56 protein-coding genes (2 of these 56 running past the window's edge) are annotated in these 55,689 nt (G+C 61.4%); 29 read left to right on the top strand and 27 right to left on the bottom strand.

Annotated features, from left to right (window positions below; all coding sequences use genetic code 11):
* Both IU367_RS17205 and metN read right to left on the bottom strand, forming a co-directional pair.
* Positions 1-455: the 5' portion of a methionine ABC transporter permease gene (locus tag IU367_RS17205; RefSeq protein ID WP_042865698.1), read on the bottom strand. 199 nt of this gene lie to the left of the window's left edge; 455 of the gene's 654 nt are visible here — the first part of the coding sequence; it begins with the start codon at positions 453-455; its stop codon lies off the left edge, out of view.
* A 76-nt stretch (positions 456-531) separates the two neighbouring features.
* Positions 532-1,575 (bottom strand): methionine ABC transporter ATP-binding protein MetN, encoded by a 1,044-nt coding sequence (gene metN / locus IU367_RS17200; RefSeq protein WP_043141816.1) that lies wholly within the window; start codon positions 1,573-1,575, stop codon positions 532-534.
* Positions 1,576-2,046: 471 nt separating this feature from the next.
* On the opposite strand from metN, the gene IU367_RS17195 reads away from it, so the two are divergent.
* Positions 2,047-2,502: a hypothetical protein gene (locus IU367_RS17195; protein ID WP_274452547.1), complete on the top strand. Its 456-nt coding sequence runs from the start codon at positions 2,047-2,049 to the stop codon at positions 2,500-2,502.
* Between the two features lie 65 nt (positions 2,503-2,567).
* On the opposite strand, the gene ppgK is transcribed toward IU367_RS17195, so the two are convergent.
* Positions 2,568-3,326, bottom strand: coding sequence for a polyphosphate--glucose phosphotransferase (ppgK, locus tag IU367_RS17190; RefSeq protein WP_274452546.1), 759 nt, complete (start codon positions 3,324-3,326; stop codon positions 2,568-2,570).
* An 83-nt stretch (positions 3,327-3,409) separates the two neighbouring features.
* The gene (queG, locus tag IU367_RS17185) at positions 3,410-4,552 is read right to left on the bottom strand and encodes a tRNA epoxyqueuosine(34) reductase QueG (RefSeq protein WP_274452545.1); all 1,143 of its coding nucleotides are present in this window, start codon (positions 4,550-4,552) and stop codon (positions 3,410-3,412) included.
* Positions 4,553-4,742: 190 nt separating this feature from the next.
* On the opposite strand from queG, the gene IU367_RS17180 reads away from it, so the two are divergent.
* The 10 genes from IU367_RS17180 (at position 4,743) to IU367_RS17135 (ending at position 15,422) form a co-directional block, all read left to right on the top strand.
* On the top strand, positions 4,743-6,254 hold the full coding sequence (locus IU367_RS17180) for an NAD(P)H-hydrate dehydratase (RefSeq protein WP_274452544.1): 1,512 nt from the start codon (positions 4,743-4,745) through the stop codon (positions 6,252-6,254).
* Positions 6,255-6,262: 8 nt separating this feature from the next.
* The gene (tsaE, locus tag IU367_RS17175; protein ID WP_274452543.1) at positions 6,263-6,736 is read left to right on the top strand and encodes a tRNA (adenosine(37)-N6)-threonylcarbamoyltransferase complex ATPase subunit type 1 TsaE; all 474 of its coding nucleotides are present in this window, start codon (positions 6,263-6,265) and stop codon (positions 6,734-6,736) included.
* Complete coding sequence (locus tag IU367_RS17170; protein WP_043141827.1) at positions 6,727-8,286, top strand: N-acetylmuramoyl-L-alanine amidase; 1,560 nt, start codon at positions 6,727-6,729, stop codon at positions 8,284-8,286. The genes tsaE and IU367_RS17170 overlap by 10 nt, the downstream gene beginning before the upstream one ends.
* Before the next feature lie 137 nt (positions 8,287-8,423).
* On the top strand, positions 8,424-10,304 hold the full coding sequence (mutL, locus tag IU367_RS17165) for a DNA mismatch repair endonuclease MutL (RefSeq protein ID WP_098980650.1): 1,881 nt from the start codon (positions 8,424-8,426) through the stop codon (positions 10,302-10,304).
* A 97-nt stretch (positions 10,305-10,401) separates the two neighbouring features.
* Positions 10,402-11,319: a tRNA (adenosine(37)-N6)-dimethylallyltransferase MiaA gene (gene miaA, locus IU367_RS17160; protein WP_274454392.1), complete on the top strand. Its 918-nt coding sequence runs from the start codon at positions 10,402-10,404 to the stop codon at positions 11,317-11,319.
* Between the two features lie 70 nt (positions 11,320-11,389).
* Positions 11,390-11,653: an RNA chaperone Hfq gene (gene hfq, locus IU367_RS17155; RefSeq protein ID WP_005311664.1), complete on the top strand. Its 264-nt coding sequence runs from the start codon at positions 11,390-11,392 to the stop codon at positions 11,651-11,653.
* Positions 11,654-11,716: 63 nt separating this feature from the next.
* Positions 11,717-13,003 (top strand): ribosome rescue GTPase HflX, encoded by a 1,287-nt coding sequence (hflX, locus tag IU367_RS17150; protein ID WP_043135158.1) that lies wholly within the window; start codon positions 11,717-11,719, stop codon positions 13,001-13,003.
* 92 nt (positions 13,004-13,095) lie between these two features.
* On the top strand, positions 13,096-14,244 hold the full coding sequence (gene hflK, locus IU367_RS17145; RefSeq protein ID WP_274452542.1) for an FtsH protease activity modulator HflK: 1,149 nt from the start codon (positions 13,096-13,098) through the stop codon (positions 14,242-14,244).
* A 3-nt stretch (positions 14,245-14,247) separates the two neighbouring features.
* Positions 14,248-15,132, top strand: a complete 885-nt coding sequence (hflC, locus tag IU367_RS17140; RefSeq protein WP_005311670.1) for a protease modulator HflC — start codon at positions 14,248-14,250, stop codon at positions 15,130-15,132.
* Between the two features lie 101 nt (positions 15,133-15,233).
* Positions 15,234-15,422 carry a DUF2065 domain-containing protein gene (locus tag IU367_RS17135; RefSeq protein ID WP_274452540.1) on the top strand — a complete coding sequence of 63 codons (189 nt, stop codon included), beginning with the start codon at positions 15,234-15,236 and terminating at the stop codon, positions 15,420-15,422.
* Positions 15,423-15,512: 90 nt separating this feature from the next.
* Here the strand turns inward: IU367_RS17135 and ispB are convergent, their stop codons facing one another.
* Positions 15,513-16,484, bottom strand: coding sequence for an octaprenyl diphosphate synthase (gene ispB, locus IU367_RS17130; protein WP_103471532.1), 972 nt, complete (start codon positions 16,482-16,484; stop codon positions 15,513-15,515).
* Between the two features lie 242 nt (positions 16,485-16,726).
* Here ispB and rplU point away from each other — a divergent pair, with 242 nt between their 5' ends.
* The 5 genes from rplU to IU367_RS17105 all read left to right on the top strand — a co-directional run bounded on the left by rplU (position 16,727) and on the right by IU367_RS17105 (position 22,358).
* Positions 16,727-17,038, top strand: coding sequence for a 50S ribosomal protein L21 (gene rplU / locus IU367_RS17125; protein WP_005304210.1), 312 nt, complete (start codon positions 16,727-16,729; stop codon positions 17,036-17,038).
* Between the two features lie 17 nt (positions 17,039-17,055).
* Positions 17,056-17,313: a 50S ribosomal protein L27 gene (gene rpmA, locus IU367_RS17120; protein WP_005311678.1), complete on the top strand. Its 258-nt coding sequence runs from the start codon at positions 17,056-17,058 to the stop codon at positions 17,311-17,313.
* Positions 17,314-17,505: 192 nt separating this feature from the next.
* Complete coding sequence (cgtA, locus tag IU367_RS17115; RefSeq protein ID WP_098980649.1) at positions 17,506-18,711, top strand: Obg family GTPase CgtA; 1,206 nt, start codon at positions 17,506-17,508, stop codon at positions 18,709-18,711.
* 408 nt (positions 18,712-19,119) lie between these two features.
* A complete protein-coding gene (locus tag IU367_RS17110) occupies positions 19,120-20,490 on the top strand; it encodes a YjiH family protein (protein WP_274452539.1) in 1,371 nt (456 codons plus the stop codon).
* A 173-nt stretch (positions 20,491-20,663) separates the two neighbouring features.
* Positions 20,664-22,358 (top strand): AMP-binding protein, encoded by a 1,695-nt coding sequence (locus tag IU367_RS17105; protein WP_274452538.1) that lies wholly within the window; start codon positions 20,664-20,666, stop codon positions 22,356-22,358.
* Between the two features lie 58 nt (positions 22,359-22,416).
* Here IU367_RS17105 and IU367_RS17100 read toward each other — a convergent pair whose 3' ends face one another.
* From IU367_RS17100 to IU367_RS17090, 3 genes are all read right to left on the bottom strand, one after another.
* Complete coding sequence (locus IU367_RS17100) at positions 22,417-22,767, bottom strand: hypothetical protein (protein ID WP_043135148.1); 351 nt, start codon at positions 22,765-22,767, stop codon at positions 22,417-22,419.
* 133 nt (positions 22,768-22,900) lie between these two features.
* Positions 22,901-25,873 carry an HD domain-containing phosphohydrolase gene (locus IU367_RS17095; protein ID WP_274454391.1) on the bottom strand — a complete coding sequence of 991 codons (2,973 nt, stop codon included), beginning with the start codon at positions 25,871-25,873 and terminating at the stop codon, positions 22,901-22,903.
* 59 nt (positions 25,874-25,932) lie between these two features.
* Positions 25,933-26,373: a DUF1842 domain-containing protein gene (locus IU367_RS17090; protein ID WP_043135146.1), complete on the bottom strand. Its 441-nt coding sequence runs from the start codon at positions 26,371-26,373 to the stop codon at positions 25,933-25,935.
* Between the two features lie 312 nt (positions 26,374-26,685).
* Between IU367_RS17090 and IU367_RS17085 the strand changes: the two genes are divergently transcribed.
* The 3 genes from IU367_RS17085 to IU367_RS17075 all read left to right on the top strand — a co-directional run bounded on the left by IU367_RS17085 (position 26,686) and on the right by IU367_RS17075 (position 28,989).
* A complete protein-coding gene (locus IU367_RS17085) occupies positions 26,686-27,675 on the top strand; it encodes a luciferase-like monooxygenase (RefSeq protein ID WP_274452537.1) in 990 nt (329 codons plus the stop codon).
* A gap of 193 nt (positions 27,676-27,868) precedes the next feature.
* On the top strand, positions 27,869-28,369 hold the full coding sequence (locus IU367_RS17080; protein WP_043135144.1) for a 2TM domain-containing protein: 501 nt from the start codon (positions 27,869-27,871) through the stop codon (positions 28,367-28,369).
* A 110-nt stretch (positions 28,370-28,479) separates the two neighbouring features.
* Positions 28,480-28,989 (top strand): DUF6622 family protein, encoded by a 510-nt coding sequence (locus IU367_RS17075; protein WP_274452536.1) that lies wholly within the window; start codon positions 28,480-28,482, stop codon positions 28,987-28,989.
* 163 nt (positions 28,990-29,152) lie between these two features.
* Here the strand turns inward: IU367_RS17075 and IU367_RS17070 are convergent, their stop codons facing one another.
* Genes IU367_RS17070 through lptD form a run of 6 tightly spaced genes read right to left on the bottom strand, consistent with a single transcriptional unit; the run spans position 29,153 to position 35,921 of the window.
* Positions 29,153-29,974, bottom strand: coding sequence for a symmetrical bis(5'-nucleosyl)-tetraphosphatase (locus tag IU367_RS17070; RefSeq protein ID WP_274452535.1), 822 nt, complete (start codon positions 29,972-29,974; stop codon positions 29,153-29,155).
* Positions 29,975-29,980: 6 nt separating this feature from the next.
* A complete protein-coding gene (gene apaG / locus IU367_RS17065) occupies positions 29,981-30,343 on the bottom strand; it encodes a Co2+/Mg2+ efflux protein ApaG (RefSeq protein WP_043135142.1) in 363 nt (120 codons plus the stop codon).
* Positions 30,344-30,347: 4 nt separating this feature from the next.
* On the bottom strand, positions 30,348-31,175 hold the full coding sequence (gene rsmA, locus IU367_RS17060; protein WP_011899041.1) for a 16S rRNA (adenine(1518)-N(6)/adenine(1519)-N(6))-dimethyltransferase RsmA: 828 nt from the start codon (positions 31,173-31,175) through the stop codon (positions 30,348-30,350).
* The gene (pdxA, locus tag IU367_RS17055; protein ID WP_274452534.1) at positions 31,165-32,160 is read right to left on the bottom strand and encodes a 4-hydroxythreonine-4-phosphate dehydrogenase PdxA; all 996 of its coding nucleotides are present in this window, start codon (positions 32,158-32,160) and stop codon (positions 31,165-31,167) included. Before pdxA ends, rsmA begins: the two co-directional genes overlap by 11 nt.
* A complete protein-coding gene (gene surA, locus IU367_RS17050) occupies positions 32,160-33,458 on the bottom strand; it encodes a peptidylprolyl isomerase SurA (protein ID WP_274452533.1) in 1,299 nt (432 codons plus the stop codon). The genes pdxA and surA overlap by 1 nt, the downstream gene beginning before the upstream one ends.
* Positions 33,459-33,488: 30 nt before the next feature.
* The gene (gene lptD, locus IU367_RS17045; protein WP_274452532.1) at positions 33,489-35,921 is read right to left on the bottom strand and encodes an LPS assembly protein LptD; all 2,433 of its coding nucleotides are present in this window, start codon (positions 35,919-35,921) and stop codon (positions 33,489-33,491) included.
* Positions 35,922-36,095: 174 nt separating this feature from the next.
* Between lptD and IU367_RS17040 the strand changes: the two genes are divergently transcribed.
* Genes IU367_RS17040 through djlA form a run of 3 tightly spaced genes read left to right on the top strand, consistent with a single transcriptional unit; the run spans position 36,096 to position 38,630 of the window.
* On the top strand, positions 36,096-37,109 hold the full coding sequence (locus tag IU367_RS17040; protein ID WP_274452531.1) for an aminoglycoside phosphotransferase family protein: 1,014 nt from the start codon (positions 36,096-36,098) through the stop codon (positions 37,107-37,109).
* Positions 37,106-37,774 carry an N-acetylmuramate alpha-1-phosphate uridylyltransferase MurU gene (murU, locus tag IU367_RS17035; RefSeq protein WP_274452530.1) on the top strand — a complete coding sequence of 223 codons (669 nt, stop codon included), beginning with the start codon at positions 37,106-37,108 and terminating at the stop codon, positions 37,772-37,774. The genes IU367_RS17040 and murU overlap by 4 nt, the downstream gene beginning before the upstream one ends.
* 19 nt (positions 37,775-37,793) lie before the next feature.
* The gene (gene djlA, locus IU367_RS17030) at positions 37,794-38,630 is read left to right on the top strand and encodes a co-chaperone DjlA (RefSeq protein WP_274452529.1); all 837 of its coding nucleotides are present in this window, start codon (positions 37,794-37,796) and stop codon (positions 38,628-38,630) included.
* Positions 38,631-38,698: 68 nt separating this feature from the next.
* Here the strand turns inward: djlA and IU367_RS17025 are convergent, their stop codons facing one another.
* The 3 genes from IU367_RS17025 to ettA form a co-directional block, all read right to left on the bottom strand.
* Positions 38,699-40,042 (bottom strand): NCS2 family permease, encoded by a 1,344-nt coding sequence (locus IU367_RS17025; RefSeq protein ID WP_043135131.1) that lies wholly within the window; start codon positions 40,040-40,042, stop codon positions 38,699-38,701.
* 263 nt (positions 40,043-40,305) lie between these two features.
* Positions 40,306-40,641, bottom strand: coding sequence for a hypothetical protein (locus IU367_RS17020; RefSeq protein WP_043135129.1), 336 nt, complete (start codon positions 40,639-40,641; stop codon positions 40,306-40,308).
* A 93-nt stretch (positions 40,642-40,734) separates the two neighbouring features.
* Positions 40,735-42,402: an energy-dependent translational throttle protein EttA gene (ettA, locus tag IU367_RS17015; RefSeq protein ID WP_043135128.1), complete on the bottom strand. Its 1,668-nt coding sequence runs from the start codon at positions 42,400-42,402 to the stop codon at positions 40,735-40,737.
* A 243-nt stretch (positions 42,403-42,645) separates the two neighbouring features.
* Between ettA and IU367_RS17010 the strand changes: the two genes are divergently transcribed.
* Complete coding sequence (locus tag IU367_RS17010; RefSeq protein ID WP_274452528.1) at positions 42,646-43,221, top strand: Crp/Fnr family transcriptional regulator; 576 nt, start codon at positions 42,646-42,648, stop codon at positions 43,219-43,221.
* A 57-nt stretch (positions 43,222-43,278) separates the two neighbouring features.
* On the top strand, positions 43,279-43,785 hold the full coding sequence (locus IU367_RS17005; protein WP_274452527.1) for a YgjV family protein: 507 nt from the start codon (positions 43,279-43,281) through the stop codon (positions 43,783-43,785).
* Between the two features lie 309 nt (positions 43,786-44,094).
* Here the strand turns inward: IU367_RS17005 and IU367_RS17000 are convergent, their stop codons facing one another.
* Both IU367_RS17000 and IU367_RS16995 read right to left on the bottom strand, forming a co-directional pair.
* Positions 44,095-44,931 (bottom strand): phosphorylase family protein, encoded by an 837-nt coding sequence (locus IU367_RS17000; RefSeq protein ID WP_274452526.1) that lies wholly within the window; start codon positions 44,929-44,931, stop codon positions 44,095-44,097.
* A gap of 109 nt (positions 44,932-45,040) precedes the next feature.
* Positions 45,041-45,895, bottom strand: a complete 855-nt coding sequence (locus IU367_RS16995; protein ID WP_241325475.1) for a lytic transglycosylase domain-containing protein — start codon at positions 45,893-45,895, stop codon at positions 45,041-45,043.
* A 205-nt stretch (positions 45,896-46,100) separates the two neighbouring features.
* Between IU367_RS16995 and IU367_RS16990 the strand changes: the two genes are divergently transcribed.
* Positions 46,101-46,433, top strand: a complete 333-nt coding sequence (locus IU367_RS16990) for a hypothetical protein (RefSeq protein ID WP_274452525.1) — start codon at positions 46,101-46,103, stop codon at positions 46,431-46,433.
* 85 nt (positions 46,434-46,518) lie between these two features.
* Here IU367_RS16990 and IU367_RS16985 read toward each other — a convergent pair whose 3' ends face one another.
* Positions 46,519-46,707: a hypothetical protein gene (locus IU367_RS16985; RefSeq protein WP_274452524.1), complete on the bottom strand. Its 189-nt coding sequence runs from the start codon at positions 46,705-46,707 to the stop codon at positions 46,519-46,521.
* 262 nt (positions 46,708-46,969) lie between these two features.
* Entirely contained in the window at positions 46,970-47,983 is a 1,014-nt protein-coding gene (locus tag IU367_RS16980; RefSeq protein ID WP_274452523.1) for an NAD-dependent epimerase, read from the bottom strand.
* 334 nt (positions 47,984-48,317) lie between these two features.
* Between IU367_RS16980 and IU367_RS16975 the strand changes: the two genes are divergently transcribed.
* A complete protein-coding gene (locus IU367_RS16975) occupies positions 48,318-48,944 on the top strand; it encodes a YitT family protein (RefSeq protein ID WP_005311722.1) in 627 nt (208 codons plus the stop codon).
* Positions 48,945-49,056: 112 nt separating this feature from the next.
* Here the strand turns inward: IU367_RS16975 and IU367_RS16970 are convergent, their stop codons facing one another.
* Genes IU367_RS16970 through IU367_RS16960 form a run of 3 tightly spaced genes read right to left on the bottom strand, consistent with a single transcriptional unit; the run spans position 49,057 to position 51,726 of the window.
* Positions 49,057-49,845, bottom strand: coding sequence for a heme ABC transporter ATP-binding protein (locus tag IU367_RS16970; RefSeq protein ID WP_274452522.1), 789 nt, complete (start codon positions 49,843-49,845; stop codon positions 49,057-49,059).
* Positions 49,846-49,858: 13 nt separating this feature from the next.
* Complete coding sequence (locus tag IU367_RS16965; protein WP_274452520.1) at positions 49,859-50,890, bottom strand: FecCD family ABC transporter permease; 1,032 nt, start codon at positions 50,888-50,890, stop codon at positions 49,859-49,861.
* Positions 50,887-51,726 (bottom strand): heme/hemin ABC transporter substrate-binding protein, encoded by an 840-nt coding sequence (locus tag IU367_RS16960; protein WP_274452519.1) that lies wholly within the window; start codon positions 51,724-51,726, stop codon positions 50,887-50,889. The genes IU367_RS16965 and IU367_RS16960 overlap by 4 nt, the downstream gene beginning before the upstream one ends.
* Before the next feature lie 168 nt (positions 51,727-51,894).
* On the opposite strand from IU367_RS16960, the gene hutX reads away from it, so the two are divergent.
* Together hutX and hutZ are read left to right on the top strand one after the other, a co-directional pair.
* Positions 51,895-52,407: a heme utilization cystosolic carrier protein HutX gene (gene hutX, locus IU367_RS16955; RefSeq protein WP_043554663.1), complete on the top strand. Its 513-nt coding sequence runs from the start codon at positions 51,895-51,897 to the stop codon at positions 52,405-52,407.
* A complete protein-coding gene (gene hutZ / locus IU367_RS16950; protein ID WP_043554664.1) occupies positions 52,404-52,961 on the top strand; it encodes a heme utilization protein HutZ in 558 nt (185 codons plus the stop codon). The genes hutX and hutZ overlap by 4 nt, the downstream gene beginning before the upstream one ends.
* A gap of 71 nt (positions 52,962-53,032) precedes the next feature.
* Here the strand turns inward: hutZ and IU367_RS16945 are convergent, their stop codons facing one another.
* From IU367_RS16945 to IU367_RS16935, 3 genes are read right to left on the bottom strand one after another with little or no spacing between them, the layout of a single operon-like run.
* On the bottom strand, positions 53,033-53,437 hold the full coding sequence (locus IU367_RS16945; protein ID WP_042870059.1) for a hypothetical protein: 405 nt from the start codon (positions 53,435-53,437) through the stop codon (positions 53,033-53,035).
* A gap of 39 nt (positions 53,438-53,476) precedes the next feature.
* Positions 53,477-54,028, bottom strand: a complete 552-nt coding sequence (locus tag IU367_RS16940) for a cysteine hydrolase family protein (RefSeq protein WP_274452518.1) — start codon at positions 54,026-54,028, stop codon at positions 53,477-53,479.
* 20 nt (positions 54,029-54,048) lie between these two features.
* The gene (locus tag IU367_RS16935) at positions 54,049-55,032 is read right to left on the bottom strand and encodes a ChaN family lipoprotein (RefSeq protein ID WP_274452517.1); all 984 of its coding nucleotides are present in this window, start codon (positions 55,030-55,032) and stop codon (positions 54,049-54,051) included.
* Between the two features lie 187 nt (positions 55,033-55,219).
* Here IU367_RS16935 and IU367_RS16930 point away from each other — a divergent pair, with 187 nt between their 5' ends.
* Positions 55,220-55,689, top strand: partial view of a TonB-dependent hemoglobin/transferrin/lactoferrin family receptor gene (locus IU367_RS16930; protein WP_274452516.1) — the start only. The gene runs 1,624 nt beyond the window's last position; only the first 470 of its 2,094 coding nucleotides appear in the window; the start codon lies at positions 55,220-55,222; its stop codon lies beyond the right edge, outside the window.

Here is a 55,689-nt window from a genome sequence, read left to right as displayed (position 1 = left end):
ATGGTGACGCTGTTGACTATGCCGGGCAGGGCCTCGGGCAGCAGCACCTTGGTAATGATTTGCAGGGGTTTGGCACCCATGGCCTTGGCCGCTTCCAGCAAGCCGTCCGGCACCTCCATCAGGGCTCCTTCCACCAGACGGGCGATGAAGGGCACGGCACCTATGGTCAGCGGCACTATGGCGGCTATGGTGCCTATGCTGGTGCCGACGATCAGCCGGGTCAGCGGAATGATGGCGACCAGCAGAATGATGAAGGGCACTGAGCGGCCAATGTTGACCAGGATGCCGAGCAACTTGTTCAGGGCCGGGTTGGCCAGGATCTGGCCCGCCTTGGTCACGTGCAGTGCCACACCCAGCGGCAGGCCGAGCAGGCAGCCAAACAGGGCGGAGGCAAACACCATCAGCAGGGTATCGCCGAGCGCTGTGACCAGCAGATTAATCATTGCTTCGGACATGACCCATTACCTCCAGCTGAATGCGATTGTGATCAGGGACTGCGTCTGGCAGCCCTTGAGGGCAGTGATGAGCAGATCAGTCATTGCTGCGGACATAACCCATGACCTCCAGCTGAATATGATTGTCTATCAGGAACTGCTGGGTGGCTTCGCACTGGGCCTCATCCCCGAACAGCTCCGCCAGCAGGAAGCCGAACTTGACGCCCCCGGCGTACTCGATATCGGCGCTCAGAATGCTGATGTCGATGTTGAAGCGACGGCTTGCCTCGGAAATCAGGGGCGTATCGACCGTGCTGCCGGTAAAGCCGAGCTTCACCAGCGGATAGCTGTTGGCCACCCGCTCGGCACTCATCCTGTCCTGATACTCCTGCGGCACCTCCAGATGTATGGTGGAGTGGATGAAGTCCCGTGCCAGCTGGGTCTTGGCGTTGCTGAAGAACCAGGCGACCTCGCCCTGCTCGATCAGGCTGCCGTCGCTGATGATGGCGACGTCATCACAGATCCCCTTCACCACGTCCATCTCGTGGGTGATGAGCAAGATGGTGAGCCCCAGTTTGACGTTGATCTCCTTGAGCAGGCTCAGGATCGAACGGGTAGTCTGCGGATCCAGGGCCGAAGTGGCCTCGTCACACAGCAGTACCTTGGGGGCCGGCGCCAGGGCGCGGGCGATGGCGACGCGCTGCTTCTGACCGCCTGACAGCTCGGACGGATAGGCGTGGGCGCGCGCTTCCAGCCCGACCAGGGCCAGCAATTCGTCGACCCGGGCCTGGATCTGGGCCTTGCTCCAGCCTGCCAGCTCCAGCGGGAACGCTATATTGGCGAACACGGTACGGGAGGAGAGCAGGTTGAAGTGCTGGAAAATCATCCCGATCTGGCGGCGGGCCTGGGTCAGCTCCCGCTCCGGCAGGGCGACCAGATCCTGGCCATCGACGATGACCTGGCCCTCTGTCGGGCGCTCCAGCAGGTTGACGCAACGAATGAGGGTACTCTTGCCGGCCCCCGAGGCGCCGATCACCCCGAAAATCTTGCCTTGTGGCACATGCAGGCTCACGTCACGCAGGGCGTGCACGGCATCACTGCCTTTACCGTAGACTTTGTTGAGACCGTTCAACTTAATCATGGATTCTTCCGTGCTAACAGCCTTAAAGCACAGGGCGCTACAGGCGGGTGAATTGGGCAGAGGTTCCACTGGGTTGCTCTGTCATCATGGAGGATGATGCTAAGATGTCTGGATGGCTGTGTCAACGCGTGTTTATACTTCTAGACGTCTAAAAAAGTGCTAAGGATTCCCGTCTGCCGACTAACGCGGACGGTGATCTCGCTCACATCAATATTGTATTTGGCAGTGTAGCTATATCGCCGAATATCACATGGTAAATGTGGTCTTATCTCCTTCTTTATTAGTCGCGAGTCGGGTTTGCCTGGTCATGCTGCTATCGCACCCGGATTGGCACAAATCATTCCACTTTGTTCTGATCGCTGCTTTCTTGGCCTGCGTCTTGATGCAGCGCAACAAGCGCCACGCTTGGACTTGGATTGCAATTGCCTGTTTTTTATACTGAAAGGACATGGTATGCGGGAGGGCAGAGCAATGCGATTTCAACAGATCAAGGACTTGCTGCTGTATCTGGAACTGGTTCATCACCAGCTCGGGCTCTGTTACGGGCGGCTGATGGCCGAGGTGGATGGCGAGCGCAGCCGCATGCTGCTGGCCTATCTGCAAGAGCGGGAGGAAGCGGCCAGGGCCCATCTGCACGACTACCTGGGCCAGCTGGGGGGCGGGATCAGGGAGACTTGGCTTGAGCGAGGGTTCAGCGAGGATCTGCTGCCTGACATCCAGCGGCTGTCACTGCCTGCCACGGCCCAGACTCAGGACATAGTGCAGCAGGTGTGCCGTCAGGAGGAGAAGCTCATCGGCGAGCTGGGCCACCTGGCCCGCGAATGCCCGACGGAAGAGACGGCCGCCCTGCTGAGTGCGCTGTCATTGCTGGAGCAGACCCGCCTGACCCGGCTGGTGCACGGGGTGCATAGACTCGACGATATCTAGCACAGAGGTAATAAGAGAGGCCCGGCATCTGCCGGGCCTCTCTCATCATCTGCCAGGCGTCCGGCTCAGCGAGGGGCCTGTTCCATGCTGAGCTCGGCGGCATGGAGGGCGGCGCCTATGATGCCGGCCTGATTGAGGTTGGCGGCCGCCACCAGGGGGGCCCGGGTCTCAATCTTGTCGATGAACTTGTCGAGCTTGGAGGAGCTGCCGCCCCCCAGAATGAAGAGGTCGGGAGAGAACAGAAACTCGAGGCGAGCTAGGTATTTGTTGAAGCGTTTTCCCCAGCGGCTCCAGGAGAGATCCTCGCGCTTGCGCACCGCATCCGAGCAGTAGTGCTCGGCAACCATGCCTTCCAGCATCAGATGACCCAGCTCGGTGTTGGGCAGCAGCTGGCCATTGACGAACACGGCTGTGCCTATGCCGGTGCCGACCGTGATGAGGATGATGACACCCTTGCTGCGATCCTTGCCGGTCCCGAAGCGCATCTCGGCCAGGCCGGCCGCATCGGCATCGTTGATCACATGGCAGGGCAGGCCGGTCACATCGGCAAACAGGTGGGCGGCATCGGTCTCAATCCAGCTCTTGTCGATGTTGGCCGCGCTCTTGGCGATGCCGTTGTGGATGGTGGCGGGAAAGCCGCAGCCCACCGGGCCCTTCCATTGAAAGTGTTCCACCAGTGCCTTGAGGGTATGTGCAACGGCGGCCGGGGTGGCCGGTTGCGGCGTCACCAGACGATGGCGCTCGCCAATCAGCTCGCCCGTTTCGGTATCGACCAGGCATCCCTTGATCCCTGAGCCACCGATATCCACTCCCAACATCTGCATCAGATTGTTCCTTTTATAGTGCCGACGGTTAACCGTCGGCAGAGCATGAAAAAATGACGTGTATCCGGCAAGGGGCAGATCACTTATGCGTGATCCGGCAGACCTTTTTCGATGCAACGGATCAACAAGCGGGTTTTTTTGCTGTCATCCTGCTGGCGCCGGGCCAGGGTCGCCAGCGCCCACGCTATGTGTTCGGCCACCATGGGCTCTGCCTCGTTCTGCGCCAGCTGCAACGCGGCTATGACGTCCGGGGTGGCCGGGCCGTTGCCGAGTGCCACCGCCAGGTTGCGGCGCCAGCGCTGATAGCCGATACGCCGGATCGGGCTCCCCTCAGTGTGCTTGAGAAACTCGCTCTCGCTCCAGCGCCACAATTCGAGCAGCGGCGGGCGGTGCAGGTTGGGGCGCGGGCTGAAGTCGGGCTCGGGGCTCACATCCGCATAGCGATTCCAGGGGCAGATGAGCTGGCAGTCGTCACAACCATAGATGCGATTGCCCATCAGCGGTCTGAACTCTTCCGGAATGGGGCCGTCGTTCTCTATGGTGAGGTAGGAGATGCAGCGGCGCCCATCCACCACATAGGGCGCGACTATGGCGCCGGTCGGGCAGATATTGATGCAGGCCACGCACTTGCCGCACTGCTCTTTTTCCACCGGGGCATCCAGCGGCAGCGGCAGGCTGATCAGCAACTCTCCCAGAAAGAAGAAGGAACCCGCCGACTCGTTGAGCAGCAGCGAATGCTTGCCGATCCAGCCCAGCCCAGCCTTGGCAGCTAGCGGCCGCTCCAGTATGGGGGCCGAGTCGACGAAGGGGCGCCACTCTCCCGTGGCCTGACAGAGTTCCCGGCAGCGTTGTTCTATGCGATCGCCCAACTGCTTGAGGCGGTTGCGCAGCACCTTGTGGTAGTCGCGGCCGAGGGCATAGCGGCTGATGTAGCCGAGGGTCGGGTCGCGCAGGGTGGCGGCGAAGCCGGCTTCGAAGGGGAGGTAGTTCATCCGCACCGACAGCACCCGCTGGGTGCCGGGCAGCAGCTCATGGGGACGTGCGCGCATCATGCCGTGGCGGGCCATGTAGTCCATGCTGCCGTGATGGCCGGCATCCAGCCAGGCCTGCAACCTGGGCTCTTCGAGGCTGAGATCCGTGTCCGTGATGCCGATCTGGTCAAATCCTAGCTCGCTCGCCCATAGCTTGATATCGTGGGCCAACTGCTGCAAATCAGGCGTGCTCATGCTGCATCCGGTCCCAAAGGCGGGATGTCCTGGGTCAACCTGCGGTGAAACTCAGGCGTGCTCATGCTGCATCAGGCCCCACAGGCTGGATGTCCTGGGTCAACCGGCAGTGAAAATCAGCTGTGGTCATGTCGCATCGGGTGCCCGGCGCGTGTCAGCCAGGGCCAATGGATGAAAGTCAGGAGCCATCATGGTACAGGTCATCGGGGATGCTATCAGCGGGAAAGAGGTGCGCAGTTTACCACAATCACTGTGGCGGACTGAACAGATCCGCGCGCTGGAGCAGCGCTGGGCAGAGCGCGAAGGGCAGGAACTCTACGCCCTGATGGAGCGGGCCGGTGCTGCGCTGCGCACCTATGCGACCCACCATTGGCCGCAGAGCCGCAACTGGTGGATCTTCGTCGGCCCGGGCAACAACGGCGGTGACGGCTATGTGCTGGCCCGCCTCGCCAGGCAGATCGGTCTCGAGCCCCAGGTGATCGCCGCGAGGGATCCCGCCAGGCTGAAGGGAGATGCCAGGCGGGCCGCCGATGAGTGGCTGGCGCAGGGGGGGACTGTGCTGATGGCCGGCGCGAGCGAGCTTGATTCACTGCCGCCGCCGGATCTGGTGATAGATGCACTGCTCGGCACAGGTGTCCATACCCCCCTCTCGCCGCTTCTGACAAAGATCGTCGCAACAATCAATAGCTTGGGAGCGCCGGTGTTGGCGGTGGATCTGCCCTCCGGCCTCGATGCCGACACGGGTCGTGCCATGGGGGCCCTGGTCCGTGCCAGCCGCACCCTCACCTTCATCGGCATCAAGCAGGGCATGCTCACCGGCGAGGGGGTGGATGGTGTCGGCCGGCTCGATTGCGATCCCCTCGGCGTCACGCCGGAGGCTGGTCTGCAAGCGGCTGCCGAACGGATCGATTACCCCGGCCTCAAGCAGTGGCTGACACCGCGCCAGCGCTCGGCCCACAAGGGTTCCCACGGCAAGGTGCTGCTGGTGGGGGGCAATGTGGGCATGCAGGGCGCCATAGTGCTGGCGGGTCTTGCCTGCCTGCGGGCAGGAGCCGGGCTGGTACGGGTATGTCAGCACCCGAGTCATGGTTCCGTCAGCCTTTATCAAGCCGAGTTGATGAATACGCAGGCCGATGCGGATGAGCACTGGGCCTCGGTGCGACTGGTGGGGCCGGGACTCGGTCAGGACGAATGGGGTCGCCGCCATTTTGAGTCCTTGGTCAATGAGGGGACACAGCTGGTATTGGACGCCGATGGATTGAATTGGCTGGCGCTATGTCCCCGTCATCAGGATAATTGGGTGCTTACACCTCACCCGGGTGAGGCGGCCCGCCTGCTGGGCTGCTCCATTGCCGAGATTGCAGCAGATCGTTTTGCCGCCGTGCGGCGCTTGCAGCAAGTTTTTGGCGGTGTCGTGCTGCTTAAGGGGGCAGGAACGCTCATCTGTGACGGCAAGGGGATTGCGCTCTGTGACGAGGGCAATCCCGGCATGGCCAGTGGCGGCATGGGCGATCTGTTATCTGGTATAATCGCCGCCCTTTTGGCCCAGGGCTGGTCTGCCGTCGAGGCAACCCGGCTGGGCGCAGTGATCCACGGGGAAGCGGCCGATCTGGCCGCCGCAGACGGAGAGCGGGGCATGCTGGCATCGGACCTGCTGCCTTTTATCCGTCGACTGGTTAATCCCGACACCATAACAAGTTAAAGAAGAACATGGCAAAACAGTTGATGATGACACTGCCGGACGAGGCAGCAACAGTGGCACTGGGTGGCTGTCTGGCACACGCCTGCCAGCAGGCGACCACGGTGTTCTTGCACGGCTCCCTCGGGGCCGGAAAAACCACCCTGACCCGTGGCTGGGTGCAGGGGCTGGGCCATCAGGGCAAGGTCAAGAGCCCGACCTACACTCTGGTCGAGCCCTATGAACTGGCCGAGTGGCAGGTTTACCACTTCGATCTCTACCGCCTGGCCGATCCGGAAGAGCTGGAGTTCATGGGCATTCGGGACTACTTTGCCGCCAATACCCTCTGCCTGGTGGAGTGGCCAGAAAAGGGTGAAGGCTGGCTGCCGGCGCCCGATCTGGACATTACCCTGACTTATGTAAACGAGCAGCGTGAGGCTCTGATAGAGGCTCGCACTGCGATTGGCGAAGCCATTCTGGAACGGTTGTCATCTACGTGCGCTTGATCCTTGTTATTGCCCTCTCTCTGATGGCCTTACCCTCCTGGGCGAATCAGCTCAAGAGTGTGCGGGTGTGGCCATCGCCGGATAACACCCGGGTGGTGCTCGACATGAGCAGCGCCCCCAATTACAACTACTTCACCCTGACAGGCCCGGATCGGCTGGTGATCGACCTCAAAGGGGCGAACAACGTCACCAATCTGGCCCGCATCGAAAACAACAGCGAGCTGGTGCGCAAGATCCGCGAGAGCTCGCCGCTGGAGAAGGGCGGCCTGCGACTGGTGCTGGACTTGAGCTCCACCATCAAGCCGGTGGTGTTCCCGCTGGCGCCGGCTGGTCCCTATGGTCACCGGCTGGTGATCGACCTGCCCTATGAAGAGAAAGCCTCCGCCGCCGTGCAGGCTGCGCCTGTGGGCGGCAAGGGCCGGGGGGTGGTGATCGCCATAGACCCGGGCCATGGCGGGGAAGATCCGGGCTCCATAGGTCCGCGCCGCACCTATGAGAAGCGGGTCACCCTGGCTGTCTCCCAGAAGCTGGCGGCGCTCATCGACAGGGAACCCGGCATGCGCGCCGTGCTGACCCGTCGTGGCGACTACTTCGTCGATCTGAACAAGCGCTCCGAGATAGCCCGCAAGGCCAAGGCCGACCTGCTGGTGTCGGTGCATGCGGACAGTTTCCACAATTCCACCCCGCGCGGTGCCTCTGTCTGGGTGCTGTCGACCAACCGTGCCAATCGCGAGATGGGCAGCTGGCTGGAGAAGCAGGAGAAACAGGGCGAACTGCTGGGCGGGGTGGGCAAGGTATTGGCCGAATCCGATCCCAACCCCTATCTGGCGCAGACCTTCCTCGATCTCTCCATGGACAAGTCCCGCGCCGAGGGCTACGACGTCAGCCGCCAGATCCTGCGCTCCATGGGCAAGGTGGCCAGGTTGCACAAGAAGGCGCCGGAGCACGCCAGTCTGGCGGTGCTGAAAGCGCCGGACATCCCCTCTGTGCTGGTGGAGACGGGCTTCATCTCCAACCACGCAGAAGAGAAGCTGCTGGCGACCCCGGCCTATCAGGATCAGCTGGCTCGAGCCATCTTCGAAGGCATCCGCAACTACTACCGTGCCCACCCGACCAAGGGCGCCATGTTGACCGGCAAGGGGCAGGCCAGCAAGCCTGCGGCGGTCAGCAGACCCGTGGCGGTGAGCAAGCCTGCCGCCGTGAGCAAACCGGCGCAGGTGCAGTCGCAGCCCGTGGTGACCAACCGGATGCCGGCCACCGAGCCAAACCGCAGCAGTGATGGCGGCGCCCCGGTCAGCAGCGTCAGCAGCTCGTCCGGCGCCGGTGTGATCAAGCCCTATGTGGTGGCCGCCAAGGAGCCGAGCGTGCCTGTCAGCAGCGTGCAGAGCAACGACAAGGCCAGGATGATCCGCCATGTGGTCACCCGCGGCCAGAGTCTCTCTCGCCTCGCCGAGAAGTTCGGGGTGAGCCAGGCGCGCCTGGTGGAGATCAACAAACTCAAATCACGGGATATCCAGATAGGGCAGGTGCTCTATATCCCCCAAGAATAGAGACAGTGGGCAGCCAAGCCGCTCCCTGTTTTATCGCCTTTCCTGGCCAACCAGATTGCCGCAGGAGAGAGGGGGAGCGGCCCTGCTCAGTGGTGACTGGGTCTGGATCCCGCAAGACTAAAGGTCAGGAGCAAGCCATGCCGATCCGTATTTTACCGCCCATTCTGGCCAACCAGATTGCCGCAGGCGAAGTGGTGGAGCGGCCCTCTTCGGTCGTCAAGGAGCTGGTGGAAAACAGCCTGGACGCGGGGGCCGACCGGGTTGAGATCGACATCGACAAGGGCGGCGCCAAGCTGATCCGCATCCGTGACAATGGCTGCGGTGTCGCCAAAGATGAGCTGGTGCTGGCGTTGTCGCGCCACGCCACCTCCAAGGTGGCGACTCTGGATGATCTGGAAGGGATCTGCAGCCTGGGCTTTCGCGGCGAGGCGCTCGCCTCCATCAGCTCTGTCTCCCGTCTCACCTTCACCTCCCGCACCCAGGATCAGTCCGAGGCCTGGCAAGCCCAGGCGGAAGGGCGCGAGATGCAGGTCACCGTCAAGCCGGCGGCCCATCCGGTGGGCACCACGGTGGAGGTGGTGGACCTCTTCTTCAATACCCCCGCGCGGCGCAAGTTCATGCGCAGCGAAAAGACCGAATTCGCCCATATCGACGAGCTGGTGCGCCGCATCGCGCTCTCCCGTTTCGATGTCACCCTGATCCTGCGCCACAACGGCAAGGTGATGCGCCAGTACAAGGCCGCCAATACGGTGCCCGAGCAGGAGCGCCGCCTGGCCGCCGTCTGTGGCACCCCCTTCATGCACCACGCGCTGGCGGTGGAAAGCGAGCACAGCGACGTGCGCCTGTGGGGCTGGCTGGCGACCCCGCAGGGGGCCAGACCGCAAAACGATCTGCAATACACCTATGTGAACGGCCGCATGATGCGCGACAAGCTCATCAATCACGCCATCCGCCAGGCCTATGATGAGCTGCTGCCCGCCGACCGCTTTGCCGCCTATGTGCTCTATATCGAGCTGGATCCCCATCAGGTGGATGTGAACGTCCATCCGGCCAAGCACGAGGTGCGCTTCCATCAGGCGCGCCTCATCCACGACTTCATCTTTCAGGCGCTGTTCACCGCCCTGCACCGGGAGGCGGCCGCCAGAGCCGAACAGGGCGAGCCGCTGGCCGAGACCCTGGTCGAGCTGCCGGTCAGCGGGCAGATTGAATACCCGGGCCAGGCGCCCCGTCCCGAGTGGTACGGCGCCGAGCACAACTATCGGGCGCCGGCCCAGGAAGTGCGGGAAGGGGGCGGTGCAGGGCGGGCCGGCAATTATCAGCCACCCGAGCCCCCCAGCCGGGAGGCGATGCGTGGCATGGGCGCGCTGCTCACCACCTTGCCCGGTGCTGTGCCCGCGCCTGTCGTACCCGTCACCTCGGCGGTGACCGCCAACGCAGCCGTTCAGGCCGCGCCAGGCGTCTGGCGGGCGCTCACCCTGGTGGAGCAGGCCTATCTGCTGCTGGCGCGAGACGGCCAGCTGGCACTGCTCTCGCTGGTGCGGGCCGAGCGCCTGCTGCTGCGCAACTGGCTGCTGGAGGCCTGGGGGCAGGGACTGGCGGCGCAACCGCTGCTGCTGCCGGTCTCCTTCAAGTTGCCAAAGAACCTGATAGCGCTGGTTGAAGAGCAGGAACGTTTGCTCAAACGCATGGGGCTGGAGTTGAAAAACGGGGGGCGCGACACCATGATCCTGACTCGGGTGCCAGCCTTGCTGCGCCAGACCGATCTGGTGCGGTTATTACCCGAATTGTTGCAAATTATCGAGAGCGGATCTGACAGTGATGCGAGTCAGCTGGCTGAAGTATTATGCCAATGGCTGGTGGAGCAGGGGATAAGCCGCGAAAAAGTATATGATTTTTCAACTGCCAGTCGTTTGCTGACGGAACTTGTGACCGATTACGGTGACCAACTGGCAGACACGCGCATGGTGCGCCCCGTGTCGTTGGCGAGCGTGCTGGCCGAGTTTGCCGATGGCAACTGAGGGGCGGGATGACCGCCTCTTCGACCAATAGATAAGTTTTTGCAGGTGCGCCCGCTCCGGTGGCGACCATGCAAGGGGAGTTTTTCACGTGGCTGACTTGCCGACTGCAATTTTTCTGATGGGGCCGACGGCCTCCGGCAAGACGGATCTCGCCATCAATCTTTGTCAGGCCCTGCCCTGCGACATCATCAGCGTGGACTCTGCGCTCATCTATCGCGGCATGGACATAGGCACTGCCAAGCCGACGGCCGACGAGCTGGCCCTGGCACCCCACAAGCTGATCGACATGCTCGATCCTGCCTTGAGCTATTCGGCGGCGGATTTTTGCCGCGATGCCTTGCGGGAGATGGACGGCATAGTCGCCCGTGGCCGCATTCCGCTGCTGGTGGGGGGCACAATGCTCTATTTCAAGGCGCTGCTGGAGGGACTCTCGCCGCTGCCATCCGCCGACCCTGTCATTCGTGTCGGGATTGAGGAAGAGGCAGCTCGCCTCGGCTGGCAGGCGCTGCACGAGGAGCTGGTGCGCATAGACCCGGTTGCCGGGGCGCGCATCCATCCCAATGACCCGCAGCGTCTGAGTCGGGCACTCGAGGTCTATCGCATCAGTGGCAAGACGTTCACCGAGCTGACCCAGGTACAGGGGGAAGGATTACCCTATCGCGTGCATCAATTTGCCATCGCCCCGAGCGATCGCGCCCTGTTGCACCAGCGCATCGAACAGCGCTTTGACAAGATGTTGCAAAGCGGGTTCGAACAAGAGGTCAGGGCGCTCTATGAGCGGGGCGATCTCACCCCCGACTTGCCCGCTATTCGCTGCGTTGGCTACCGCCAAATGTGGGACTACCTGGCAGGGGAAGTGGAGTATGATGAGATGCGCTATCGTGGAATTGTTGCCACCCGCCAGTTGGCCAAGCGTCAAATGACCTGGTTGCGCGGTTGGCCTGAAGTCACCTGGTTGGAATCTGGTGAGTCTGGCAATCTGGCAAGGGTCGTTGCCCGCGCCGGAGTGGCTTGACACTCCTGTATAATCAGGTTGTTATATTGATATCCGGTGTTTAAAAACAACAAACTATAAGGAAAAGAAGATGGCTAAGGGGCAATCTCTCCAAGACCCGTTTTTGAATGCGCTGCGCCGTGAGCGGATTCCTGTTTCTATCTATTTGGTGAACGGCATCAAACTGCAGGGTCAGATCGAATCGTTTGACCAGTTTGTCATTTTGCTGAAGAACACCGTGAGCCAGATGGTCTACAAGCACGCCATTTCCACCGTGGTGCCGGCCCGAGCCGTCAACCATCACCAGCACGTCCCTGGCGCAGCTGGCGAAGAACAGGGTGAAGCCGAGGCGTGATATCCCGAGGCGAGACGACTCGCCAACCCAGATTCATCATGATTCCTGTCAAGGAGCAAGCGCTTGTTTGACCGTTATGAAGCCGGCGAACAGGCCGTTCTGGTACATGTCAACTTCAGCGATGAGGGTGAGCGGGAGGATCTGGAAGAGCTCAAGATGTTGGTGAGCTCGGCCGGGGTCAATGCGTTGGGGGTGGTCACCACCAACCGCAGTGCACCCAGCGCCAAATTTTTTGTCGGCAGCGGCAAGGCTGAAGAGATCGCGTCCCAGGTGCAGATGCTGGGCGCAGACGTGGTGATCTTCAACCATGCCCTGACCCCTGCCCAGGAGCGCAACCTGGAACGCCTGTTCCAGTGTCGGGTCGTGGACAGAACCGGCCTGATCCTGGATATCTTTGCCCAGCGCGCCCGTACCCACGAAGGCAAGTTGCAGGTCGAACTGGCCCAGTTACGCCATCTTTCTACTCGCCTGGTGCGAGGCTGGACCCACCTTGAGCGTCAGAAGGGCGGGATCGGTCTGCGCGGCCCGGGCGAAACCCAGCTGGAAACCGACCGCCGCCTGTTGCGTGAACGCATCAAGGCGATTTTGCGTCGGCTCGACAAAGTGGCCAAACAGCGGGAGCAGGGCCGTCGCGCCCGCAACCGCAATGAGGTGCCGACCGTTTCACTGGTGGGTTATACCAACGCCGGAAAGTCCACTTTGTTCAACCAACTTACAGCTGCCAGCGTGTATGCTGCCGACCAATTGTTCGCAACACTGGATCCCACCCTGCGTAAATTGGTGATCCGGGATGTGGGTGATGTGATCTTGGCGGATACAGTTGGATTTATTCGACACTTGCCCCATGATCTGGTCGCGGCCTTCAAGGCGACGCTGCAGGAGACCCGTGAAGCGGACTTGCTGCTGCACCTGGTGGACTGTGCCGATGAGCAGATGCAGGAAAATATCGATTCGGTGCAGCAGGTATTGGCCGAGATTGAGGCCGACGACCGACCCCAGCTGATGATCTGCAACAAGATCGACAAGCTGGCCGATCGTCCGGCGGGTCTGGAGCGGGATGATGAGGGACGCCCGGTGCGGCTCTGGTTGTCTGCCCAGACGGGTGAAGGCTGTGAATACCTGTTTACGGCCCTGACCGAGTTGCTGGCCGGCTCCATGGTGCATCACACCCTGCAGTTGCCCCCTTCGGCCGCCAGATTGCGCAGTGCGCTCTATCGTCTGAAGGGCATTGAACAGGAAGGTTTCAGCGAGGAGGGGGATTTTGTCCTGGAGGTACGCTTGCAGCTTGCCGACTGGAATCGCCTCGTGAAACAGGAAGGTGAGAATTTACAACGCTTTATCAGGCATTGATTCGTCGATGAAGATGAATGCTTACAGGCTTCATCAACGATTGATGGCCAGATAGAGTTGATATCCATCCGCTTGTATTAATGGAGATGCTGATGGCTTGGAATGAGCCTGGAAACAACGGCAAAGACCGTGACCCTTGGGGGAACAACGGCAAGAATCAGGGACCCCCTGATCTGGACGAGATGTTGCGCAAGGTAAGCCGCCGTTTTGGTGGTTTGCTGGGTGGTGGCAAGTCAGGTGGCGAGATGGGCCGTTTTGGTCTCTCTATCGCTCTGGTCGTGGCCGTGGTGGTGTGGGTCGTCAGCGGCTTCTACACCATTCGCGAAGCCGAGCGGGGCGTGGTGCTGCGTTTTGGGGAGTATTCCCATAACGTGGATCCGGGCCTGCGCTGGAAACCGACCTTCATCGACCGGGTGATCCCGGTGGACGTCGAGTCTGTACGCTCCCTGCCGGCCTCCGGCTTCATGTTGACCCAGGACGAGAACGTGGTGCGGGTCGAGATGGACGTGCAATATCGCGTGGTCGATCCCGAGCAGTACCTGTTCAGCGTCACCAATGCTGACGAGAGTCTGGGTCAGGCCACCGACAGCGCCCTGCGCTATGTGGTGGGTCACACCCGGATGGACGATGTGCTGACCACTGGTCGGGAAAAGGTCCGTCAGGAAACCTGGCAGGTGATCGACAGTATCGTGGAGCCATATCACATGGGTCTGCAGATCGTCGACGTCAACTTCCTGCCGGCGCGTCCGCCGGAAGAGGTGAAAGACGCCTTCGATGACGCCATCTCCGCCCAGGAAGATGAGCAGCGCTTCATTCGTGAAGCGGAAGCCTATGCCCGTGAAGTGGAGCCAAAGGCCCGCGGTTCGGTCAAGCGTCTGGAACAGGAAGCCGAAGGTTACAAGTCCCAGATAGTGCTGAAGGCCAAGGGTGAAGTGGCTCGCTTCAACGAGTTGCTGCCCCAGTATCAGGCCGCGCCCGAGTTGACTCGCGAGCGTATCTACCTGGAAACCATGGAAGAGCTTTATCAACAGGCCAACAAGGTGCTGGTGGACATGCCGGCGGGTAACAACAGCATGATCTATCTGCCGCTCGACAAATTGTCTGGCAAGGCGAATGCGGTACAACCGGTTCGTCCGGCTGGCACGCCGGTAGTTGAATCGACCACGCCGTCCAACGAAGGGGCCAACTCCACACCGACCCCGCTGCGCAGCGGTGACCGTTTCAGCTCAGGGAGAAACTAATAGATGAAAAAAATAGCTATTGGTGTCATCGCTGTGGCCGCCATGGTCTGCTTTTCTTCCATCTTCATCATTGATGAAGGCCAGAAGGGCATAGTGGTGCAGTTTGGCAAGGTGAAGCGGGTTGAATCCGGCGAGCCGCGGCTCTATGAGCCTGGTTTGCACTTCAAGGTGCCGCTCATCGATCAGGTTCGCAAGATGGATGCCCGCATCCAGACCCTGGAAGGCCAGGCGGATCGCTTCGTCACCTCGGAGAAGAAAGACCTCATCATCGACTCCTACGTGAAGTGGAAGATCGAGGACTTCTCCAAGTACTACCTGGCAACCGGTGGTGGCAACAAGATCCAGGCCGAAGACCTGCTCAAGCGCAAGATCAACAACGGTCTGCGTTCCGAGATCGGTAACCGCACCATCAAGGACATAGTCTCTGGTGAGCGCAGTACCGTGATGGAAGATGCCCTGATGAAGATGGCGCGCTCCTCCGAGCTCGGCATCAAGGTGGTCGATGTGCGGATCAAGCAGATCAACCTGCCGGTGGAAGTCTCCAGCTCCATCTATCAGCGGATGCGTGCCGAGCGGACTGCAGTAGCCCGTGAGCATCGCTCCCAGGGCCGCGAGCAAGCCGAAATCCTGCGCGCCGACATCGACCGCAAGGTGACCGTCATGATCGCCGATGCCGAGAGTAATGCGCGTCAGTTGCGTGGTGAAGGGGATGCCGAAGCCGCCAAGATCTATGCCGACAGCTACAAGAAAGACCCCGAGTTTTTCAGCTTCGTGCGTAGCATGGAGGCCTATCGCAAGAGTTTTGCCGGTGGCAACGACCTGATGGTGCTCAAACCAGACAGCGAGTTCTTCCGCTACCTCAAGTCTCCTCACGGCACCAAGCAGTAAGAGACAAGCAATAAGACCAAAGGGCCTGATGATTCAGGCCCTTTTGCTTGATGGCGCCAGACCCCGCCGATACGGGCGGCTTTTTTGTGCAAGGAGCGGGAATGCTGACATCCATCTTGATGGGATTGGGGCTGCTATTGCTGTTTGAAGGGCTTGGCCCCTTGTTGATGCCGAAGGCCTGGCAGCAGATGCTGCGGCTGCTCATTGATCAGCCACCCGAGCAGTTGCGCCGCATCGGTGGTTCGCTGGTGGTGGCGGGCGCCGTGATCCTCTGGATGCTGAGTCATTGAGTCATCTGGCGAGCTCAGGTTACCAGCAAAGCGCAGACAATAAAAAAGAGGCCCTGAGGCCTCTTTTTTCATCCAGCAGGAGTCGTTGACTCAGGCGCTGCGCTGTACCGCCATCTGGGCCAGGGTTTCCAGCGCCTGCTTGTGCTGGGAGTCCGGCAGGACGGCGAGTGCTGCGATGGCCTTGTCAGCCTCTTGCCGGGCACGCATGCGGGAGTACTCCAGCGCCCCTGTGCGATCCAGAATGGCCAGGATCCGGTCGAGATGCTCCATGCCGTTGCGGTGCTCTATGGCATCGCGCACCAGCTGACGCTCCTCGGGCGAGCCCACTTCCATGGCGCGCAGCAGCGGCAGGGTTGGCTTGCCTTCGGCCAGATCGTCACCGACGTTCTTGCCCATCTCATCGCTCTGGGAGCAGTAGTCCATCACGTCGTCGATGATCTGGAAGGCGGTACCCAGATACTTGCCGTAGTCGGTCATGGCCTGCTCGACGGGCTCGGGCTGATGGGTCAGCACGGCAGCGAGGCGGGTGGCGGCCTCGAACAGCTTGGCGGTCTTGCAGTAGATGACCGTCATGTAGCTCTGTTCCGTGGTATCCGGATCGTTGCAGTTCATCAGCTGCAACACTTCGCCCTCGGCTATGGTGTTGGTGGCATCCGACAGTATCTCCATCACCTTGAGGTTGGAGAGTTCGCTCATCATCTGGAAGGAGCGGCTGTAGAGGTAGTCACCCACCAGCACGCTGGCGGCATTGCCAAACAGGGCGTTGGCCGTCTCCCGGCCGCGGCGCAGGTCGGATTCGTCGACCACGTCGTCGTGCAGCAGGGTAGAGGTATGAATGAATTCTATGATGGCGGCGAGCTTGAGATGATCCTGGCCTTCGTATCCCAGTGCGCGGGCGGCCATCACTGTCAGCATGGGGCGCATCCGTTTCCCGCCTGCACTGACAATATAGAAACCCAGCTGGTTGATCAGGCTGACATCGGACTGGAGTCTCGCCAGGATCAGTTCATTCACCGCCGTCATGTCGGCGGCACAGAGCGCACGGATAGTCTGTTGGTCCATAAGTCTCGTAACGTGACGGCAGCAATAACTGCGGTTTTAGTAATGGCGGGGATTCTACACGATTTCACAATGGGTTACAGTTAAGCGTTTATTCACGGCGGCAGATATGCGCACAAAATAAACTTTTTGCTAAATTGGCCTTGCCTGAGCAAATCGATTTGCGTAGAATGCCGGCCCATTGTTATAGGTTTTTGCGCGTGTCTGGCCTTGAGCAAAAGACACGCCTTTACGGAGTTAATCAAATGTACGCGGTATTCCAAAGCGGCGGAAAACAACACCGTGTGGCCGAAGGTCAAATCGTTCGTCTGGAAAAGCTGAACGTTGAGACTGGCGCTACCATCGACTTCAACGAAGTTCTGATGGTTGCTGCAGGCGACACTTTTAAAGTAGGTGCTCCTTTCGTTGAAGGTGGCAAGGTTGTAGCTGAAGTTGTGGCTCACGGCCGTGGCGAGAAAGTGACTATCGTCAAGTTCCGTCGTCGTAAGCACCATCGTAAGCAAGCGGGCCACCGTCAGTGGTTCACTGAAGTCAAAATCACTGGCATCAGCGCTTAATTAGAGGAGTCCGATAGATGGCACACAAAAAAGCTGGCGGTTCATCCCGCAACGGTCGCGATTCTGAAGCTAAACGCCTTGGCGTTAAGCGTTTCGGCGGCGAAACAGTTCTGGCAGGCAGCATCATCGTTCGTCAACGTGGTACCAAGTTCCACGCTGGCACCAACGTTGGTCTGGGCACCGATCACACCCTGTACGCGAAAGCGACTGGCAAGATCCTGTTCGAAGTTAAAGGTCCGCTGAATCGTAAGTACGTTAGCATCGTTGCTGAGTAATTACGGACCGCAAGGATCCGAAGCCCCGCCAACAGGCGGGGCTTTTGTTTTTCTGACGCAGTTTACGAAAAAACGGAACGCAGATGTGCCTGGTGTTGCGCGAGGCATTCATCGCTAAGATGCGTATCGCCCGCAGGGGCCTGTACCACTATAATTGCGTATCGGTTTTTCGAATTAAGGTGACGGTTACCTATGAAGTTTGTTGATGAAGTCCAGATTCGAGTCGATGCCGGTGACGGTGGTAACGGTTGTGTCAGTTTTCGCCGGGAGTTGTATATTCCCAACGGTGGTCCGGATGGCGGAGACGGTGGCGATGGCGGCGATGTCTATCTGATTGCCGATGAAAACCTGAACACCCTGATCGATTACCGTTTCGAACGCTTCCATGCGGCCGAGCGCGGTGAGAACGGCCGCAGTGCCAACTGTACCGGTCATCGTGGCAAAGACAAGGTACTGCGCGTTCCTGTCGGAACCCGCGCCAGTGACGAAGATACCGGTGAGCGACTGGGCGACCTGACCACTCATGGTCAGAAGTTGATGGTTGCCAAGGGTGGTTTCCACGGTCTGGGCAACACCCGCTTCAAGAGCTCCGTCAACCGGGCGCCGCGCCAGAAGAGCAGCGGTACGCCGGGTGAAGTACGTACCCTGAAGCTGGAACTGCTGCTGCTGGCCGACGTCGGCATGCTGGGTCTGCCCAACGCGGGCAAGTCCACCTTTATCCGCGCCGTCTCTGCGGCCCGTCCGAAAGTGGCTGACTACCCCTTCACCACCCTGGTACCTAACCTGGGCGTGGTGCGTGGCGAGAACTCCCGCTCCTTCGTGATCGCTGACATTCCGGGTCTGATCGAGGGTGCCGCCGAAGGCGCAGGTCTGGGGATCCGCTTCCTCAAGCACCTGGAGCGTTGCCGCGTGCTGCTTCACCTGGTGGATATCTGCCCGGTAGATGGCTCCGATCCGGCCGTGAATGCCGTGACTATCGTCAAGGAGCTGGAAAAATACAGCCCCGAGCTGGCGGGCAAGCCGCGCTGGCTGGTGTTCAACAAGATGGATCTGATCCTGGAAGAGGAAGCGGTCGAGGTGATGGAGCGCGTCAAGGCTGCGCTGGCATACGAAGGCCCTGTCTACCAGATCACGGCCATCAGCAAGGAAGGCACCAAGAAGGTGTGCTACGACATCCTGGATCTGCTGGATACCATGCCGCGCACGCTGGTCGAAGATGCCAAGGACGCCATCGAGAAGGTGGAGTTCAAGTGGGACGATTACCACAAGAACCAGCTGGCCCAGGCCGAAGCTGAGGCCGCAGCGGCTTCCCTGGCCTTCGATGCGACCCTCGACGATGACGACGACTGGGATGATGACGAAGATGATGGCGTTGAAGTCATCTATGTTCGTGACTGATCACCCTGTCCTGCCTGATCGGTGTGGCATCCTGGCCCATCGATGAGAAAAACCGGAGTCTGGCAACAGACTCCGGTTTTTTTATGGGGCCCATCCGGCTGGCCCGATCCTCATATAGATATATTTCTTATGTCACTTATTGCCTGCCAACCGCAACTGATTATACTGCGCACCTGAATGCAACCTAATTGAAACAATGTGCTAACCATTAACAATGAATTGATATGCATATCTGTTTGAGGTCATTCTTATGGAAGGTTTGCCTGTGAAAATATTTATGCTTGGAATGATCCGTTAAAAGCTTGTTTGTGCATTTTATTGGGGTATTCTTGCGCCCGTTTTGCCGGGTGAGAGCATGAATATGCAGGTTTGCCTGGCTAAGGAAAAGTAACATTAAGGCTGTAGACCATGCTGGAAAAGACTCTGCAAGCACCTGCGCTCAATACCCGCCGCAATGTGCTGATGTTCCTGGTCCCGTCACTCATCGGGATCCTGCTGTTCATGACTCCCGTCATCTATGACGGAAACGTCACCATACCCGTCGCCGTGCTGGCGAAGTTGGTACAGATGGTGTTTGCCGATTATCTGGTGGCCATGGTCAGCGCCATCATCACCACCACCATGCTGATGACGCTGGTAGCCTGGTTGTTCAAGCCGGCGATCCTGGTCAGACGCCCCTTCCTCAACAGCCTGTTCAACGTCTCCCCCTTCTGGGCTTGCGTGCGGGTACTGGGCGGCATCTTCGTGCTGTTGACCTTCTTCGAAATCGGGCCCGAGGCACTGCGCTCCGGTGCCACCGGTGGTTTGGTGCTGCACGATCTGCTGCCTGTGCTGTTCTCTGTGTTCATTTTCGCCGGTCTGCTGTTGCCCTTGCTGCTGGACTTCGGTCTGCTGGAGTTCGTCGGCACCATGATGACCCGCATCATGCGCCCCGTGTTCCGCCTGCCGGGCCGTTCCGCCGTGGATTGCTTCGCTTCCTGGCTGGGGGATGGCAGCGTCGGCATTCTGCTGACCAGCAAGCAGTACGAAGGCAAGTTCTACACCCAGCGCGAGGCTGCCGTCATAGGCACCACCTTCTCGGCGGTTTCCATTACTTTCTGTCTGGTGGTGATCTCCCAGGTCCGGCTGGAACACATGTTCGTGCCCTTCTACCTGACTGTCTGCTTGGCCGGCGTGGTGGCTGCCATAGTCGTGCCGCGCCTGCCGCCGCTCTCCTGGAAGAAGGACGTCTATGCCGATGGCACCCCCCTGTGCCGTCAGCAGGAGTCAGTGCCTCATGAGCACAGCGTGCTGAGCTATGGCTATGAGCGGGCGCTGACCAAGGCCGAAAGCATGACGGACATGGGCGCGGTGGCGCGAGAAGGTGTGAAGAACGCACTCGACATGGTATTCGGCGTGTTGCCTGTGGTGATGGCCATAGGGACTTGTGCCCTGATGCTGGCCGAGCACACCTCCATCTTCAACTGGTTGGGGGCGCCCTTTGTGCCCTTGCTGGAGCTGCTGCAACTGCCGGATGCGGAAGCCGCCTCCAAGACCATCATGGTGGGCTTCGCCGACATGTTCATTCCGGCCGTGCTGGCATCGACCATAGAGAGCGACATCACCCGTTTCGTGATCGCCGCCATGTCGGTCACCCAGCTCATCTACATGTCGGAAGTGGGTGCCCTGCTGCTGGGCAGCAAGATCCCGGTCAAGCTGTGGGAGCTGTTTGTCATCTTCCTGCTGCGCACCCTGGTCACGCTGCCGGTCATCGCCGGTGTGGCGCATCTGTTGTTCTAGGGCAGTTGTGCTGGATGCAAAACGGTCAACCTGGGTTGGCCGTTTTTTGTGGTCGGCATTAGACCAAAGTGAGTCTTTTTAATAGTGGGGTTTTACATTAATGTAACAAGCTGAAAAAAGCGTGCCAGCCGAGCAGTAGGCAATTCAAATCGAACGTGGCCAGGAGTCACCCCATGACCTCACTGCTCAGCTACAGGGCCGGTCCTTGCGATCAGCCCCTGCTTCATCAGACCATAGGCGAATACCTGCAAGAGATAGCCGAACGCTTTCCCGAACGGCCCGCCGTTGTGGTGCGCCACCAGCAGATCCGCTGGAACTACCGCGAATACCTGACCCAGATAGACAGGCTGGCGTTGGGCTTGCTGGCGCTCGGCATCCAGCCGGGGGACAGGGTCGGCATCTGGTCACCAAACAACATAGAGTGGTGTCTGGTGCAGTTCGCCACCGCCCGCATCGGCGCCATCATAGTCTGCATCAATCCCGCCTACCGCAGCTACGAGCTGGAGTTTGCCATCAACAACGTGGGCTGCCGTGCCCTCATCTGCGCCAGTGCCTTCAAGGGCAGCGACTACCTCGCCATGCTCAATGAGCTGGCTCCGGAACTGGCCAGTGCGCCGCCAGGGCAGCTGGTCAGCGCCCGCTTGCCGAGCCTGGCGATGGTGATCCGGCTCGGGGAGGAGGACAGCGCCGGCATGCTCAACTTCGGTGCCGTGCTGGCGCTGGGGGACGAGCAGGATCCGGCCCGGCTTGCCCGGGTGGCGGCCGGCCTCAAGCCGGACGATGCCATCAACATCCAGTTCACCTCGGGCACCACGGGCAACCCCAAGGGCGCGACCTTGAGCCACGGCAACATACTCAACAACGGCCGCCAGGTGGCGCGGGGCATGGCGTTCAGCGAGCAGGACAGGCTCTGCATACCTGTGCCGCTCTATCACTGTTTCGGCATGGTGCTCGGCAACCTGGTCTGCATCAGCGTGGGGGCCTGCGCCCTGTTTCCATCGGAGGCGTTCGACCCTGTGGCGGCCCTGCAGATGGTGAGCGAGGAGCGTTGCACCGCCTTGCACGGCGTGCCGACCATGTTCATCGCCGAGCTGGAGCTGTCCGGCTTTGCTGAGTTTGATCTCTCCTCCCTGCGCACCGGCATCATGGCCGGGGCCATCTGCCCCGAGCCCTTGATGCGCAAGGTGCAGACCCTGATGCACATGACCGAGGTGACCATAGCCTACGGCCAGACAGAGTGCAGTCCCATCAACCACATGACCGCCATCGATGCGCCGCTGGACAAGCGGGTCACCACGGTCGGCCGCGCCCTCGATCACACCGAGATCAAACTGGTTGACCCGAGTGGCGAAACGGTGGCCATCGGCGAGCGGGGGGAGATCTGCTGTCGCAGCAAGGGGGTGATGCAGGGTTACTGGCAGGATCCTGCCAAGACGGCGGAGACCATAGACGAGGAGGGTTGGCTGCACTCGGGGGACATAGGCATCATGGACGAAGAGGGCTATGTGCAGATCGTCGGGCGCAGCAAGGAGCTGATCATCCGTGGTGGCGAGAACATCTATCCGCGCGAGATAGAGGAGCGGCTCTACGATCATCCGGCGGTGCAGGATGCGGCCGTGTTCGGGGTCGACAGCGAGCGCTATGGCGAGGAGGTGTGCGCCTGGGTCAAGCTCAGGCCCGGGCAGGAGGTCAGCGAGGAGGAGCTCAAGCACTTCCTGTCGGCCCGCATCGCCTACTTCAAGGTACCCAGGCATATCCGCTTCGTGGAGGAGTACCCCATGACGGTGACCGGCAAGCTGCAGAAGTTCAAGATGCGGGAGGCAATGAGCGATGAGCTGGCCCGCCAGCATGCCGAGGCGACGCGCTGAGGCTGTTCTGGCGCAACGAAAAAGGGCCCGCGGGCCCTTTTTCGTTGCTGGCTGCTTGCTAGCGCGGCGTGATGCTCAAGTCCGTGGGGCACTGAATGGTCAGCGAATGGACTGTACTGGCCACGCGATAAGGCTTGCCCGCCTTGTAGAGCTTCTTCTCCTCGTCATAGCTGCCCGTCGTGTACTGGGTGGAGTAGAGCGTCTGCTGACGGCGATCCGTCTCCTTGTAACCCTGGGGGCAGGTCTGGTTGGCCTGATTGAAACAGGCCGCCATGCTGCTGCACTCGATATAGAAGCCGTGCTGGCTGGCATCGGCCAGGTGCACCGGGGTGACGGTGGGCGGGGGAGGCGACAACAGGGAGCAGCCGGACAGCGCCAGTGCGCCCAGCATGATGAGATGTTTTGACATGGATAACCTGAACAGTGTGGTGTGACAAAGAGTGAGGGGGAGTCTTTTGCTCCCCCTTCGCTATAGGGGCACAGTTATAACCAAGCCGGTGCGCTCAGACCAGCGCACAAATGTAAGAAAATATGATCCCGCCCTACGTCAGCGCGGCCAGCAGGGCGGTTTCATCCACCTGATCCAGCTGCTCGGGGGCGAGGAAACGCTCGGCATAGTCGCGCCAGATGCCGCTGCCGACAAACAGGGCAAACAGCGCCGGGTCTATGTGCTGCTCGCGCACCATGCTCTGCATGATGGCCAGCGACTGGGCCACCGTCTTGCCCGACTTGTAGGGGCGATCGCTGGCGGTCAGCGCCTCGAAGATGTCGGCGATGGCCATGATGCGGGCCGGAATGCTCATCTGCTGCCCCAGCAACTGACGGGGATAACCCTTGCCGTCCATGCGCTCATGGTGACCGCCGGCGATCTCGGGCACGCTGCGCAGGTGGCGCGGGAAGGGGAGCCGCTCCAGCATGCGGATGGTCTGGATGATGTGTTCGTTGATCTTGTAGCGCTCCTCCTCGGTGAGGGTGCCGCGGCCTATGGCCAGGTTGTAGCGCTCCCCCCGGTTGTAGAGATGGGTGGGTACCTTGACCTTGAAACCCCAGGGGTTGTGCTCATCCAGGCGGTCGTGGACGGGGCGGGGAATGAGGTGGGCCGCCTTGTCGGCCAGCAGCGGCTCGACGCAGGGCAGCGGTGCGGTGGACTCGCTCTGGCGCAGCTTGAGTTCCTCCCGGCTGATGCCGAGTCTGTCATCCAGGGTGCGCAGCCAGGTGCGGCTGGCGATGGCATCCAGCCGTGTCAGCTTCTCCGGCGCCATCCACTCGCCCCCCAGGTTGCACTCGGCGACGAAGGCAAACTCCTGGTCCAGGATGCTCCAGAGCGGCGCCACCTCCGCTCTGGCCGCTTCCCGTTCGGACGCCGGCAGGCGGGCCGCCAGCACCTCTATGTAACCGTCGCGCTTGAGCACCTCGAAGCGGGTGCGGATCTCGTGGATCCGGTCGTAGAGGGTCTCCAGCTTGGTGGCCTTGTCGACCACGAACTCCGGCGTGGTGACCTTGCCGCAGTCGTGCAGCCAGCTCGCGATATGGATGGCCTCCCACTCCTCCTCATTGAGCCGAAAGTCGGCGAACGGGCCCTGCTGCTGGGCACAGGCAGCCTCGGTCAGCATCCGGGTCAGCTCGGGCACGCGCTGGCAGTGACCCCCTGTGTAGGGGCTCTTGGCATCGATCGCGCCGGCCATCAGCTCGATGAAGGACTCCAGCAGCTGTTTCTGCTCTTCCAGCAGGCGCTGGTTCTCGATGGCGGAGGCCGAGGTGCCCGCCAGCGCCTCGATCAGGCTGATGCGCGAGGCCAGCTCGCGGGCGGAGCAGTCGGGCAGGATCAGCAGCAGGCAGCCGATCAGCTCCTGTCTATGGTTGCGCAGGGGCTCGGCCACCAGCTGGCAGGGGCCGGGGAAGGGGCCCCAGCTCGCCAGATGCTGCCGCCAGCCGCGCTCGTCGACGGCCAGGGTGAGCCGCTCTGTCTGGGCCAGCTTGCCGAGCAGCGCCTCCTGCCAGGGGACTTGCCCGGCGGGCAGGGCTTGCTGTCGCCAGCTCGCCTGGACCGCCACCATGCTCTGCTCCTGGGCCAGGTAGAGGCAGCCCCCTTGGGCCTGCACCGCGGCTATGGTCTCCTGCAGTATGCGGCTGAGCAGGGAGTCGAAGCGGTGTTCGGCCGCCAGCGCCCGGCCCATGTTCATGAAGTTGCCCAGGGTCAGCCGCATGCCGGACATGGTACGGGCCAGATCGTCGATCTCGCGGATCGCCGACTCAGGTACCCGGCTCTCGCCGAAGTCGAAGTGCTGGATCCGCTCCGCCTCCTGGGTCAGGGCCAGCAGCGGGGTGGCGGTACGGCGGGAGACCAGCCAGATCACCGGCAGCAGCAACAGCAAGCCCGCCAGGGCCCAGCCGAGATTGACCAGTGCCTCGTCGCGGGCCTGCTGGTAGAGCAGATCGGCCGACACCAGCAGGGCGATATGGAAGGGGGAACCCTCGCCGAGGGGGGAAAGGTTGACCAGCCAGTCGCTGTCATCGGCGGCGGTCAGGTTCAGCTCCACCGGACTGCTCAGCAGGGCGGGTTGGCGGCTGATCTGCTGTTGCAGCCGGGTCAGCACGGGATGGGACAGCGCCGACAGCGTAGGTAGCTGGCTCAGCTGCTCGAAGCTGGGCAGATGCCTGGGATCGGCGGCCAGCAGGGTGGCGTATTCGTCGAACAGGATCACCTGGCTCTGCGCTGGCAAGCGCAGCTTGCCGATCAGGGCCGACAGCCCCTCGACGCTGGTATCCAGCCCGATCACCGCCCGTCTGTCATCGCTCTCCACCGCCAGCGTCATGCCTGGCTCCTTGGTGGTAAAGAAGAGATAGGGGCTGGTCGTGGCGATCCCCGTGCGCCAGCGTGCCTGCTTGTACCAGTCGCGGCTGCGGGGATCAAACTGGTACAGGGGCATGGCCCGGCGCTCGAGCAGGGTCAGCCGCTGATCGAAGTAGAGAAACTCCCCCTTGCCCTGATGCAGGCTCTGCACCAGCAGGGTGCTGGCGGCGGGCACCTTGTCCAGCTGGGCTCTGGCCCGTCCGGTCAGCTTGCGCACCAGAAAGAAGTCACCATCCTCATAGCCGGCGTAGACGGCCCCATAGCTGGGGCTGTTGGCCAGCACCTCCGCCAGTTGCGGCAGGTAGCCCAGGCGAGCATCCAGGCTGGTCATGGCCGCCAGCTGGCCGCTGCGCAGCAGGCTCAGCGACATGCGGGCCGGTCGCTCGTTCAGCTGGAGTGCGAGGGACAACTGCTCCCGGTATTGCAGGAAGTTCTGTCGCTCATGCTCCAGCCCCTGGCGCGCCCCTTGCTGGAACTGCAACGCTATGAGGGCGCTGCCCAGCAGGGTAAACAGCAGGATGAAGAGGGTGGCGATATGCACATAGAAGGGTTTACGACCTGGCCTGGCACTTGTCATGGACGCATCCTTGTCACACGGGCGATTGCAGAGACGATCAACTACCAGTGTGCCAACAGGATGACAGAAAACACAATAAATGATTGAGCGGTATCAGGATATGGCATCGGATGTGACGGCCCCTGGCGGGGCCGTCTTGGGGGTCACGCCAGTACGGCGGCGGGGACCAGGTTGACGGGGGCGTCTTTCACCTCGTGCCACACCTGGTGGCTGTCCTGGTACTTGTAGTTGGCAGTGCCTGACTTCCAGTCTTCGCTGAGCACCATGCGCAGCTCGAAGTTGGGCTGGATCACGGGGCCGATCCCGCCACCCTGCGGCCACTTGATGATGGGATAACCCTGGGCGGTTACCAGGATATGGCACAGCTTGGGCATGACACACATATAGGTGTACTGGCCCTTCAGTTCGGAGGCCATGTCCAGCGGTGGATTGGTTGCCTGGGTCAGGTGAGCGACGCCGTTCACCGTCTCCCCCGGGGTATAGACGGCCAGGTTCAGGTGCAGCAGTTGTGCCCCCGGCATGGCTTTACCAATCTCGAAAGAGGCGAGGAAGAGGCCGGTCTTGGTGTCTGTGATTGCATTCATGCCTGTATTCTCCTGCAAGAAGAGGGTGGGTGTAGCTCACAACCAGACGACGAGCCACAGCATGCTAGCGCCTGCGGCCGGAGAGGGTAACTGTGTAACTTGTCAGTTGACGCCCCACCGGGGCTGGCATAGCGCCATCCCACCTGATGCCAGGGCAGGATAAATCAGGCGTGCGGCCTGTGTGACGCTTTCGGTTGTCGGCCTGTCAGAGATTGGGAGGGGGCAATTCGCCGGCCCGATGCGTGATTCATTCAGGTATCTCGTGCTACATTGCCCTCCTTGTTACTGGTCTGTGAATCAATGGAGTGACCCATGTCTGCCATCCCCTATTCCGTGCTCGATCTGGTGCCCGTCCCCGAAGGATCCCAGCCGGCCGAGTCGTTCCGTCGTTCGCGCGAGTTGGCGCAACATGCCGAGCGCTGGGGCTACCTGCGTTATTGGCTGGCCGAACACCACAACATGCCGGGCATCGCCAGCGCCGCCACCTCTGTGCTGATCGGCCACCTGGCGGGTGCCACCAACACCCTGCGGATCGGTGCCGGCGGCATCATGCTGCCGAACCATTCGCCGCTGGTGATCGCCGAGCAATTCGGCACCCTGGCCTCGCTCTACCCTGATCGCATCGATCTGGGGCTGGGCCGGGCACCCGGCACAGATCAGCGCACCATGCAGGCGCTGCGGCGCCAGCGCAGCGGCGAGGTGGACGAGTTCCCGGCGGATGTGCGCGAACTGATGAGCTACTTTGGGGACGAGGCGGGAGCGGTACAGGCGGTGCCGGGTCAGGGACTGCACCTGCCCATCTGGCTGCTGGGCTCCAGCCTCTACAGCGCCCAGCTGGCGGCGGCCATGGGGCTGCCATTCGGCTTTGCCTCCCACTTCGCCCCCGCCCTGTTGTTGCAGGCGCTGGAGATCTACCGTACCCAGTACCGCCCTTCGGCGCGCTGGCCCAAGCCCTATGCCGTGGTCTGCATCAACATGATCGCCGCCGACAGCGAGCGGGAAGCCCGCTTCCAGTTCACCACTGTGCAGCAGCAGTTCCTGCGTCTCTACCGCGGTGACGCGGGCAAGCTGCCCGCGCCCGTGATCGAGCTGGGGGAAGAGTGGTCACCCCGCGAACTGATGGCGATGGAGCAGACCCTGGCCCGCTCCCTGGTCGGCGATCCGGAGCGGGTGCGTCACGGCCTCAAGGCGCTGCTGGCCGAGACCCGGGCCGATGAGCTGATGTTCAACGGCCCCATCGTCGATCACCAGGCCCGTCTGCGCTCGTTCGAGATTGCGGCCGAGCTGATGAATAGCCTGTAAGCTGGCAGGCAGGGCTTGTCACTGTGGCGGGTCGAGCCAGGTGCTTGGCCCGCCGATTGACAACAGTGCTCATAAAATTTTTTTTAACGTATTGATTTTAAAGGATAGTCAGGTTGATGTCGGGCATCTGTCGTGTCACCGCCCTCCACTCAGGCCCTATGCTGGCCCTGTCAATCACCACAAGGAGCTCATGATGATCGTCAGGAAGTTGAGATTGCAGCGGGGTTGGTCCCAGGATCAATTGGCGACCCTGACTGGCCTGAGCGTTCGCACCATACAGCGGATCGAACAGGGTCAGCAGCCCGGACTGGAGTCTCTCAAGGCCCTGGCCTCCGTCTTTGAACTTGATGTGGCTCAGTTAGACGGGACGCAACAACAGGAGCGCGAGATGAGAGGGAATGAAACCATGGGTCAGGATGCGGTACAGGTGTCGGCTGAGGAGCGGGCGGCCATGCGTTATGTGGAGGGGCTCAAGGGCTTCTACTACCACATCGCCAGCTATGTGCTGGTAATTTGCGGGCTGTTTGTCATCAACTACCTCAGCAATCCGGATTATATCTGGGCCTGGTGGCCGGCGCTGGGTTGGGGATTGGGGTTGATCTCCCATGCCATCAATCTGTTCCAGCCCTTCAAGTTGTTCGGGCCCGAGTGGGAACGGCGTCAGATAGAGAAACGGCTGGGACGCAAGTTGTAATATCTTCCACTGCGAGTTAAACGTGGTTTTAAATTTATTTTATGAATAGTTAATTAAATGGTTTATGACAAGTACAGTTAGATTTCTCCATTGGTTACAAAGGAGGGGACATGTTTTTTGTAAACATCATTGTTGGCACTCCGATATGGGTCTGGATCTTATTTGCCGTCTTGATAGTAAATGGGATCAGTGCATTAAATGATAGAGAGATGGAGATTCAACATTTGTTCGTTATGCCATTGTTTTTTCTCTTATGGGGAGGAATCAGTGTGAGCTATGACCTGGCCTTCTCGTTCTGGGGGTTAGTAGCCATGGTGGTGGGGTTAGTGCTCGGTTGTGGATGTGGTTGGTGTATCTTGAGTCGTGGTCCACAGTTAAAAAGTAAAGAGGGAAGTGATCTGATTATCTGGCCTGGTACTTCATGGGTTATTATATTTGTGATGATTGCTTTTATTACAAAGTACACGTTGAATGCTTTTCTTAATGTAGATCCAGAATTGAGGGGGTCATTATCTTTCAATCTTTTATTTGGCTTTTTAAGTGGGCTGATTAGTGGTGTGCTCTGGGGCAGAACGTTGAATTTATATTTCATTTTTAAACAAGAAAAACAATGTTGTTAATTGTGTGATTTTCAACAGACATACGTCATATATTAATTTATATATCGTGACTTATATGTTTTAAATACGTTTAAATTGGTGGGGGATGAATAGCTCTTTATATCTGAAGTAGAAAGCCCGACATCGCGTCGGGCTTATTACTACAAGTATTCACTGAGCAAGCTTATTTAGCGTGAGTGGGGCAGGGTGTCACTATCAGGGCATCGTCTTCATAACGCCACAGGGTGAGACTGTTGCCCCAGACGCAGCCGGTATCCAGCGCCTTGATATCCTGCTTGCCGGTGTTGCCCATCAGGGCCGCCCAGTGGCCGAACACCAGTATGGGGTCATCCACGTGGTGTTCACGCTGCTCGAACCAGGGGCGCAGGCCGGGTGTGGACTCCGTGGGGCCCTTCTTGCACTTGAACTCGAGCCGGCCGTCGAAATAGCAGAAGCGCATGCGGGTGAAGGTGTTGATGATGTAGCGGTAACGCTCGATACCGGCCAGATCCTCACTCCAGCCATCGGGCAGATCGCCATACATGTTGTGCAGCAGCCAGCTGTACTGATCGCCGCGCAGCAGACTCTCCACTTCACGGGCACAGTTGCGCGCCGTGCGGGCGTCCCAGGCGGGGGAGATGCCGGCATGCACCATCATGATGGGCAGGTCAGGGTGCTCCGCCAGCAGGGGGCGATGACGCAGCCACTCCAGCAGTTCGTCCCGATCCGGGGCCTCCATCAGGGCTTGCAGCTTGTCTTTCTTCTTGAGCGGCGCGACACCATCGGCCACCGCCAGCAGGTGCAGGTCGTGGTTGCCGAGCACTGTGACGGCGCGGCTTCCCAGTGACTTGACGAAGCGCAGGGTATTGAGGGAGTCCGGGCCGCGGGCGACCAGGTCACCGCAGAGCCAGAGCACATCGTTGCCGGGATCGAACTCGGCCAGATCCAGCAGACGGCGCAAGTCGTCATAACAGCCCTGGATATCGCCAACAAAACAGTTCGCCATGAAACCTCAGTTAATAATGTGGGGGACGGCCAGCGTAAAAGGCGCTATGGGCGCCTCGAACTGCTGTCCCGACGCATCTTGCAGGGTGTAGCTCCCTTCCATCACCCCCAGCGGGGTGGCGAGTGGCACGCCGCTCTGATAGCGAAAGGTCTCCCCTTCCGCAATCAGGGGCTGCTCCCCGACGACGCCGGGGCCCTCGACTTCCAGCATCTTGCCATTGGCATCCGTGATGAGCCAGCGCCGGTGCAGCAGCTGCGCCGGGCCGGGCCCCAGATTCTCAATCTCGATCAGATAGTGGAACTGGTAAGGGTCTTGGGTATCCGCCACATAACTGGGGTATGGGCGGATCACTATGTGCGGGTGTGCCACGGGATCAGGCCTGTTGCTGATCCGCCAGCCAGTTGGCGATCATGACGAACTGCTCCAGGGAGAGATTCTCCGGGCGCAGGTTGCCATCGATGCCAAGCTCGGTCAGCTGGGCGTCCGTGATGAAGTTGGCGAAGCTGTTGCGGATGGTCTTGCGGCGCTGGCCAAAGCCTTCGGTACAGACGCGGCTCAGGCAGCGGATGTCTTTGGCGACGATTGTCGGGTTCTTGTGCGGCACCAGACGGACCACGGCAGAATCCACTTTCGGTGCCGGTTTGAAGGCGCCGGGACCCACTTCCAGTACCGGGATCACCTGGCAGTAGTACTGCACCATGACGCTCAGGCGGCCATAGGCCTTGCTGCCCGGACCGGCGGACATCCGCAGGACCACTTCCTTTTGCAGCATGAAGTGCATGTCTTCTACCCGGTCGGCGAAATCGCACAGGTGGAAGATGAGCGGGGTGGAGATGTTGTAGGGCAGGTTGCCGAAGATGCGCAGCGGCCCCTTGCCTTCCCCCATCAGGGTGCCGAAGTCGAAGCGCATGGCGTCGGCCTCGATCACGGTCAGCTTGTCCTTGAGGGTCGGATGCTCACGCAGGCGCGCGGCCAGATCCCGGTCAAGCTCGACCACTGTCATCTTGTCCATCTGGGAGGCGACCGGTTCGGTCAGCGCGGCCAGACCCGGACCTATCTCCACCAGGTTCTGACCCGGCTGCGGATTGATGGCGGCCACTATCTGATCGATCACATAGCGGTCGTGCAAGAAGTTCTGACCGAAACGCTTACGGGCCGTGTGGCCCATGTGCACCTTGTTGCTCTGCACCTTACTGCTCATATCTTTTTTTCTCTACCATCTTGATGGCGTGGTTAATCGCGGTGATCAGACTGCCCGGATCCGCCAGGCCCTTGCCTGCCAGATCCAGCGCAGTGCCGTGATCCACCGAAGTGCGGATGAAAGGAAGTCCAAGGGTGATATTGACCGAACTGCCGAAGCCCTTGTATTTGAGTACGGGCAGTCCCTGGTCGTGGTACATGGCGAGTACCGCATCCGCATCCTTGAGGTATTTGTCCTGGAACAGGGTATCGGCCGGCAGCGGGCCGACCAGATCTATCCCCTCCTGGCGCAAGCCGGCCAGGGCGGGTTCGATCACGTCAATCTCTTCACGGCCGAGATGGCCCCCTTCCCCGGCATGGGGATTGAGGCCGCAGACGTAAATTCGGGGCTTGGCGATGCCAAACTTGGTTTTGAGATCCGCATCCAGGATGCGGATCACCTTACCGAGCCTATCTTCGGTGATCGCCATCGCCACGTAGGCCAGCGGGATGTGAGTGGTCGCCAGCGCCACCCGCAAGCCTTCCGTCGCCAGCAGCATCACCACATCGGCGGTGCCTGACTGCTGGGCGAAGAACTCGGTGTGGCCGCTGAACGAGACACCCGCCTGGTTGATGATCCCCTTGTGCACCGGGCCGGTCACCACGGCGGCGAACTCGCCGCTGAGGTTGCCGTCGCAGGCGCGCTGCAGGGTCGCCAGCACATAGGCACCATTGCCTTCATCGAGTTCACCCGGCACCACGGGGGCGCCCAGGGTGATCGGACAGAGGGTCAGGGTACCCGCCCGCTGCGGCTGGGCAGGGGCCTTGGCGTCATAGGGTTCCAGCTCGATGGGCAGCCCCAGCAGGGCGGCCCGTTCGAGCATCAGGGCGGGATCGGCGATCACCACCAGCTGGTGGGGCCAATCCTGCTGGGCTATCTGCAGCACCAGATCCGGGCCTATCCCGGCCGGTTCACCCGGCGTGACGGCGAGACGACGACAGCTCATCAGCTGCCGGCGCCTTCGATCTGGATGTAGGCCTCGTCACGCAGCTCGTCCAGCCAGGCCTGGGACTCTTCGGTGAAGCGACGGTTGAAGATCAGCTGATAGGCGCGCTGTTCCTGGGCCTTGTTGGTGGCATCCTGGCTGCGACGCTCTTCCAGCTGGACAATGTGCCAGCCGTGGGTCGTGCGGAAGGGGGCGCTCAGCTCACCCGGCTTGAGGCGGTTGACCATGTCGCGGAATTCCGGCACGTAGACGTTGGGATCAGACCAGCCCAGTTCGCCGCCCTGCACCGCAGAGCCCGGATCTTCGGAATACTTCTCTGCCAGACTGGCGAAGCTGGCCTTGCCGCTCTTGATGTCGTGCAGTATGCCGTCCAGCATGCCCTTGGCCTTCTCTTCACTCAGGATGATGGAGGGCTTGATCAGGATGTGGCGGGCGCGCACTTCGGTCTGTACGACCTGCTGCTGGCCCTTGGCATCGAACACCTTGATGATGTGCAGACCGGCGCCCGAGCGCAGCGGACCCACTATGTCACCCTTCTTGGCACCCTGTACCGCTTCGGCCATCAGGGTCGGCATCTCTTGCGGGCTCATCCAGCCCCAGTCACCCCCTTCCAGCGCCTTGGGACCGTTGCTCTCGGCAATGGCCAGCTTGCGGAAATCGGCCCCCTGCTTGAGGGCGGCCAGGATGCGCTCAATCTTGCTCTTGGCGGTGTTGAGCTGCTCGGCGCTCGGGTTGTCCGGCAGGGCAATCTGGATATGGCCGACATGGTACTGCTGTTGCTGCTGGCCCTGCTTGGCGAGTATGTCCACCACCTGCTTGACCTCCTGCTCGGAGATGTTGATGCGGCGGCGCACCTGGTTGCGGCGCACCTCGTTCATCAGTATCTCGCGGCGCACCTCTTCCCGGTACTGGGCATAGGTCAGCCCTTCGCGGGCCAGTTGGGCACGCAGTTGCTCCACCGTCATCTTGTTGTCGGCGGCTATGCTCTGGATGGCCTGCTCCAGCTGGGTGTCGCTGATCTTGAGGCCCTGACGATCCGCCAGTTGCAGTTGCAGGCTCTCCTGGATCAGGCGATCCAGCGCCTGCTTGCGCAGGGTGGCATCGTCAGGCAGGGACTGACCGCTCTCCTGGGCCGAGCTTTTGACTTTCTGTACCAGGGCTTCCTGCTGGCTGGCCAGCACCACGTCCTTGTTGACCACGGCAAGCACCTTGTCCATCAGCTCGGGGGCGGCGAAGGCACCCTGACTCATGGCTCCGAACAGGCCTGCAGTCAGCAGGGAAATCAACGTCTTCTTCATATCCATCTCTCAAGGCGTTTGCCAGACCGGTTACTGGTCTCGCAGGTTAAACGGACGAATGTAAGGCAGTGCTTCGGTATCCAGGGAGGTGCCCTTGGAGCCGGTACCCACGCTACCCAATCCTTTCATTTCAAACTGAATGCCCAGGCTGCGCTCCGAGGTCGGACGCATGGTCACGTTATCCGGGGTGTTGACCCACTCCAGGTTGAAGTTGATGCTCCAGCAACAGGAGTCATATTTCAGACCCACCTTGCGATCCACCTTCACCCCCTGATCGAGGTCCTGATAGTAGCCACCGTAGAGGTGCCACTGATCATTGAGCGGCGTGGTCAACAGCATGCCGACCTGGTTGAGGTCAGCGACCTGGTTGGTGTTGGACAGGTCGTAGTTGGCATCGCGTACGAAGCGGTAGTTCAGCTGGCTGATCAGCTTCTCGCGGCGATACTCGATGGCGCTGTTGGCCGAGCTGATCTCGCTCTGATCCATATCATATTGCGCACCAGCATGGGCAAACCACTGTTCATTGATCTTGGCATCCCCCTCAAACGACAGCGGAGAGCGGGTGTTGGTGGCCAAGGATTCGCTGGGGTAGAGCTTGACCCTGGGCGCAACAAAATCGAAAGCTTGGGCAACGGCCAGCCGAATTCGTTCATCGCCAGCCGCATCATAGACCCGGGTGGTGACACCGAGCGAGACGCGATTTGAGTCGCTGATGCGGTCCAGACCGGCATAACGGCGATCGCTGAACAGGCTGTAGTAGTCCTGACGCATGTTGGTGGAGTCATAGACGCCTATGTTGTCCTGATCCTTGTAGGGCACATAGAGGTACTGGAACTCGGGCTCCAGGGTCTGGTTGGCATCGTCACCAAACCAGTTCTGGTTGCGCTCGAAGGTCATGCCGCCCTTGAGGCGGAAGGAGGGCAGGGTCCGGGTGATGATCCCTTCCTCCAGGGTGACTCCGTTGCCGTTTTCAGGAGTAAAGCGGCTGACAAAGGTCTGGCTCATATTGTCCGGCACTTCCTGATCGTAACGGGTGTACATCAGCTTGTACTGGCTGTCGAGGTAATAGCCCGCCTCGTCGATCAGCGGCATGGTCAGGGTCGGGGCCGTGTAGACCCGGGTACCAGTGTAGGCGCTGCCCTGGTTCTGCTCTATGGCTTGGGCATTGTTGTAACCGAACTTGGTGATCTCGGTGTTCCAGGCCAGATCGTACCAGCTGCCTTGCTGATAGTAGTTGTGGTCGATGCGCGGCATCAGCTCGTGGGGCTGCTGGGCACTGGCCAGCAGTATCTGGTAGGTCCGCACCTCGGTATTGATGTTCCAGTTGGGCTGGAAGTAGCCGGCCATCAGGGATTGCTGCAACTGGTTCTCGACCTGGGTACCCACCTTGGGGGAGAAGTCGTTGTAGTAGTTGTAATCTCGATCCCGCACCTTGGTGTAGTCGACCGAGACCCGCATGGCGTTGTCGGCAAACAGCGAGGTGTGGCGGGCGTTGAGCAGGTAGCGATGACCGTCATCCAGGCCGGTGAAGCTGGGGTCGGTCGGATCATACTGCTTGTCGTTTGCCAGGTTCTCGAAATAGAGACTGCCGACGTGGGCTGGATCCGGCATGTAGCGGAACTCGACCTGCTCCATCAGGCCCCGTTTGTCCATGAAACGGGAGGTGATGGTAGCGTCGTAGTTGGGCGCTATATTCCAGTAAAACGGCTGGGTGATGTCCATGCCGTTGCGGGAACTCTGGGTATAACCCGGGTAGAGCAGACCCGTCTTGCGCTCATCCTTGATGGGGAAGTTGATATAGGGGAAGTAGAAGACCGGATAGTCATAGAGCCAGAGGCTGGCGTTCCAGGCTTCCCCGAACACCTCTGTCTGGTCTATGTCTATGCTGCCCGCTTTGAGGGTCCACACTTCCTGGCCCGGCGGGCAGGTGGTGTACTGGGCCCCTTCCAGGGTGATGTTCTGGTTGTTGTTGGTCATGGTGACCCGGTCGGCGGAGCCGCGCACCGGCGAACCATGCACCTGATACTTGCCCTCTTCCAGCTCGGAATTCTTGGTATCCAGGTTGGATTTCAGGGTCTTGTCACTGGTGACAGTGATCTGGCCATCGTTGTAATAGATGTTGCCGATGGCGATGACATCCCGGCTCTTCTGGTCGAGCTCGGCATAATCTGAGTCAAATTTGCGCACACCCTGGCGAACCTTGACGTCGCCCTGATAGACGGCGGTGCCGCCCTGCTTGGCCTCGAGCCGATCCGCATCCACTTCGACGGGTTGGGCGTTGGCATCCTTGTCCGGGGCCAGCCGCTCTATCTTGGGAACATAGTCATAGCAGAGCCCGTCCAGGATCCCGGTGGCGGGCGGCGGCGTCAGCGGTGCCGCCTGCACCATGGCAGGGGTCAGGGCTGGAACAAGGCTGATGGTCAGGGCGATGGGATAAGCGTACCCCAGTGTCCATTTTGTCATGTGAAAGACTCGCGCAATCCGTGGTAGCTACGGCTGATTCAAGACATGCATTTTACGACAGGATTCATCGAGTTGACATTGCATGTCATTGCTTTATGTTAGCCGGCAATGATAAAGCATTATTGCGGCCAGGGCTAACAGCCAAGTGCTGCTTTCCAATTTGGTCCCCGACTTATGTACGATCGCGATTCCCTGCTATTGCAATGGGCGCGCCGGATCTCCGGTGATGCCAACCTTCAGTTGACCCTGATTTCCGGTGACGCCAGTTTTCGCCGCTACCACCGTGGCGCCGGCCTGGTGTGGGTGGACGCCAATCCGAAAACTGAAAAAAATCATGAGTTTGTTCGTAATGCAGCCGCCCTGCATGCCATGGGGTTGCTGGCGCCCGAGGTCAGGGCTGTGGATTATGAGCAGGGCCTGCTGGCGGTGACGGATCTGGGGGATACCCAGCTTATCGGCTGTCTGGACGCGCACAACGTGCAGGCCTGGTATGGCAAGGCCATCGCCCTGCTGCCCCGGCTGGGGGCTGTGGATCTGGTGCTGGACCCCTTCGACGCAGCCTTCATGGCCCGTGAAAACAGCATATTCCCCGAGTGGTTGCTGGGTCATCACCTGCAATTGCAGCTCAGCGAGGCCGAGCAACGGCTGCTGGATGACACCTTCGCCTGCCTCACCGCCAACAACCTGGCCCAGCCGCAGGGGGTGATGCACCGGGATTTTCACAGCCGCAACCTGATGGTGTGTGGTGGCGACAGGCCCGAGACCAGCACCCTGGCCATCATCGATTTTCAGGACATGGTCATCGGGCCTCTTAGCTATGATCTGGTCTCCCTGCTCAAGGATTGCTACGTGCGCTGGCCGGATGCGGTGATCGAGCAGGGCATGCGGCAGGGCTTCGATACCCTGCAGCAGGCGGGACTGCTTGGCGAACTCGACTATGCCAGTTTCCGTCGTCATGCAGACCTGACCGGCATGCAGCGTCACCTCAAGGCGGCGGGCATCTTCACCCGCCTCTCCCATCGCGACGGCAAATCCGGTTACCTCAAGGACATTCCCCGCACCCTGGGTTATGTGGTGGACACGTGCCACCAGCATGGCGCCACCTACCCCGTGCTGGCCCGTTTCGGCCTGTGGCTGGAGCAGGTGGCGCTGCCCGGGATCAACCACACAGCGCAGGTGACACCATGAAGGTGATGATCCTGGCCGCCGGTCGCGGTGAGCGCATGCGCCCGCTCACCGACAGCCTGCCCAAGCCGCTGCTGGCGGTGGGGGGCAAGCCGCTCATAGTGCACCATATCGAGAAGCTCGCGGCGGCCGGGGTGACCACACTTGTCATCAACCACGCCTGGCTCGGCCACAAGCTGGTGGAAGCGCTCGGTGATGGCAGTGCGTTCGGGGTGCAAATTCAGTGGTCGGCAGAGGCGAGTGCGCTGGAGACCGCCGGTGGCATAGTGCAGGCATTGCCCCTGCTCGGCCCTGCGCCTTTTCTGGTGATCAACGGCGATACCTGGCTCGACCTGGACTATCGCACCCTGGTGACCCAGCCACTGGGGGAGGATCTGGCCCACCTCTGGTTGGTGCCCAATCCGCCCCAGCATCCAGGCGGGGATTTCTCTCTTAACGCGGGTCGGGTACAGGATGCGCCGGCCTTCACCTTCAGCGGAGTCGGGCTCTATGACCCCGCCGCTTTTGCCGACTTGTCGCCGGGTGCGCGCAAGCTGGCCCCCCTGCTGCGCGACTGGATGGCGCAAGGCCGGGTCGGTGGCACCATGCTGGCCGGCGAATGGCGGGACATAGGCACTGTCTCGCGGCTGCGCGAGCTGGATGACCAGCTGCTGGGGCACTCTCATTAACATCACGAGGTCTTGAACCATGCGTATTTGGGGTAAGGTGCTTGGCGCCTTCTTCGGTTTTCTGCTCGGCAACATCTTTGGTGCCCTGCTTGGCCTCTGGATCGGCCATCGTTTCGATCGGGGCATGGGTATTCGGGGGGCGTTCCAGCGTGGCCCCAGTCAGCAACAGCAGGCGGTCTTCTTCCACGCCACCTTCGCCGTCATGGGCCATATCGCCAAGGCGAGCGGCCAGGTCACAGAGCAGGAGATCCGGGTCGCGTCCAACCTGATGGATCGGATGCGGCTGGTGGGCGATCAGCGGGCCCGCGCCCAGGAGTCGTTCCGGCTGGGCAAGGAGGCCGGGTTCCCGCTGCAGGAAACCCTGGCCGAATTCCGCCGTGCCAGCCTGGGGCAGCGCGACATTTTGCGCTTCTTCCTGGAGGTGCAGTTGCAGGCCGCCTTTGCCGATGGCAAGGTCGAGGCCAACGAGCGCGCCATACTGCACACCATCGCCGATGAGCTGGGTTTCAGCCGCATCGAGCTGGCTCGGATCCTGGCCATGGCCGAGGCGCAGATGAACTTCTTCAACCGGGCTCACGGCGGCCAGTATCAGGACGGTGGGCACGGCGGGCAGCAGTACCGGCAGGAGGCGCCCTCCAAGGATCGCCTCAAGGATGCCTACCAGCTGCTTGGAGTGAGCGAGAGCGACAGCGATCAGGAGATCAAGCGCGCCTACCGCAAGGAGATGAGCAAGCATCACCCGGACAAGCTGGCCGCCAAGGGGCTGCCGCCCGAGATGATGGAGATGGCCAAGGAGAAGACCCAGGAGATACAGCAGGCCTGGGAGTGGATCCGCGAGGCGCGCGGTATCCGCTGAGTGCCGTTATCTGTCAGCCATAAAAAATGCCCGTCGATGACGGGCATTTTTGTGTGCGAAAGTCAGGCTTAGTGGCTGTCGACCCAGACGAACTTGAGCACGAACAGCAGGGCCACCACCAGCACGCAGGGGTTGATCTCGCGCCAGCGGCCTGTGCCCGCCTTCATCACGCAGTAGGAGATGAAGCCCACGGCGATCCCCTCGGTGATGGAGAAGCTGAACGGCATCATGACGGCGGTCATGAAGGCCGGTACCGCTTCGGTCAGGTCTTCCCACTTCACCCGGGTCAGCTCGGAGCACATCAGCACGCCCACATAGATGAGGGCTCCTGCAGCAGCGTAAGCCGGCACCATGGCGGCGACGGGGGAGAAGAAGATGGCCAGCAGGAACAGCACGCCGACCACTATGGCGGTCAGGCCGGTGCGTCCGCCGACGGCGACGCCTGAGCTGCTCTCGATAAAGGCGGTGACCGAGGAGGTGCCCATGAAGGCGCCGCCCACCGAGCTCACGCTGTCCACCAGCAGTGCCTGCTTCATGCGCGGGAAGTGGCCCTTGTCATCGGCCAGCTTGGCGCGGTTGGTGACGCCGATCAGGGTGCCTGATGAGTCAAACAGGTTGACCAGCATGAAGGAGAAGATGATCCCCGCCAGGCTGATGTCCAGCGACCCCATCAAGTCCAGCTGGCCGAATACCGGCGTTATGCTCGGCGGCATGGAGACGAAGCCCTTGAAGGTGACGTCGCCAAACAACCAGCCCAGGGTGGTGGTCACCACTATGGCGATCAGCACGGCGGAGTGAACGCCGCGGGCGGAGAAGATGCAGATCAGGAAGAAACCGAGCAGACCCAGCAGGCAGGGCAGGGAGGTGAGGTTGCCCACCGTCACCATAGTAGCGGGGCTCGCCACTACTATGCCGGCGTTGTGCAGGCCCAGCAGGGCGATCAACAGGCCGATGCCGGCCGTGATGCCGACCCGCAGGGTGAGCGGTATGTTGGCGATCAGCCAGTAGCGCACCCGCAGCAGGGTCAGGATCAACAGACCCAGGGCGCCCCAGAAGATGGTGCCCATGCCGACCTGCCAGGAGTACCCCATGCCGGCCACCACCACGAAGGCGAAGAAGGCGTTCAGCCCCATGGCGGGGGCCAGGGCGATGGGCAGATTGGCCAGCAGGCCCATCAGTATGCTGCCTATACCGGCGATCAGGCAGGTGGTGACGAACACCGCCTGGGTGTCCATGCCCGCATTGGAGAGGATCTGCGGGTTGACGAAGACGATGTAGACCATGGTCAGGAAGGTGGTGATGCCGGCGATGACCTCGGTGCGGGCCGTGGTGCCATGGCCTTGCAGGGCAAACAGACGCTCAAGCAATCCTTGCCCGGCGGCCTGTGTGGGGGCCTGGTGTGGTTGATTCATGTTGGATTCCAATAGGTGACGTGAAATAAGCAGCAGGGGAAAGGGCCATCCCATCCATGCGGGAGTGGTTGCCCTGTTTCTGGTGGTTAAGTGACCAGACTCGTCCTGATACCGTGACAGCGCGCACATTTTCACACAGGCGGCGCCGTTTACAAACCCCGGATCTGCGAAGCGGATCAATGAATAGAGCAAAAATTCAAACGTTTGCTATTTGAGCATGAAAAAAGGTTCTCGCTGGAGAACCTTTTTCGGGAAGAAGGGACTTAAAGTGTCTTGAAGTAACGCTCCACCAGCTGGGCCAGCACAGAGTCGAGTCTATCCTGCACCTCTCCCAGCTCCCGACCGACACGGCGCAGAAACAGGCTGGCCTGCTCCTCGGTCAGCTTGCGTCCCTCGATGAAGAACTCCTGCTCCGGCAACTGCTTGTCGTAGCGCGGGATCAGCACCCAGCTCACCAGGTCAGGATCGATGACAGAGAAAATCTTGGCGGCGGCGACACAGAAGGTCTCGATATGCTCCTTGCCATCCGGCCCCAGGCAGCCGGGCTCGACCCGGATCTGGATGGTGAGTTTCTTCTCTGTGGGGGTCTGGGTCGTCATCTTGCTACATCCATGCAAAGGCATCCGTCTTGGATTGTATGCCAAAAGGCAATAGAAAGGGGAGCCTGAGCTCCCCTTGTGACGCCGTCAACCTTATTTGGTGATGCGCTTGTACTTGGCGCGGTGAGGCTGGACTGCCTCGGCGCCGTAGGTCTTCTTCTTCCACTCTTCGTATTCGGTGAAGTTGCCTTCGAAGAAGGCAATATTGCCCTCGTCCTGGTAGTCCAGGATGTGAGTGGCGATACGGTCGAGGAACCAGCGATCGTGGGAGATGACCATGGCACAACCCGGGAACTCCAGCAGGGCGTTCTCGAGGGCGCGCAGGGTTTCGATGTCCAGATCGTTGGTCGGTTCATCCAGCAGCAGCACGTTGCCGCCGGTCTGCAGCAGCTTGGCCAGATGCAGACGGCCACGTTCACCACCGGACAGCTCGCCGACGCGTTTTTGCTGATCGGCGCCCTTGAAGTTGAAACGGCCGATATAGGCACGGCTCGGGAACTCGTAGGTACCGATGCGCAGTATGTCCTGGCCGTCGGCGACCTCTTCGAACACCGTCTTCTTGTCATTCATGCTGTCGCGGAACTGATCCACCGAGGCCAGCACCACGGTATCGCCCAGGGTGATGGTGCCGGAATCCGGCTGCTCCTGACCGGACATCATGCGGAACAGGGTGGATTTACCGGCCCCGTTAGGCCCTATGATACCGACGATGGCCCCCTTCGGAATGGCAAAGGAGAGATCGTCGATCAGCACGCGATCACCGTAGGATTTGCGCAGGTTGGCCACTTCCAGCACCTTGTCGCCGAGGCGGGGTCCGGGCGGAATGAACAGCTCGTTGGTCTCGTTGCGCTTCTGGTAGTCGTTGGTGTTGAGCTCTTCGAAGCGAGCCATACGGGCCTTGGACTTGGCCTGACGGCCTTTCGGGTTCTGACGAACCCATTCCAGCTCCTTCTCGATGGACTTGCGACGAGCGGCTTCGGAGCTGGCTTCCTGAGCCAGACGGGCATCTTTCTGCTCCAGCCAGGAGGAGTAGTTGCCTTCCCACGGGATACCTTCGCCGCGGTCCAGCTCCAGGATCCAGCCAGCCACGTTGTCGAGGAAGTAGCGGTCGTGGGTGATGGCCACGACTGTGCCTTCGTAGTCGTGCAGGAAGCGCTCCAGCCAGGCCACGGATTCCGCATCCAGGTGGTTGGTCGGTTCGTCCAGCAGCAGCATGTCCGGCTTTTCCAGCAGCAGGCGGCAGAGGGCCACGCGACGGCGTTCACCACCGGAGAGGTGCTGGATCTTGGCGTCCCAGGCCGGCAGACGCAGGGCATCGGCCGCGCGCTCCAGCTGGTTTTCCATGTTGTGGCCACCCTGGGCCTGGATGATGGCTTCCAGCTCGCCCTGTTCGCGGGCCAGCTTGTCAAAATCCGCATCCGGATCGGCGTAGGCCGCATAGACCTCGTCGAGACGGGCCATGGCGCGTTTGACCTCGCCGACCGCCTCTTCCACCGCTTCGCGGACTGTCTGCTCCGGATCCAGCTTCGGCTCCTGGGGCAGGTAGCCGATCTTGATGCCGGGCTGTGGACGGGCTTCCCCTTCGATCTCGGTATCTATGCCGGCCATGATGCGCAGCAGGGTGGACTTACCGGCACCGTTCAGACCCAGTACGCCTATCTTGGCGCCCGGGAAGAAGCTCAAGGAGATGTTCTTGAGGATATGACGCTTGGGCGGCACTACCTTGCCGACCCGGTTCATGGTGTAAATAAATTGAGCCATTGGCTAATTCTCTTCCTTTTCAGCAGGTTAATGTCTTGGCACTAACGGACTGATGTCGTGGTGGGGCCAGGTCGGCACGCCGCCAACCCGGTTCCAAAAAACCCGTCGATTGTAAACCAATGGACAGGGGTGGGCAAAGGTGGCGCCCGGTTGGCGCCCCCCCTTTGCCGAGGCTGTCACGTCTTGCTGCATCAGCCGCGCAATCTTGGCATCATGTGGGCTTCTTTTTGTCCCGGAGCCGTCATGACCGCATCCCCCCAGACGCCCTCACTGGCGGCCTTTCTCACCGCAATGGGATTGGACGCGGCTGTGAGTGATGCCCTGTGCCAGCGCTTGCCACGACTGACCCTGAGCGCCGGTCAAGTTTTGCTGGCGCAAGGGGCACGGCAGGAGGCGGCGTTTTATGTCGAACAGGGCATAGCCCGCGCCTGTCACTACACCCGGGACGGGCAGGAGCGTTGCAAGGAGTTCTATTTCGAAGAGGAACTCTGCCTGCTCTATGACAGCTGGCTGAGTGGCGCACCTGCTCGCTACCAGCTGGAATCACTCACGGCCCTGCAGGTGGTGCGGGTGCCGCTTGCCCTCTTGGATGAGCCGGCGTTTCAGGCGGTCTGCCTGGCCCTGCTGCGCCAGCAGCTGGGCTACAAGGAGCGCAAGGAGGCCTTTTTGCTGCTGCACTCCCCCGAGGAGCGCTACCGGGAGCTCTGCCACACCTTCCCCCACTGGCCGGCGCGGCTCACTCAGGTGCAGCTCGCCAACTACATCGGCATCAGCCCGGTCACCCTGTCGCGGATCCGCCGGCGCATTAACACCGGTTAATGCCGCCCCCTTGTCATCCCCTCATGCTGCGCCATTCAAAGGTGGTTGGAGGGATGGATGATGTCGCTGTTTTTGTGGTCGCAACTGGTGGTGAGCCTGGCCTTGCTGCTGGATCTATTGTCGTTTCAGCTGCGGGATCGCAGGGGGATCCTGGCTTGTCTGGCCCTCTCCTGCGCCCTCAATGCCTGCCATTTCGCGCTGCTGGGGCAGGGGGCGGCCGCCAGCCTCTTGCTGCTGGCCAGCGTGCGTTTTCTGGTCAGCATGCTGGCAACGAGCCGCGTCCTGATGTGGTTATTTATGGGGTTGGCCTGCGCCGCCGTGCTGGCGACCTATCAGGGGCCGCTGGCGCTGCTTGGCCTGTTGGGCAGCCTGCTGCAAACCCGGGCCGCCTTCTGCCAGGATGATCGCCTGCTGCGGCGCTGGATGCTGCTCGGCACCCTCTGCTGGTTGGCCAACAACCTGCTGGTGGGCTCACCGGTGGCGGCACTGATGGAGGGGCTCTTCATGGTCAGCAATCTGGTGGGTTACTACCGCCACCATGGGCGCAAGACGTGTGTTAGCTAGTCATATGCAGGTCCGTGTTGCTGGCTGGCCCAGTCAGGACCTTGATGGAAGTGCGGGATATTGCGGCTGGTTTGGGTTTGGCGGTGGATCTGGGTAGGCAAGGCAAAGAGGCCGCCATTGTGGCGGCCTCTTGGTGCTATCAGGCTTTGTTGAAGCCGTTGATGAGCGCCTTTGCGTAATCGATGACGAACTGCTGGCAGTGGATAGCCGTTCGGGGATCGAACTCCTTGCCATGGAGATCCGTATTGGAGATCACCAGAATGCCGACGACAAAAGCCGCCTTGTTGGCCCGGCTACCACTGTGGCGTATCAGGCTTTGTTGAAGCCGTTGATGAGCGCCTTTGCATAATCGATGACGAACTGCTGGCAGTGGATAGCAGTTTGGGGATCGAACTCCTCGTCATGGAGATCCGTGTTGGAGAGCACCCGGATCCCGACAAAGGGCACCTTGTAGGCCTCGGCCACCAGAGCGGCGGAGGAGGTCTCCATCTCTTCTGCTGCGGTGTTGTAGGTCTGGTGCAGCCAGTTGATGCGGGCCACCTGCCGGTTCCACTCGTCGGCGGTGCCTATGATGCCAGGGACCACGCGACCATGGCGATAGCGATCGGCCATGCCGAGGGCGCGGCCGACCAGCTCGGGGTCACCGGCAAACGAGCTGTGCTCCACCAGCTTGCCCTTGTCGCGCAGGCGCATGGTCACATCGAAGTTGTGCCATTTGCTCGGGTCGACCCCCTGCTCGGCCGGGGCAAGGTCGCTGCGATAGGCGCCCATGTTGAAGCTCCTGGTGCCTATGACGATATCGCCCCGGTGCAGCGCCGGATCATGGCCGCCCGCAGTGCCCTGGTTGATGATGAGGCGCGGCTGAAAACGCTCTATGGCGAGGGTGGCGGCAGCAGCGGCATTGGCCAGCCCCACCTCGGTGCGGGAGATGACCACAGGATAGCCAGAGATAGTGCCCTGCCAGTATGTCCAGGCCCCCACGGTCAGCTCCTTCTTGTCTTTCAGGGCGGCCACCAGGGTTTCTACTTCGACATCCATGGCCCCCTGGATCAGGATGGGGGCGGAGGCCGGGCTGGCCGCCGTGACGGCAGAGGAGAAGAGGGCAAACAGTGTGAGCAGACGCGAGCAGCGTTTGATGAAGTTCATGGGTTACCTGTTGGTCTTGCGAGGAAGCGCAGGATCCTACCGAAAGGCAAACGGTTGCGCAAACGCGGATGTGAATGTTGTCAATAAATGCCGCCGCTGGCGGCATATCTCAGGGTTGCTTGTGACCCGCGAAGTAGAGGACCCGCCGCACATATTGCTGGGTCTCCTGATAAGGGGGTATGCCCCCGTATTGCTCCACCGATTTCTCGCCGGCGTTGTAGGCCGCCGACATCAGGGTCCAGTTGCCGTCGAAGTGGGTATGCAGCCACTTGAGGTAGGCCACCCCACCCTTGATGTTCTGCTCGGGGTCGAAGGGGCGGGTGACGCCGAAGCGCTGCTGGGTCTCGGGGATGAGCTGCATCAGCCCCTGGGCGTTCTTGGGGGAGACGGCGCTGCTGTTGAGATTGGATTCGGCGATGGCGATGGCCAGCACCAGTCGCTCATCAATGCGGTGACGCTTGGCGGCACTGCGCAGCATGATGACCAGCTTCTGCTTGGCCGGGGACTGGCGGGCCAGATAGGCATCCAGGTTGAAGGGGGTACTGGGGATCTCGGCGAAGTAGCCGCCCCCCCCGCCGACCCCGGCGCCACACTGATCCCCCATGACGGCATTGCCGATGCGGGCGTTGTAGTAGCGAGTGGCCTGCTGGTTGCCAAGACGCATCGCCATGGCGAGGTAGGCGTTGGCCATCCTGGGGTTGCGCACCGAGCCCGGGCCTGTGGCGAGCAGACGGCCGATGCGGAAGTAACCTTCCGGATTGCCCGTCGTGGCGGCGGCGCAGTAGAAGTGGATGGCCTGGGTCAGGTTGCCCTGACTCTGTGCCACCTGGCCTTTTTTCAGTGCGCTGAGCGCCTTGGGCGCCTGTCTGAAATCCCTGCTTTGCGCCGCTGCCTGCACGGTACCGGCCAGCAACAGCGATAAAAAAAGCAGCAAAAACAGCCTGTTTTCGCTGAAGCTCGACATGGATTCTCTCCTGTTGGGGTACAGAAGATATAGGGGAACATGGCCCGTTCCGCCATTAATCCAGTGGATCCTGTTGTTATGGATCCACTCTTCCAGAGATCAAAACGGTATGGAACCAGTGTGAAATGCAGGCACGGCAGGAGCTGCGGCTGTGCCATCCAGGCGTTATGGGTAGAAAAAGAGAGTTGTTGCAGACACGACTCTAGTGGCTAGCATCGGCCCCATCGGCCCCATCGGCCCCATCGGCCCCATCGGCCCCATCGGCCCCATCGGCCCCATCGGCCCCATCGGCCCCATCGGCCCCATCGGCCCCATCGGCCCCATCGGCCCCATCGGCCCCATCGGCCCCATCGGCCCCATTAGCCCCATCGGTTCCGTTGGCGCCGTCAGTTCCATTGGTCCCGTCACTCCCGTTCTCACCCTCCATATTGCTGTCATTGGCAGCGGCATGGGTTGCGCAGTCCGTGCCTGCCGAGCAGGGGGATTGGGCCAGGGCTGGGACGACATGCAGGCCAGTGAGCAGTATCAGGAGGGATAACAGGGGGCGGATCTGGGTCATGGCTATTCCGGGCGGCACTGGCCGAGCAAAGGGTTGGGAGCAGAGGTTGTCAGTGGCGTTGCAGCTAGACGTCGAGATGATGCGTCTGCTCATCTTCTCTGGCGGCGGGCAACTGGCGGTACATCAGACCGATTTCACTCACCACCCAGACCGAGAGCAGGGCCAGCAGGCTGAGCAGGGGCAGCAGGGTATGGCTCTGTTGCAATGCACAGGCGGCGAGGGCGGCGCCCAGCAACAGCAGGGTTCGGATCATGAGGTGACTCCTTCTCATAATGGTGATCTGGCATGGCCCGGAAGCTGTTCCCGTATGACGCCACGCCCGGCAGTATACCGCGCCGTGCCTGCGCGTGTCTGTGTCCATATGTGGTGGTCACCGCGCGCATCCTGATGCGTCGGACGAGACAGGGCGATCTGATTCATTCATCACTCATCGGGCGCCAGGTTCATCTGCTCGCTCATGGTATCGATGAAGTGGCGGATCACGGGCGATGCGCTCTGGCAGGCCCTGAGCGGGATCAATCGGCGATTTGGTGGTAGGCCAGATACCAGCGTACGAACTCGGCGACGCCCTGCCTGAGCGGGGTGGCGGGGCGGGTGCCCGTGAGGCTGTGCAGGGGCTCGCTGTCGGCCCAGGTGGCGTGCATGTCGCCCACCTGCATCGGCAGCATCCGTTTGATGGCGGGCTTGTCCAGCGCCTGTTCCAGCGCCTCGATGAAGTCGAGCAGCCGCACCGGCTGGCCGTTGCCTATGTTGAGGAGGCGGTAGGGGGCGGCACTTTCGGCCTGGCTGCCCTGGCTGGCGTGCCAGTGCGGATTGGCGCGCGGCGGCAGCTCGGCGACGGCGAGTATGCCGTCCACTATGTCGTCTATGTAGGTAAAGTCGCGGCTGAGCAGGCCCTGGTTGTACACATCTATGGGCTCGCCGGCCAGGATGGCGCGGGTGAACTTGGCGATGGCCATGTCGGGGCGACCCCAGGGGCCGTAGACGGTGAAGAAGCGCAGACCTGTGGTGGGCAGACCGTAGAGCGCCGAGTAGGCGTGGGCCATCAGCTCGCCGCTCTTCTTGGTGGCGGCATAGAGGGATACAGGGTGATCCGCCGGCTGTTCGGTGGAGAAGGGCATCTGATCGCTCAGGCCATAGACGGAGCTGGAGGAGGCGTAGATCAGATGGTTTATGCCGTGCTGGCGGCAGCCTTCCAGCACTGTCAGCATGCCGGTGAGGTTGCTGTCGGCATAGGCAAACGGGTTCTCCAGTGAATGGCGCACCCCCGCCTGGGCCCCCAGGTGGATCACCCGCTCGAACCCGCTCTCGGCAAACAGGGTCGCCATGCCGTCCCGATCCGCCAGCTCCCGCTGTTCGAAGCGAAAATGGGGGAAGGAGACCAGCCGGGCCAGTCTGGCCCGCTTCAGGCTCACCTCGTAGTAGTCGTTGAGGTTGTCCAGCCCCACCACCTGATGGCCCGCCTCGCACAGCCGTCTGGCGACGTGAAAGCCGATAAAGCCGGCGGCGCCTGTCACCAGATATTTCATACGTGTTGTCCTGTGCTGATCATGGGGGCCTGTGGTCCTGAGTGGGGGCTGAAAAAGGGCTGGGCGCTTTGTACCAGAGCGCGGGCCCCGGCGCCACATGGAGGCGGCGCCAGGGTGGACGAGGGCTGGCTCGTCAGGCGCGGCATGCTGCATCTTGGTGCACTGACTGTCAATGGAGAATGACAGGCACCAAAACGGGGCGTTCCCCGTGGCTATTGTGATCCTGGTCGCAAAAAATAGACTGGACCCCATAACGAAGCCCTGCGGACAGGGCTCGCGTCCGCCACGGCGGACACAAGACACTCTATTTTCACTTCGCTATTGGATACAGGTTATGGACAACACCCCAGGCTCTGCGCGCTCAGCCCGTTCTGCGCATCCACTCTATGAAGATGTACTCGCCCTGCTGACTGCAGCCGGTTTCGTTTCCCTCGGCATCTTCCTGTTTCATCAGGTCGGCCTGCTCACCGGCGGCACCGCCGGGCTGGCGCTGCTGCTGCAACAGGTGACGGGGTTGAGCTTCGGCCTCTTGTTCTTCGGCATGAACCTGCCGTTTTACGCCCTGGCCTGGCTCAGGATGGGGCCGCGCTTCACCCTCAACACCTTCGTCTCCGTGGCCGCCGTCTCCTTCATGACGGATCACCTCAACGCCGTGCTGCAGATAGGCAAGATAGAACCCGTCTATGCGGCCCTGATCGGCGGCACCCTGATCGGCATGGGGCTGCTCATCATGTTCCGCCACAAATCCAGTCTGGGTGGCTTCAACATACTGGCGCTGTTTATCCAGGACCGCTTCGGCATCCGCGCTGGCAAGCTGCAAATGGGGCTGGATTGCACCATAGTCATCGCCTCCTGCTTCGTGGTGCAGCCCTGGATCCTGGCGCTCTCCGTGGTGGCGGCCATCATCTGTAACCTGGTGTTGACACTCAATCACAAGCCGGGTCGCTATCAGATCGCTTGACGAGTGAAGAATCATATGAGGCTGTTTGGTGGGTGATAAGCCTGCCCGCCTTGCAAACAAACAGAGCGCCTGATGGCGCTCTGTTGCTATCTGCCGCACGGCCATCACCGCATCACACCACCATGGGCAGGCCAGTCTCAGGGTGATGGATCACCTGGGCCGGGTAGTCATACAGGCGATCGATCAGGGCCGGGGTCAGCACCTCGGCCGGGGTGCCGTCGGCCATCAGTTTGCCCTGCTCCAGCATCACCAGCCGGTCTGCGTAACGGGCCGCCAGGTTGAGATCGTGCAGCACCACCAGCACGGCTGTGTTGCGGGCGGCCAGGGCGCGAGCCATGGTGAGCAGCTGGTGCTGGTACTTGAGGTCGAGCGCCGAGGTGGGCTCGTCCAGCAGCAGCAGGCGTGGCTGCTGGGGATCGTCCGGTGCCTGCCAGATCTGGGCCAGTACCCGGGCGAACTGTACCCGCTGCCGCTCCCCGCCGGAGAGGCCGGGATAGAGGCGGCTAGCCAGGTGCTCGACCCCGGCATGGGTCATGGCGGCCCGCACTATCTGGTCGCGCCGGCTGGCGGGCTCGCTGTGGGGCAGGCGCCCCATGGCGACTACCTCTTCGCACAGAAACGGAAAGTTGAGGGACGAGCTCTGCGGCAGCACGCCGACGCTGTGGGCCAGTTCCATGGTGGGCCAGGCTTGCCGCTCCCGGCCAAACAGGCTTATCTCCCCCTCGTGTTCCAGCTCGCCGGTCAGGCACTTGAGCAGCGAGCTCTTGCCTGCGCCGTTGGGGCCGAGCAGGGCGGTGAGCGTGCCGGCCTGCAGGCTGAGGTCGAGCCGGTCCAGGATGGGGCGGCCACCACGGGTGAGGCTGAGCTGGTGACAGCGCAGCAGGGGCGTTGATGCAGGCAAGATAGACCTCCGGTTAAAGCGTCCGGCGGCCCTTGACCAGCAGCCAGATGAAGAAGGGGGCGCCCAGCAGGGCTGTGATGATGCCGACCGGCAGCTCGGCCGGTGCCAGCAGGGTGCGGGCCAGCATGTCGGCACCCAGCAGCAGGGCGGCTCCCAGCAGGGCAGAGAGCGGCAGCAGCCTGACGTGGTTGGGGCCGGCCAGCAGCCGCACCAGATGGGGCACCACCAGACCGACGAAGCCGATCATGCCCGCCACGGCGACGGCCACGCCGACTCCGGCGGCGGTGAGCAGGATCAGGCGCCGCTTGAGGGATTGCACATTGACCCCCAGATGACGGGCCTCCCCTTCCCCCAGCAAGAGGGCGTTGAGGGGATTGGCATCGCGCATGAACAGCAGCAGCAGGACGATCAGGGTGGCCAGCGCCAAGGCCACGTCCACCGGCTTGCCCGCCGCCAGGGTGCCCATCTGCCACAGGCTCAGGTTGCGCAGCATCTGGTCGTCGGCCAGGTAGGTGAGCAGCCCTATCACGGCGCCGGACAGTGCCGTGATGGCCACCCCCGCCAGCAACATGACGGTGACGGAGGTGCCCCCCTCCCGGGTGCCGAGCAAATATACCAGCGTGGTGGTGAGCGCCCCGCCGAGGAAGGCGAGCAGGGGCAGCAGGCCTATGCCGAGCAGGCTTTGCCACTGCTGGCCGAGGGGGGCCAGCAGCACTATGGCCAGCGCCGCGCCGAGCGCAGCCCCGCCGGAGACCCCTATGATGCCGGGGTCGGCCAGCGGATTGCGAAACAGCCCCTGCATGACGGCACCACAGAGGCCGAGTATGCCCCCCACTGCGATGCAGAGCAGGGTACGTGGCAGGCGGATCTCCTGCACGATCAAGAGTTTGTGGGCCGCAATCCCGCTCTCCTGCCCGACGAACAGGGCACGCAGGCTCTCGCCGAAAGAGAGGGCCATGGGGCCGGTCGCCAGCGACCCGACCAGCAGCAGCGCCAGCGCACCGCCGGTGAGCGCGAAAAGCCAGGGCAGTGGCAGGCGCATCATGAACCCAGCTTGATCCACTTGGCGATCTGGTTCGCCTGCTGCAACGAGGTGAGGCTGAGGCCGCCTTGCAGGGCGTGGCCGTCGATGGCGTGGATGGCCCGGTTTTTCCCCGCCGGGGTGGCGGTGAGCGCGGGTACCTGGCTCAGCACGGCTTCCGGATCCTGATACTGCTGCCAGTCGCGGCCGCTCACCAGCACCAGATCCGGTTGCAGCTCGATCAGGGATTCGGTGGAGACGGGCTTGTAGTCGCTCAGCTGGGCCACCGGATTGACGCCGCCCGCCAGGGTGAGCAGGGCGCTGGCGGTGGTATTGCCGCCGGCTATGCTGGTGGGTTGCCCCTTGTGCAGCAGCAGGAAGACCACCTTGAGCGGCTTGTTCTGCTTCGCTTGCGCCGCCAGTTGCGCTGTCTGGGCCTGGATCTCGGCTTTCAATCGCGTGCCGGCGGCCGGGTCATTGAGCAGGCCGGCCAGGGTGTCGATGCGCTGGTTGAGGTTGGCGAGGGTCGGTGCGGTCGGCAGCACGTCCACCTCGACCCCGGCGCGGCGCAACTGCTCCAGCGCCGGCGGCGGCCCCATCTCGTCGCTGCCGATCAGCCGGGTCGGCGCCAGACTGAGGATCCCCTCGGCGGCGAGGGCGCGGTGATAGCCGACTCTGGGCAGATTTTTCGGTTCTGTGCTGCTGATGTCGGTGGCGATCAGGCTCTGTTCACCGCCTAGTGCCAGAATGAGCTCTGTGGTGGCCGGGCCTATGCTGACGATACGTTCCTGCGCGGCAGCAGACAGGGAAAGGGCTGAACAGCCGAGCAGGCTGAGTGCGAGGGCAAAACGACGGCCCATGCTAACCTCCGAAGGGTGAATGAAGTTGGGTTGCCGCCGAGAATATCAAGCCGGTGAAAAAAATGCACTGAGAATGAAAGCGATTATCAATTGCGTTGGCTCTGGTGCTTTATTAGAGTATTCGCCATGACAGGAGAGGGATGCAGCGCGCATCCCAAGGGAGAATCTATGAGCATTGCACAACGCATCCATGAGCTGCTGGAACAAGACCCCAGCGCCCATCCTTCCACCATTGCCAGCCAGCTGGCGGTCAGCGAGTGGGAGGTGGTACGCCACCTGCCTGCCGAGCTGGTGACCCTGGTGCCCGGCGAGCGGGCCGAAGCCCTGCTGGCGGATCTGGCGGATTGGGGTCAGGTGACCACCATCGTCGAATCCGATGGCTCCATCTTCGAGGTGAAGGCGCCGTTTCCCAAGGGCAAGAGCGCCCGTGGCTACTACAACCTGATGGGGCGCGATGGCGAGATGCACGGTCACCTCAAGCTCGACAACGTGGTCGGCATGGCGCTGGTCAGCAAGCTGTTCATGGGCAAGGAGGGGCACTCCTTCCAGTTCTTCGGCCACAGCGGCCGCTGTATTTTCAAGGTCTATCTGGGACGTGACGAGCAGCGCCAGCTGCTGCCAGCCCAGGTGGAACGCTTCATGGCCTTGCGCCACCAGTATCAAGAGGAAGTCAAAGCATGAGTGAACGTCAGGAGCGTCTGCAGAATCGCCTGCAACCGGAGATCCGCGAGTTTCGCGACGGTTGCCGCACCCTGCAGCTGGCGACGGTGGACAGTGAAGGCAACCCCAATGCCAGCTATGCCCCCTTCGTGCTGCAGGAGGATGGCTACTATGTGCTCATCTCCGAGATCGCCCGCCACGCCCGCAACCTGCAACAGGTGCCCAAGGTGTCGCTGATGCTGATCGAGGATGAAACCGGTGCCCGCGAGCTGTTTGCCCGCAAGCGGCTCACCTTCGACGCGCTGGCCGAAGTGGTGGCCCGCGACGACGTGCGCTGGGGCCAGGCGATCGCCGCGCTGGAAGGGCGCTTCGGCGATATCGTCAAGGGGCTCTCCAACCTCAAGGATTTCGTGCTGTTCCGCCTCAAGCCCGAGCAGGGGCTGTTCGTCAAGGGCTTCGGTCAGGCGTTTCGGGTCTCAGGTGACGAGCTGGTGGATTTCGTCCACCTGGTGGAAGGGCACAAGCGGGTCGACAACGGTGCCGAGCTGACCAGCCCGGCCGATGCGCCAGTCTGACGGCGACCACATCGCAATAAAAAACGGGCAGCCTGGGCTGCCCGTTTTTTATTGCGTGTCACCCCTGAGCGCTAGTCCTGCCAGGAGGCCTTGTTGGGGAAGGCATCCCGATCGGCCTGATTGGCCGTCTCGTTGCATTCGCCCCGGATCTTCCAGGAGGTCTGGCTGAGGACGATATAGCCATCGCGGCAATACTTCCGCTCGGCCAGGGTCTGGGTCAACTGTGCATCCTGCAGCGCATCACGCCGTTCCAGCAGACTCTTGCTGCGGCTGAGGCGACTGCCGTCGTTCTCCTGCAGCCGGGTGGGCAGGGTGTCGAGCGGCGCGGCTTCGAAGGTGAAGCGCTTGCTCCCCTCTTCGTTGATATGGGTTCGAAACAGGGGGGCCGGGCCATCCGGCTGCTGCCCCGGCAAACCGGAGCAGGCAGTGATTGCCGGTAACAACAGCATGAATGCAACGGCAGACAGTAGACGCACACAAGACTCCAATCGGGTGATCACTTCAAGAGAGGCAGATTAACACGCCAGCTCGGGCTGAATGGCCTCGAGCAGCTGATCCGTGGTGAGCAGGGTCACGGTTCTGCCCTTTGGCAGGCTCAGATGCTGCCACATCCAGTGGTGGTGCTCGATGATCTTCTCCGCGCTCAGGTGAGGGCGATCCGCCGTGGTGTGGGCATCCGTCAGCGCAAACACGTCGAACCCCTGGGCTGCGGCGCTGCGCAGCGTGGTGTCGACGCAAAAATCGGTGGCACAGCCGCTGATCAGCAGCCTGTCCACCGCCTGCTCCGCCAGCAGGAAGCCGAGCTCGGTATCGAGGAAGCTGTCACAGGCGGTCTTGCGTACCCGGCTGTCGCCGCGGCCCGGGGTGAGATCGGCGTGAAGCTGCCAGCCTGCACTGCCGGGTTCCAGTTCAGAACCCGGTGCGTCGTGTTGCACATAGATGACACGCCCCTGATTGGCCCGCACGTTGTCTGCCAAGCGGTTGATGTTGGCGATGACCTGCGCGTCCTGATGGCGGGGGTCGGTAAACAACCCCTGTTGCATGTCGATGACCAGTAACACATCCATATGAAATCCTTAGGCAATTTTCAGGGTTGCAGCCACTGGCTGCAGTCACGGCTTCGGGATTGATGCAGTGCGCCCATATCTTGCTTCATTTCATCGGCATTTAGCCAGCGTTCTGGCAGGGGGCTGATCCGCACCCGGATGTCGGCGGTCCGCCCGGCGGATGCCTGCGCATCGCCCTGCGGTTCTGTCTCTGGCACGACCAGCGCCACCTTGAGCGCCGGGTTGCGGCTGGCGATGCGGCTGGCGAGCCCCAGACCCCCCTCGATGTGGAAGTTGCCGGCGATGTGCATGATGCGCTGGCCCGGGTGGCTGCGCAGGTAGTCCACCATGCTCTCGGCCATGGTGTCGTCCCAGCTGGTCTGGGCGGCGAAGCGACGGGCATTGCCGTCGGCATCGCCGTGATGGAGCGAGGCCATGAATTTCTGGCGGTAAGGATCGTCGGTGAGCGTGAGTTCGCGGGCGAGCTGGCTGCGGCGACTGGCGGGCAGCGTGTCCAGCCAGGCGGGCCCTTCCTGGCCGACACAGCTCACCAGCGGTTTGGGGGCGTTGGCGGCGATGACCGGCAGGTGCTGCTCCTTGGCGAACTCCACCAGCGGGCGATAGTCGCTCTGGTAGTTGGGCCAGGCGTTGCCATCGCGAATGAGGGCGGCCTCGCCGATGCGTCCGGCGAGATAGGCGTCCAGCACCAGCTGATCGGCGCGGCTGAACTGCTCCATGGAGAGTGCCAGCCCGCGACCATCTGCCCGGGAGGTATTGGCCAGCCCCGCCAGCAGGCGGGCCTGCAGCAGGTGCACGGCCGGATGGGTATGCAGCTCGCCCACCAGCACTATGTCGGCGTCCGTCACCCTGGCCACCGCCTGGGTCAGCGTCAGTTCACCCTGGCCGGCATCGGGCTGGCCCGCGCTGAGCCGATAGTGGTAGAGGGTGCCGGCATCGTCATCGGGCACTGTCGTGCAGGCGGCCAGCAGCAGGGGAAGGGTGAACAGGGGCAGTAATCGAGTCATGGTATCTCACAACGAAGCAGAGCCAGAGCCATACAATGGCAGCATGGCGGGCCGGAAAACAGAGGGGAATAGTGTAGAACCTAATCACGACAAAAGAAAATGAGAATGATTCCGTTTATTATTGATCTTTGTTGCGGGCTGAGTAATATGCCAGCTGTTTGATAACAGTTCTCAATAAGGATTTGCAGTGGCCCATAACAACACCCTATCGCTGGTTGCCCTTGCCGTGGCAGCCGGTCTCGCTTCCCCGGTCTTCGCGGCGGACAAGAAAGCAGATGAAGTCATGGTCGTCAGCGGCTCACGGATGGAGCAAAAACTGGAGGATGTCTCCGGCCCCATCTCGGTGATCACGGCCGAACAGATTGAAGAGCAGGTGGTGAGCAACGTCGCCGACCTGTTCCGTTACGAGCCGGGCGTCACCGCCCTCGGCGGCGCCGGTGATGCCCAGACCTTCATCATCCGCGGCATGGGTGAGAACCGGGTCAAGATAGTGCGTGACGGCGTGCGCCAGAACGACGCCTACAAGAACGGCGGCGTGGGCCAGAGCTATTTCGACACCGACATGATCAAGCAGATCGAGGTGGCCAAGGGTCCCGCCTCTGCGGCTTATGGCTCAGATGCGCTGGGGGGCGTCATCGCCATCACCACCAAGGATGC

Origin of the sequence: Aeromonas bestiarum, assembly GCF_028751155.1 — a bacterium.
Classification (GTDB): domain Bacteria; phylum Pseudomonadota; class Gammaproteobacteria; order Enterobacterales; family Aeromonadaceae; genus Aeromonas; species Aeromonas bestiarum.
Note: the sequence above shows the minus strand (reverse complement) of the source record. Positions and strands in the feature narration are given on the sequence as shown.

Excerpts from the sequence above, each read along its gene's own strand:
- metN (WP_043141816.1), bottom strand. The coding sequence starts at position 1,575 with ATGATTAAGTTGAACGGTCTCAACAAAGTCTACGGTAAAGGCAGTGAT.
- IU367_RS17195 (WP_274452547.1), top strand. The coding sequence starts at position 2,047 with ATGCGATTTCAACAGATCAAGGACTTGCTGCTGTATCTGGAACTGGTT.
- ppgK (WP_274452546.1), bottom strand. The coding sequence starts at position 3,326 with ATGCAGATGTTGGGAGTGGATATCGGTGGCTCAGGGATCAAGGGATGC.
- queG (WP_274452545.1), bottom strand. The coding sequence starts at position 4,552 with ATGAGCACGCCTGATTTGCAGCAGTTGGCCCACGATATCAAGCTATGG.
- IU367_RS17180 (WP_274452544.1), top strand. The coding sequence starts at position 4,743 with ATGGTACAGGTCATCGGGGATGCTATCAGCGGGAAAGAGGTGCGCAGT.
- tsaE (WP_274452543.1), top strand. The coding sequence starts at position 6,263 with ATGGCAAAACAGTTGATGATGACACTGCCGGACGAGGCAGCAACAGTG.
- mutL (WP_098980650.1), top strand. The coding sequence starts at position 8,424 with ATGCCGATCCGTATTTTACCGCCCATTCTGGCCAACCAGATTGCCGCA.
- hfq (WP_005311664.1), top strand. The coding sequence starts at position 11,390 with ATGGCTAAGGGGCAATCTCTCCAAGACCCGTTTTTGAATGCGCTGCGC.
- hflK (WP_274452542.1), top strand. The coding sequence starts at position 13,096 with ATGGCTTGGAATGAGCCTGGAAACAACGGCAAAGACCGTGACCCTTGG.
- hflC (WP_005311670.1), top strand. The coding sequence starts at position 14,248 with ATGAAAAAAATAGCTATTGGTGTCATCGCTGTGGCCGCCATGGTCTGC.
- IU367_RS17135 (WP_274452540.1), top strand. The coding sequence starts at position 15,234 with ATGCTGACATCCATCTTGATGGGATTGGGGCTGCTATTGCTGTTTGAA.
- ispB (WP_103471532.1), bottom strand. The coding sequence starts at position 16,484 with ATGGACCAACAGACTATCCGTGCGCTCTGTGCCGCCGACATGACGGCG.
- rplU (WP_005304210.1), top strand. The coding sequence starts at position 16,727 with ATGTACGCGGTATTCCAAAGCGGCGGAAAACAACACCGTGTGGCCGAA.
- rpmA (WP_005311678.1), top strand. The coding sequence starts at position 17,056 with ATGGCACACAAAAAAGCTGGCGGTTCATCCCGCAACGGTCGCGATTCT.
- cgtA (WP_098980649.1), top strand. The coding sequence starts at position 17,506 with ATGAAGTTTGTTGATGAAGTCCAGATTCGAGTCGATGCCGGTGACGGT.
- IU367_RS17110 (WP_274452539.1), top strand. The coding sequence starts at position 19,120 with ATGCTGGAAAAGACTCTGCAAGCACCTGCGCTCAATACCCGCCGCAAT.
- IU367_RS17105 (WP_274452538.1), top strand. The coding sequence starts at position 20,664 with ATGACCTCACTGCTCAGCTACAGGGCCGGTCCTTGCGATCAGCCCCTG.
- IU367_RS17100 (WP_043135148.1), bottom strand. The coding sequence starts at position 22,767 with ATGTCAAAACATCTCATCATGCTGGGCGCACTGGCGCTGTCCGGCTGC.
- IU367_RS17090 (WP_043135146.1), bottom strand. The coding sequence starts at position 26,373 with ATGAATGCAATCACAGACACCAAGACCGGCCTCTTCCTCGCCTCTTTC.
- IU367_RS17085 (WP_274452537.1), top strand. The coding sequence starts at position 26,686 with ATGTCTGCCATCCCCTATTCCGTGCTCGATCTGGTGCCCGTCCCCGAA.
- IU367_RS17080 (WP_043135144.1), top strand. The coding sequence starts at position 27,869 with ATGATCGTCAGGAAGTTGAGATTGCAGCGGGGTTGGTCCCAGGATCAA.
- IU367_RS17075 (WP_274452536.1), top strand. The coding sequence starts at position 28,480 with ATGTTTTTTGTAAACATCATTGTTGGCACTCCGATATGGGTCTGGATC.
- IU367_RS17070 (WP_274452535.1), bottom strand. The coding sequence starts at position 29,974 with ATGGCGAACTGTTTTGTTGGCGATATCCAGGGCTGTTATGACGACTTG.
- rsmA (WP_011899041.1), bottom strand. The coding sequence starts at position 31,175 with ATGAGCAGTAAGGTGCAGAGCAACAAGGTGCACATGGGCCACACGGCC.
- pdxA (WP_274452534.1), bottom strand. The coding sequence starts at position 32,160 with ATGAGCTGTCGTCGTCTCGCCGTCACGCCGGGTGAACCGGCCGGGATA.
- surA (WP_274452533.1), bottom strand. The coding sequence starts at position 33,458 with ATGAAGAAGACGTTGATTTCCCTGCTGACTGCAGGCCTGTTCGGAGCC.
- lptD (WP_274452532.1), bottom strand. The coding sequence starts at position 35,921 with ATGACAAAATGGACACTGGGGTACGCTTATCCCATCGCCCTGACCATC.
- IU367_RS17040 (WP_274452531.1), top strand. The coding sequence starts at position 36,096 with ATGTACGATCGCGATTCCCTGCTATTGCAATGGGCGCGCCGGATCTCC.
- murU (WP_274452530.1), top strand. The coding sequence starts at position 37,106 with ATGAAGGTGATGATCCTGGCCGCCGGTCGCGGTGAGCGCATGCGCCCG.
- djlA (WP_274452529.1), top strand. The coding sequence starts at position 37,794 with ATGCGTATTTGGGGTAAGGTGCTTGGCGCCTTCTTCGGTTTTCTGCTC.
- IU367_RS17025 (WP_043135131.1), bottom strand. The coding sequence starts at position 40,042 with ATGAATCAACCACACCAGGCCCCCACACAGGCCGCCGGGCAAGGATTG.
- IU367_RS17020 (WP_043135129.1), bottom strand. The coding sequence starts at position 40,641 with ATGACGACCCAGACCCCCACAGAGAAGAAACTCACCATCCAGATCCGG.
- ettA (WP_043135128.1), bottom strand. The coding sequence starts at position 42,402 with ATGGCTCAATTTATTTACACCATGAACCGGGTCGGCAAGGTAGTGCCG.
- IU367_RS17010 (WP_274452528.1), top strand. The coding sequence starts at position 42,646 with ATGACCGCATCCCCCCAGACGCCCTCACTGGCGGCCTTTCTCACCGCA.
- IU367_RS17005 (WP_274452527.1), top strand. The coding sequence starts at position 43,279 with ATGATGTCGCTGTTTTTGTGGTCGCAACTGGTGGTGAGCCTGGCCTTG.
- IU367_RS17000 (WP_274452526.1), bottom strand. The coding sequence starts at position 44,931 with ATGAACTTCATCAAACGCTGCTCGCGTCTGCTCACACTGTTTGCCCTC.
- IU367_RS16995 (WP_241325475.1), bottom strand. The coding sequence starts at position 45,895 with ATGTCGAGCTTCAGCGAAAACAGGCTGTTTTTGCTGCTTTTTTTATCG.
- IU367_RS16985 (WP_274452524.1), bottom strand. The coding sequence starts at position 46,707 with ATGATCCGAACCCTGCTGTTGCTGGGCGCCGCCCTCGCCGCCTGTGCA.
- IU367_RS16980 (WP_274452523.1), bottom strand. The coding sequence starts at position 47,983 with ATGAAATATCTGGTGACAGGCGCCGCCGGCTTTATCGGCTTTCACGTC.
- IU367_RS16975 (WP_005311722.1), top strand. The coding sequence starts at position 48,318 with ATGGACAACACCCCAGGCTCTGCGCGCTCAGCCCGTTCTGCGCATCCA.
- IU367_RS16965 (WP_274452520.1), bottom strand. The coding sequence starts at position 50,890 with ATGATGCGCCTGCCACTGCCCTGGCTTTTCGCGCTCACCGGCGGTGCG.
- IU367_RS16960 (WP_274452519.1), bottom strand. The coding sequence starts at position 51,726 with ATGGGCCGTCGTTTTGCCCTCGCACTCAGCCTGCTCGGCTGTTCAGCC.
- hutX (WP_043554663.1), top strand. The coding sequence starts at position 51,895 with ATGAGCATTGCACAACGCATCCATGAGCTGCTGGAACAAGACCCCAGC.
- hutZ (WP_043554664.1), top strand. The coding sequence starts at position 52,404 with ATGAGTGAACGTCAGGAGCGTCTGCAGAATCGCCTGCAACCGGAGATC.
- IU367_RS16940 (WP_274452518.1), bottom strand. The coding sequence starts at position 54,028 with ATGGATGTGTTACTGGTCATCGACATGCAACAGGGGTTGTTTACCGAC.
- IU367_RS16935 (WP_274452517.1), bottom strand. The coding sequence starts at position 55,032 with ATGACTCGATTACTGCCCCTGTTCACCCTTCCCCTGCTGCTGGCCGCC.